The following is a 57,671-nucleotide window of genomic DNA, read 5'->3' as shown; positions in this document are numbered from 1 at the left end:
GATATGAGAAGAAATATGATGCGATGGAACTGCGCACAATTCAGGATTGGATTGTGAAACGCCAGTTGTCGGGTATTCCGGGAATTGTCGAGATCAACAGTTTCGGCGGTTATCTGAAACAGTATGAGGTAGCGATCGATCCGGATGCGCTTTACTCGCTCAATATCACAATCGGCGAAGTATTCGAGGCTTTAAGCCGGAACAATCAGAATACGGGTGGTAGTTACATTGAAAAGGTGAACCGTGCCTATTATATCCGTTCGGAAGGTATGATCGGACAATTAGAAGATATTGAGAAGATCGTGATAACCAACCGGGGTGGCATTCCGATTCATATCAGCGATATCGGAAAAGTCCGTTTCGGAGCTCCCAAACGCTTTGGTGCCATGACAAAAGACGGGGAAGGCGAATGCGTGGGCGGAATTGCCATGATGCTGAAAGGTGCCAATGCCAATATCGTCACTCAGGAACTGGAAAAGCGGGTGGAGAAAGTACAGAAGATGTTGCCCGAAGGTGTTCATGTTGAACCATATCTGAACCGCTCAGAATTAGTGAATCGGAATATCTCGACCGTGATCCGAAATCTGATCGAAGGCGCGTTGATCGTATTTGTCGTCTTGATAGTTTTCTTAGGAAATGTGCGTGCCGGCCTGATTGTGGCATCGGTTATTCCATTAGCTATGTTGTTCGGATTCATCCTGATGCGCATCTTTGGTGTATCGGCCAACCTGATGAGTCTGGGGGCGATCGACTTCGGTATTGTGGTGGATGGCTCGATTGTCATCCTGGAAGGAATCCTTGCCCATATTTATGGGAAAAGACTGGCCGGACGTCAGTTGAGCCGGGAAGAAATGGACCGGGAAGTGGAAACGGGCGCCGGACAAGTGGTGCGTAGTGCGACCTTTGCTGTGCTGATTATCCTGATTGTGTTCTTCCCGATTCTGACCCTGACGGGCATTGAAGGGAAATATTTCACCCCGATGGCCAAGACGCTGGTGTTCTGTATCATTGGTGCGTTGCTTTTATCCCTTACCTATGTGCCAATGATGGCTTCGTTGTTCCTGAAACGGCAGATTGCGGTGAAACCGACACTGGCCGATCGCTTCTTCGAACGCTTGAACAAGCTGTATCAGCGTTGCCTGAGCTTTTGCCTGAAGCATATCTGGGGAACGATTGTATCTTCTTTCGCCTTGTTGGCTGCCTCGTTCCTCCTCTTCACCCGCTTGGGAGCTGAATTTATTCCGACCTTGGATGAAGGTGACTTCGCTATGCAGATGACTTTGCCGGCTGGCAGTTCGCTGAGCCGGAGTATCGAAATATCGCTGGAAGCCGAGAAGAAGCTGAAAGCAAAATTCCCGGAAATCAAACACGTCGTGGCGAAGATCGGTACGGCTGAGGTACCAACTGATCCGATGGCGGTGGAAGATGGAGATATCATGATCGTCATGAAGCCGTTTAGTGAATGGACATCTGCCGGTAGCCGGGCTGAAATGGTGGAGAAGATGAAGGCCGAACTGGAATCGATCGACGGAGCTGAGTTCAACTTCAGTCAGCCGATCCAGCTCCGCTTCAATGAGCTGATGACCGGAGCCAAGGCGGATATTGCCATCAAGCTGTATGGAGAAGATATGGCAGAGCTGTACAGCAAAGCCAAGGAAGCAGCCCGTTATGTTGAACAGGTGCCGGGTGCGGCCGATGTCTTGGTGGAGCAGGCAATGGGCTTGCCGCAGCTGGTGGTGAATTATGACCGGCGGAAGATTGCCCGCTATGGTATCAACATCGAAGAGCTGAATACCATTATCCGTACGGCTTATGCTGGCGAAACGGCCGGTGTCGTGTTTGAGAACGAACGGCGCTTTGATCTGGTCCTGCGTTTGGATAATGATAAGGTGAAAGACCTGAATCTGGATAAACTATTTGTCCGCACGGCCGAAGGCATTCAGATTCCAGTAAGTGAAGTGGCTTCGATCGATTTGGTCAACGGACCGTTGCAGATCAATCGGGATGCTACCAAGCGACGTATCGTCATCGGTGTCAATGTGCGCAATGCCGATATCCAACAAGTCGTTTCCCAAATTCAGGAATCATTAGATAAGAATGTCCAGTTGAAGCCGGGCTATTACTTTGAATACGGCGGTCAGTTCGAGAACTTGCAGAATGCGATCCGAACCCTGATGGTGGTTATCCCGATAGCCTTGCTGTTGATTCTGCTGTTACTATTCTTCGCTTTCCGAAGTGTTATTTACACGTTGGTAGTGTTCTCGACAGTACCTTTGTCGCTCATCGGTGGCATTGTGGCCCTCTGGCTGCGTGGCCTGCCGTTCAGTATATCGGCGGGAGTCGGATTTATAGCCCTCTTTGGTGTGGCGGTGTTGAATGGTATTCTGATGATCAATCATTTCAATGATTTACGAAAACATAATCTATATACAATGTGTACGAATCGCATTATCAGGAAAGGTTGCCCGCATCTGCTTCGTCCGGTATTCCTGACCGGTCTGGTAGCGTCGTTGGGTTTTGTACCGATGGCTATTGCTAAAACGGCCGGTGCAGAAGTGCAGCGCCCGCTGGCAACAGTAGTGATTGGCGGATTGCTGGTTTCAACAATCCTGACGCTGATTATCATCCCAACTTTTTATAAGCTGGTGAATCAGATTTCTGCCGGATGGCGTCGTAGAGCAACTCGGAAAACGAAGTATACGCAAGCCGCTTTGTTACTGGCCTGTCTTCTGATTCCGGCTGCGGGTCAGGCACAGACGAAGACAGTTTCGCTGGACGAGGCTGTCGCGATTGCCCTGCAGCATCATCCTCGTCTGCAGACAGCCGAAGCCGCTTTGGAGAAAAGCCGGGCTGCCCGGGGTGAAATCTGGGATGGTGGAAACATGTCGTTTAACTATTCATGGGGACAGTTGAACGGAGCTTATCGGAATGATAACGAGCTGGCCATTGAGCAGTCGTTGGGTTCGTTGCTGACTCCTTTCTACCGGAATGCTCTGGTTAATACACAAATTGCTGGAGGAACGCATTACCGGGATCTGGTGAAGAAAGAAGTTGTAGCTGAAGTTAAGCGGGCATGGGCCTATTATTTGTATGCTTTTCAGTTATACAAGCTGTATGATGAACAGCAGCAGCTGGCAGAAATGTTGCGGAAAACTGGCGATTTGCGTTATGCGCAGGGCGATATCAGCCAGTTGCAGCGCGACATGATCTCGACACTGGCTGCCGATATGCATACACGGTGGATACAGGCGAAAGAAGAACTGTCGCTTGCCGGCCGCCGTTTTGCCTGGAGCTGCTATGCCAACGAGCCGATTCTTCCGGCGGATACAACTATGAGCTGTTTCCCTATGCCGGTTACCTATACGCCGTCGCAGATTCATCTGGATTATTTCAACAGCCGGGTGGACGAGAAGCAGGCCTTGTTGCGCGTTGAACGGAGTAAATTCTTTCCGGAGTTGTCAGTCGGTTATACCCGGCAGAAGATTTCTCCACTGAACGGGCTGAATGCCTGGATGGTTGGACTTTCTTTCCCGGTCTTGTTCTTCCCGCAGCAGAGCCGGAGCAAGCAGGCGAAGATCGACTGGCATATTGCCCAGCTGGAAGCCAATGACAATTGCCGCCAGTTGAATAATAAGGTGGTAGAACTGCACAACAAGCTGCGCCAGCAACAGGAAAGTCTGAATTACTTCACGACGGCTGCCTTACACGAAGCCCGGTCACTGCAGAAGAACGCCCTGTTGCAATTTCAGGAAAGTGAAATCGATATCGTCGAGTTTGTGCAGAGTTTGACCAGCGCTCGCGATATTCGTCAGAAGTATATCGAGACCGTGTATGGCTACAACATTTCGGTACTGGAACTGGAATTATATACAGAAGGAGATAACTAATAACGAACCGTAAATATTATAGAAGATGAAAAAGATATACATAGCAAGCACCCTCGGATTATTCCTTTTATCTTGTAATAATCCGCAACCTGCCAGTCAGCAAGAAGAAGCTTCTCCGGCTCCTGCAACAGAAACAGTTGCCCAGGCAGATTCAGTACAGCAAACCGATGCCGTCAGTTCGGCTACCAACGTAGCTAAGTCGGCTTCTTACAACGGAGTTATCACTGTTCCGCCCCAGCGGCAGGCTACAGTTACGCTGACGATGGGAGGAAGTATTCACAGCACGAACCTTTTACCGGGCAGTTACGTCAGACAAGGAGAGGTAATTGCTACGCTGGAAAACCCGGAATTCATCCAGCTGCAGCAGACCTATCTGGAATCGGCAGCCCAGGCAGAATACCTGGAGAAAGAATATAACCGGCAGAAGATGTTGTCAGAGCAGGAAGCTGCTTCGCAGAAGCGTTTCCAGCAGAGCAAGGCCGATTATCTTTCGATGAAGAGCCGGATGGATGCGGCGGCTGCCCAGCTGAAACTGCTGCAGGTGGATGTCCGTCAGTTACATGACCAGGGTATTGAGCCGTATTTGCAGGTGAAGGCTCCGCTCGACGGCTATGTTACGAACATGAAGGTCAATTTGGGAACCTATTTGAATGCGGGTGAACCGATATGTGATATCATTAATAAAGGGGAGACATTACTTGAACTGACAGCCTATGAAAAGGATCTTGACTATTTGCAGGTGGGCAGTTCGGTCGAGTTCCAGGTCAATGGCATGGGATCACAAACCTTCGAAGCAACAGTTATCACGATTGGACAGGAAGTAGACGACGTCAACCGTTCCCTGCAGGTCTATGCTCGGGTAAAGGACCAGAACAGCCGGTTCCGTCCGGGCATGTACGTGAGTGCGAAAATCCGGAAAAACGATTAACTTTGCTGTATGAAACTCATCCGATTTGACAGATATTTGTTCATGATAAACGTCATCTCCATCATGGTGGCGTTTCTTACGCATTTCCCGGAATTGATAGCTTTGCTGGATTTGGATACTGGTCAGGCACCTTTCCCGGATATGCGTCCGATAGATGTTGTGAACGAGGTGATATTTACTTATCTGTCATTAATCCTGCTTTTCGGGTTGAATACGTGGCTTTTCAAGTTCAATAAAGATTCAATCCATGTCAGGCGGCAGCATGTGGTGAGTTCATTTGTGATTACATGGATTGGCAGCAGTCTGTTGGGGCAGGGTTTTGTCTGGTTGCATCATTACTTTAATATCCCAGCCATCGATGCCAGCTTGCACCATTATCTGCATCCGCTGCGTGACGGGTTGATTTCCATTATCGTTACAGGAAGCTGTTATTTGATGTACCTGAACCGGAAGAGCCGGCGTATGCTGGTTGAAAACCAGATGCTCCGGACAGCCAATCTGGTCAATCAGTATGAATCGCTCAAGAGCCAGCTGAATCCGCACATGTTGTTCAACTCGTTGAATACTCTGAATTCCCTGATTCGGGAAACACCAGAGAAAGCACAGGATTATTTGCAGGAGTTATCGAAGGTGCTGCGTTATTCTCTGCAGGAAAGCGATAGTCATCGGGTGACGTTAGAGGAAGAAATGAATTTCGTACATTCCTATATGTATCTGCTTCAGATGCGGTATGAAGATAATCTGGTGTTTGATATAAAGGTCGCGCCGGAAATCTTGTCGAAGACGTTGCCGCCGGTGTCGGTCCAGCTATTGATCGAGAATGCCGTGAAACATAATGAGATCAGTAACCGGCACCCGCTGCATATTCATATCTGGACGGAAGGAGACCGACTGATTGTATCGAATCCGATTCAGCCTAAGATGACTGCCAGCAGCGGAACGCACATCGGACTGAGTAATCTTTCGAAGCGATATCAGCTCCTGTTTGGTAAGGAAATTGAAGTGAAGGAAGAAAATAATCATTTTATCGTTGTGTTACCCTTGATATGAAAGCATTGATTATAGAAGATGAAAAAGCAGCCTTGCGTAGCCTGAAGGCATTGCTGACTGAAATGGCTCCAGAGATAACGGTAGTCGGTGAACTTGACAGTATCTTCGACAGTCTGGAGTGGTTCCGTACTTCACCGATGCCGGATGTGGTGTTTTTGGATATTCATCTGGCCGACGGCTCGGCCTTCGAGATTTTTGAGCACATCACTATCTCGTGTCCTATCATCTTCACCACAGCCTATGATGAATATGCCTTACGTGCTTTTCGGGTGAACAGCATTGATTACCTGCTGAAGCCGATCAACCGGCCAGATTTGCAGCGGGCTTTGGAAAAATTAAAACGATTTTCTCCGGCAGCAGAAATGGCGACTCCGGAAAAAGAGCCTGATTATCTGAAGATTTTCCAGGAATTAAAACGGGCAGAGAGTTTTAAGACGCATTTCCTTATTCCGATGAAAGGAGATAAGCTGCTTCCTATTTCGGTCGATTCCATTCTGTTCTTTTATATAGCCGACGGGAATGTGAAGGCTGTCGACAGTCAGCTGCATGAATATCTCTTTCCCCAGACTCTTGATGAACTGGCCGAAAGTCTGGATCCACATCTTTTCTTTCGGGCTAACCGGCAGTTTCTTATCTCCAAAAAAGCAATTCTGGATATCGACTTGTGGTTTAACGGTCGGCTTTCTATCAATCTGAAAGCGCCGACTGTCGAGAAAGTATTGGTCAGCAAGGCGCGTGTGGCCGAGTTCAAGGAATGGCTGGTAGGATAAATGTTGTTCCCTGTCAGGGCATCAGCTGAGGATTGGGGCAGAACAAAACGTCTACATCCTGGCAAGTCACCATACAGCCTTTCGGGAGTTTTTGGATAACGGGCATCACTTTATCGACGAATGCTTTTATTTTGGATGCTTCATCCACTATTTCTACAATGACAGGAATTTTTTCTGTCAGTTCCCAGAATTTATCTGAGCGAAGCTTGCTTTTGGCTCCATATCCCATAATTCCTTTATAGACAGTTGTTCCTGCCATTCCGTAACGCTTGGCAGCGAAGGCAAGCGCTTCATACACCGAAGTATGCTTTACTTTATCTGTATTGCTGACATAAAAGCGCAGTAACTGTATTTTTCTCGGATTACTTTCCATCTCAAAAGAGTTTAACAAGTGAATAACCGGCAATGAGCATCAGAAAACCGATCAGCAGGCTTAAACCTGTATAGAGTGAGAAATAATAGAAATTTCCATCCCGTATTAACTGAAAGTTTTCATTCATAAAGGTAGAAAAAGTTGTGAAACCACCGCAGAAACCCACTGTTAAAAACAGTTTGAGATTAGAATTCATTAGATGTGCCTGTTCAAATAAACCATAGAATAAACCGATGGCAAAACATCCCAATATATTCACAACCCAGGTTCCTAAGGGAAAAGAACAGATCACATGCTCTTGAATGAAACGTGAGGCCAGGTAACGCACAATGCCTCCTAAGCAACTGCCCATACCTACCATAATAATCGTTTTCAACATATAGTTTGGGGAAATTTATCTGTAATTTTCAATTCGTCAATTGATTTTTTTTGTGTCTCCATTGTCAATTCACCATTGTCAATTGGAATGTACCCCCGTTGGGAATCGAACCCAAATTTACGGTTTAGGAAACCGTCGTTCTATCCGTTGAACTACAAGGGCGGCAAGGATTGAGGGAACAAAAGTAAGACCTTTTCGTTAAATCGCCAAACATTTTAGGTAGAGAGTGTTGAAAAACGCGCCGGCTTTTCATAAATTCCTGCCTATGTTTTTATCATTTTACGCCGGCTTTTCAACAAAAGACGCCGGCTTTTTTCTCTTTTCTGCCTACCTTTTTAAATCAAATAAACGGCTTAGTCGAATAAGGACTGAAGGACTTGCAAAGAGCGGATTTCAGAAAATTCGGGCAGATGAAGTTTGTAGTATTCGAAAATGCGCTGGATGATTTGTTGGCGGTCTTGCCGGGAAAAAGAGTAAAGTGACATATTCTCATAGTTCATCTTCAAAATCCGCTGCCAGGCTACTGTTTCGGCTGGCGTCAGAAAATAGGGATGAGTGGGTTGTTGTCTGGCAAATGTCCCGTTCAGCATATCGAAATAGTGTTCGTCGTGTTGCCGGACTGTATTGGGGAAAATCCCTAGATAATGTAGCAGATTCAGGAGAAAGACCAGGTGGAAATTGGCGATGCCTTTTTCGGTAACCTCGAGGATGCGGATCGAATCAGTCAGAAAAGCATACATGTGTTCGTCGGCTTGCGTGTCTTTGACTACCCGGAAGAGGACTTCCGACAGGAAAAGAGCCAGGACATTCTTTACCGGATCGGCTTGCAGTGAAGAAGTCGAGAGGAAAAGATGTGCTTCTTTAATGCGCTGGATGTCGCGTTTGTTGAGGTGCTCCACTTCCAGATCCAGGATGGAAAGTGGCATGAACAGGGAGCGAGACAGGGACGACCGCTTGCTGCTTTTACGGGATACTAAATAGGAAACCCGCCCGAAATCTTTCGTATATATATGGAGAATCGTATACACATCCTTATAGGGGAGCGAATGAAGTACGATTCCTTGCGTCTTGTATAGCATGACTTTTTTTAAACAAAGATAGAAATTCTGGGGTTATAAAATTGTATCTTTGTGGAATAATAAGCTGTTCGGTTAACAGCTGGACTGGTTTTATTAAGGAAACCTTTGGATACGGGAACTGATAAACGATAACTCAAAAATATATTACCCAACATGCTTGATCTGACAACACCTTCACTTTTGTTTTCGGCCATATCACTAATACTCTTGGCCTACACAAACCGTTTCTTGGCTTATACGAATGTGGTTCGCAGCCTGACGGACCAGTATGAACGGCATGGAAATCCACAGGAAATAGAGCAAATCAGGAATCTCAGGAAGCGGCTTTCGCTGATTCAGAGCATGCAGATTTTAGGTATATCCAGTTTGCTGCTGTGTGTGGTCGCGATGTTTTTTATCTATATTCATCTGTTAGATTGGGCTATTTACCTGTTTGGTGCGGCGCTCGTGCTTTTGGCCGCTTCTCTATGTGTATGTGTCTGGGAAATAAACATTTCCGTAAAGGCATTAGACATACATCTGAGAGACATGAGTTCCAAACAAAAGTTAAAACAGTGACAAATTATAAATTTTCTTCCCTAAAAGCTTTGTTGGTAAAAAAAGAAGCTCTATCTTTGCACTCGCAATCGGGAAAATGACATCCCAAAACGCTAAAAGAGAAATCGTTAGCAAGATGGCCCGTTCGTCTATCGGTTAGGACGCAAGATTTTCATTCTTGAAAGGGGGGTTCGATTCCCCCACGGGCTACAATAAACAGGATTAAAAAATTAAAGAAGAATTTCTGAGAAATGGCAAATCATAAGTCATCAATTAAAAGAATCAGACAGACAAACGCAAGACGTCTTCACAACAGATACTATGCGAAGACTGCTCGTAACGCAATGCGTGACCTGCGTGCTACTGAAGATCAGAATGAAGCACAGACTTTGTTCCCTAAAGTATGCTCAATGTTGGATAAATTAGCAAAGAAGCACATTATCCACAAGAATAAAGCTGGCAACTTGAAGTCTAAGTTGGCTAAGCATGTGAATTCTTTAGCGAAGTAAGTTTTTACTGAATATATTAAGATCTTCGGATCTTTATCGGATGGCCCGTTCGTCTATCGGTTAGGACGCAAGATTTTCATTCTTGAAAGGGGGGTTCGATTCCCCCACGGGCTACATGGAGAGAATGTATCAGATTGATAGATTCTCTCCTTTTTTTATGCTACTTTTTTACTTTTTTACACGCCTGGAATTCTCTACTCTCGATAATTATAAGTACCTTTGTTAGCTTAATAATAAGAAAGATTTTTACTGATTTAAAACGTGATAGACTCATGAGTGAAGAAATTAAGAATACATCTTCAGACTATTCTGCGGACAGTATTCAGGTACTTGAAGGGTTAGAAGCTGTACGCAAAAGACCGGCGATGTATATTGGCGATATTAGCGAAAAAGGCCTTCACCATTTAGTGTACGAAGTGGTTGATAACTCAATTGATGAGGCTTTGGCCGGTTATTGTACCCTTGTCGATGTGGTAATCAATGAAGACAATTCAATTGTTGTAACTGACAACGGACGTGGTATTCCGGTCGATATTCATGAGAAAGAAGGAAAATCAGCATTGGAAGTCGTTTTGACTGTGCTTCACGCCGGCGGTAAGTTCGATAAAGGAACTTATAAGGTGTCTGGTGGTCTGCATGGTGTGGGTGTTTCGTGTGTGAATGCCCTTTCAACTTATCTGAAAGCTGAAGTACGCCGTAACGGTCATGTCTATATGCAGGAGTTCTCGTGTGGAAAGCCGTTGCACGACGTGCAGGTGGTGGGCGATGCCGATTCTACGGGAACGACTATCACCTTCAAACCGGATGGCAGTATCTTTACCGTCACTGAATACAAATATGATATTTTGGCTACGCGCTTGCGTGAGTTAGCCTTCCTGAATGCCGGTATTACCTTGCGTCTGACCGATAAACGGGTGAAGAAAGACGATGGTTCCTATAAGTCGGAAATATTCCACTCTGATGAAGGACTGAAGGAGTTTGTACGTTATATTGACCGCTCAAAAGAAAAACTGATTCCGGATGTGATCCATATCGTAACGGAAAAGCAGGGCATTCCGGTGGAAGTGGCGATGACATACAATACGTCGTACAACGAAAGTGTTTTCTCGTATGTCAATGATATCAACACGATTGAAGGTGGTACGCATGTGGCTGGTTTCCGTCGTGGATTGACGCGTACGCTGAAGAAATATGCTGAAGATTCCAAGTTGCTGGAAAAGGCTAAAGTGGAAATCCAGGGTGACGACTTCCGTGAAGGACTGACGGCCGTGATTTCGATTAAGGTAGCGGAGCCTCAGTTTGAAGGACAGACGAAGACGAAGCTGGGTAACTCGGAAGTAACGGGTGCTGTTGATCAGGCTGTTGGTGAAGCTTTGGGGTATTATCTGGAAGAGCATCCGAAAGAGGCAAAGACAATTGTCGAGAAAGTGGTCTTGGCCGCATCAGCCCGTCAGGCTGCCCGCAAGGCACGTGAACAGGTATTGCGCAAGTCGCCTCTGACCGGTGGCGGACTGCCCGGAAAACTGGCCGACTGCCAGTCGAAAGATGCTTCGTTGTGTGAGTTGTTCTTGGTCGAGGGTGATTCGGCCGGCGGAACAGCCAAACAGGGACGCGACAGCAAGTTTCAGGCTATTCTTCCGTTGCGCGGAAAAATCCTGAATGTGGAAAAGGCAATGGACCACAAGGTGTTCGAAAGTGAGGAAATCCAGAATATTTATCGGGCTATGGGTGTTACCATTGGTACAGAAGATGATCCGAAAGCCCTGAATACGGATAAGCTGCGTTATCATAAGGTCATCATCATGACCGATGCCGATGTCGACGGTAGCCATATCGCCACGCTGATCCTGACCTTCTTCTTCCGCCGTATGCGTGCCCTGATTGAAAACGGTTATGTGTATCTGGCAACTCCTCCGCTTTATTTGTGCAAGAAAGGAAAAGTAGAAGAATATTGCTGGACCGACCAGCAGCGTCAGGCATTTATCCTGAAATATGGTGGCGGCGATGAAAAGCAGATTCAGACACAACGATACAAAGGTTTGGGTGAAATGAGTGATCATCAGTTGTGGGAAACCACTATGAATCCGGAAAACCGGACACTGAAACAGATCACCATCGATAATGCGGCCGAAGCCGATCAGATCTTCTCCATGCTGATGGGTGAAGACGTGGGTCCGCGTCGCGAATTTATCGAAGAAAACGCTACGTATGCGAATATTGACGCATAAGCAGGCGCTGAGTCGAAAGTTTATAAGTTTGACAGAACGATGAACGCTTCATATCAAATGGCCTCGGTGCTGGATGAGGCCGATCGTTTCCGGCCGGCAGAGTCTTTGCCGCGCATCGGCATTTCGGCTAACCGCAGAGACGGTCAGACGTGTCTGGCAGAGACATATATCCAGTCGGTTATTCAGGCAGGCGGCGCTCCGGTGGTGATACCTGCGACAACCGACTTGCGTGTGCTTACGGCCGTAGTACAGGATTTAGATGGCATTCTGATGAGTGGTGGTGGCGATATCAATCCGCTCTTCGTGGGCGAAGAACCGCTTCCGGCCTTGCAGGATGTTGATACCTTGCGCGACCGTTATGACTTGCTGCTGATCCGCCTGGCATCGAATCGCCAGATTCCGCTGATGGGCATTTGCCGTGGTCATCAGATGCTGAATGCCGCCTTTGGCGGAACGCTTTATCAGGATATTTATTCGCAGGCAGACACGGATGTGATCAAGCACAGCCAGAAGATGGCGCGCGAAGAAGCCTCGCATACCGTGCATCTCGAAGACGGCTGTGTCATCGCCGTCAATTCGTTTCATCACCAGGCGGTGAAGGATGTGGCGCCCGAATTTGTGCAGACAGCCGTCGCTCCCGACGGAATCAATGAGGGCATGCGTCATCCGGAGAAATCTGTCTTCAGTGTACAGTGGCATCCGGAAGCGATGGCCATTCATGGAGACGAAGAAGCCCAGGCGCTCTTCAACCATTTCATTGAAGAAGCCCGTATTTTCCGGCAGGCGAAAGAATTGCATCAGCGGATTGTCACCCTCGATTCGCATACCGATACGCCCATGATCTTTCCGGGGCATTTCAATATCGGAGAAAAACAGGGAGGAAAAGTGAACCTGCCTTTTATGGAGGAAGGCCGGATCGACGCCGCTTTTATGGTGGCTTATATTCCACAGGGCGAACGGGATGAGGCTTCGTTGGCGAAGGCAACGGCCTATGCCGAAGAGCGCTTGAAGGAAGTGATCCGCCAGGAACAGCTGAATCCGACACGCATGGGCATTGCCCGCACACCCGATGATCTGCTCCGCCTCAAGCAGGCCGGGAAGAAAGCCATCTTCTTGGGCATTGAGAACGGATATGCGTTGGGAAAAGAGGTGAACAATGTGCGGAAATTCCGCGATATGGGTGTCAGTTATATTACGTTGTGCCACAACGGAGACAATGACTTGTGTGATTCGGCACGCGGTAAGGGCGAATGGAAAGGCTTGAGTCCGCTGGGCAAACAGATGGTGGCCGAGATGAATCGCTTAGGCGTCATGGTGGATATTTCGCATGCGGCCGAATCGACGTTCTATGATGTCCTGGCATGCAGCCGTTATCCGATTATCGCCTCGCATTCATCGGCGCGTGCGCTGTGTAATCATCCGCGGAATCTGACCGACGATCAGCTGAAGGCGATTGCCGGACAAGGTGGTGTCGTGCAGCTTTGCCTTTACAAAGGATTTATCAATGAGGAAGCCGAGAAAGCTTCGGTGAGCGATGCCATCCGGCATATCAATCACATGGTCGATCTGATCGGTGTGGAACATGTCGGCATTGGCTCTGATTTCGATGGCGACGGCGAACTGATCGGCTGCCGGGCAAGCAACGAACTGATTAACATTACCATGCACCTCTTGAAAGAAGGCTATTCGGAAACCGATATCAGCCGGATATGGGGCAGCAACTTCCTCCGTGTCATGCGCCAGGTGCAATCAGCAAGACAGTAAAAAACTCAAAATACAGTAGATCATGATTCGATTACTTTATTTATTGGCGGCATCGGCCCTCTGGTCGTGCAGCAGCAAACCGGCCGTTACAGACAACAACGAGCCTTCGTCAGAACCGGTGGTAGCACAGGCCCAGTCGGACACACCGGCTTTTGATGCCGACAGTGCTTATCTGTATGTGCAGCGTCAGGTCGATTTCGGTCCACGTGTGCCTAATACGCCGGCTCATAAGCAATGTGGAAATTACCTGGCCAGCGAGTTGAAACGCTTCGGCGCGCAAGTACATGAACAGGAAATGACGCTGACAGCCTACGACGGAACACCGCTCGAGTCGAAGAATATAATCGGAACATATAATGCGGAGAGCGAAAAGCGCATTCTGCTTTTTGCCCATTGGGATACACGTCCGTACTCAGATGCAGACCCGAATAAGGATAACCTGCATAAGCCGATCGACGGAGCCGACGATGGAGCCAGCGGCGTGGGAGTCTTGCTCGAGATTGCCCGTCAGCTGCAACAGAAAGCACCGGCTGTAGGTGTCGATATCATCTTCTTCGATGCGGAAGATTACGGCATTCCTGATTTTGCCGAAGAGAAATATGGCTACAAAAGCGGAACTTGGTGTCTTGGCAGCCGTTTCTGGGGAAAGAATCCGCATATCAAAGGCTATAAGGCCGATTTCGGTATTCTGCTGGATATGGTTGGAGCCAAAGATGCCGTATTCTATAAAGAATATATTTCCATGCGTCATGCCGCCCGTTATGTGGATAAAGTGTGGGAAACCGCACGTAACTTGGGCTATGGCAAATTCTTCATCAATGCCGATGGCGGAGGCGTGACCGACGACCATGAAGCCGTTATTCAAGAGACTGGCATTCCTTGTCTGGATATCATCAACTATGACCCGCAGTCTGATAAAGGATTCCGGGCGCACTGGCATACCCAGAATGACAATATGAAGAACATCGACAAAGAAGTATTGAAGGCTGTCGGCCAGACAGTGCTTGAAGTCGTTTATCAATATCAATAAACCGTATCGGCAGATTTCACGGTATGCACACAAAATGTATCCGTGAAATCTGTTTTTATATTCCTCCCTTATCTTCCGTTAAACCGATATCCCAAACCTAACATCAGGTTATTCGGGTCTTTGAAATTACGCAACTGATAGCCGACATGCAAGAACAGCCGGCGAGTGATGGATGTCTTCAAGGCTGCTATCTGATAAAATCCTTTTAGGTCTTCTCCCCGGTAAAATACATTGTGGCCAACTCCCAGGTTGATGGAAAAGATAGGCATCACCAGTTCTGCCCGGAGAGATAATCCCACACCGAATTGCTCCCGGAAAGGTGGGCGATAAAACCGGATATTCTCCGCTGTCCGGTCATCTCCGACCACATGGTCTTTGATGTTGGCGCTCTCATCATACTGGGCATCCAACGAAACCCCGGCCCGGAAACAGGCATTCAGATTATACATCGGATTGATATTGATGCCGGCAACACCAAATGCTCCCGGAACTAACACCCGATCGTCTGGCCAGATAATTCCTTTTCGCCGGACGGCTCCATAAAGAACCACATCATAGCTGAAATAACGTTCAATTTCCGCCCGGGCTTTGCGCCGTGCTTCGGTTGATGTCCGATACGCATGCGTCCCGAATGTCCGGATCAGACTTACACGTCCACCCACGGAGTTGACACCTGCATTAGGATAATGTGTATTGCCGTTGGAAAAGTGAGTCACATCCACACCGGCTGTCAGACGCCAGTTGTTGTTGACCTGCCAGTTTAGCAGCCAGCCCAGATTGATATAAGCATTCATCTTCGAACCGACCACCATATTACGCGGGTTCAGTTGCGGATCATATTTTTTCCACCCCCACGAAACCCCGAAGTTCCATTCGTAGTCCAGCGTAAGCGAAGGAGTAAGCCGGGTAATAGGCGCTCCCTGAAAGACATAGGCACTCCAGGGAACACCCATTTCTTCCCGGTTCCGGAATGCATGACAAGCCAGCCCAATTCCCTGATAAACATCCGGGTATTGGCTTCCCCACCGGGAATGAGGATCAAAGCGGAATGCATATTTTAGATGAACCGATCCGGCACTTCGCATAGGTTCGTTAAATTTATTTTCTCCACCAAAGAAAGGATGCGTGTTCAACAAATATCCCTCTCTTAGATTAAACTCCAACTGATGCGACAACCGATGCCGTTTCAAACTGTCTGCCTCTTCTGATTTTACAGGAATCGGTATGATCTGGCAAAGAATGAACATCACCCATGCCAGAAATAATTGATTTCGACAATACATACTGTTTATTTTCATGGTTGAATTGCCTAAAGATACGGATTATTTCCACTACTCGGCGTTCCTTGCCCGAAAGTTTTTCCATCACGCAATCTCTGCCTTTCTTATTTGCAGATGTCAGAATATTTCCCGAATATTGCAGCGAATTTAAAATACCGCAAATATGACTATCAACGAAATTCAAGACAATGTGATCGAAGAGTTTTCAGCCTTCGACGATTGGATGGACAAATATGCCCTGCTGATTGATCTCGGCAACAGTTTGCCGCCGCTCGACGAAAAATATAAGACGGAAAGCAACCTGATTGAAGGCTGCCAGAGCCGTGTATGGCTTCAGGCCGATTATAAAGACGGGAAGATTCTCTTCCAGGGCGACAGTGATGCTGTCATTGTGAAAGGAATTGTTTCGCTGCTCATCAGTGTCCTCTCCGATCATACTCCGCAGGAAATCCTGGATGCCGACCTTTATTTTATCGAGAAGATCGGCCTGAAAGAGCATCTTTCGCCCACGCGGTCAAACGGACTGGTGGCTATGGTCAAGCAGATGCATCTTTATGCCGTAGCTTATCGGGCAAAAGAAATGGAATGACTCCATCTATAAACCTCAAAACATAAACAGACTTTTTTACAGATGAAAGGGCACGTCCAGCGAGGCGTGCCCTTTTTTTGTAGTGGCGGCCAAAGAATGAATTGAAAACAAATATCCTCATTTTCCTTCTGAATTATATTTTGAACCTCATCATATTTATGAAATTATTATAGAAATAGACTGTTTTTTAGTGTGCGTTTGTTAATAATATTCGAGATGTGTTATAAAACATATTGCTTATTGGGTTTACTATTTAAAAATAGTTTACTTTTGTAATCGGTAATTATAAAATGATGAGGCTGTAAGAAGTTTTAATTATTTTTCTTTATAAATACAGCTTTATAATGATGCTAAAATTGAAAAGGCGCAGGATATATTTAACCGTTCCGGCCTGACGATTTGAAATACGAAAAAAACTTATATAATTAATTTATGAAAAAGAATGTGATACCTGCGGGATTATTTTATCCCGGATTGAAGCGACTTCTTCAAACAATGCCTTTGATGGCGGGAATGTTGCTGGGCGGCACAACTTTAGCTGTTGCAAATGAATCAAACCCAGTAGTACAAGAACAACAACAGGCCATTTCTGTTACAGGAACTGTCGTTGACCAGAATGGTGAACCGCTAATGGGCGTGAATGTGATCGAGAAAGGAACGACAAATGGAACCATGACCGATATGGATGGTCGTTTTACCTTGTCAGTTCCGGGAAATGCTACATTGCAGATTTCTTATATCGGTTATACAACCGAAGAAATAGTAGTGAATAACCAGACGAAACTGAATGTTACTTTAAAGGAAGATTCACAGAATCTGGATGAACTGGTTGTTGTAGGTTATGGTGTAGTTCGTAAAGCCGACTTGGCGGGATCAGTATCCGTCTTGGATAGTAAGAGCTTTAAAGACCAGCCGATTGTACAGGTGTCAGACGCATTACAAGGACGTGTTTCCGGTGTACAGGTACAGAATAGCGGTGTGCCGGGTGGAACGGTTAAGATCCGTGTGCGTGGTTCAGGCTCAATCAACCGCAGTAACGACCCGTTGTATGTGATCGACGCTATCGTTCGTGAAAGTGGACTAACGGGTTTGAACCCTGAAGATATCCAGTCTATGCAAGTGTTGAAGGATGCTTCTTCAACAGCTATTTATGGTTCGCGTGGTGCGAATGGTGTTGTCTTGATTACAACCAAGACCGGTAAAGCAAATACCCGGGTAATAACATTGGATGCGAAGGTGGGTATCGGAACTGTTGCCAAGCGTTATGAAACCTTGAGTCCTTATGAGTTTGCTACTTTATATAATACCTACCGAGCAAATACATTTTCTCAGGAACAGTTAGCGCATTCCAGAATGGAACAGCTGGAACAGACTGGCAGGATGAGATTTATCAAACCGGTATTACACAAGATTATAAATTGACATTCTCTGGTGGTAGTGATAAGACTCAGTATCTGGTTTCAGGTAATTATGTTGGACAGGATGGAGTTGTGATAGAGAATAAGAATGAGCGTTTCCAGGCTCGCGCCAATATAACTTCTCAGGTTACAGACTGGTTGCATGTAACTGCTGATGTGAATGCTTCTCATAATATTCGTCATAGCGGTGACTTCAGTGCAGGGAAAGGCAATATAATCAATGTCGCCATGAACTACGCTCCCGTACTTGGAATCTTGAATGAGGATGGTACATATACGCGTGATCAATATAGTGCTTTAACGCAAAACAACCCTGTTGGTATGTTAAAAGAACAGACGGGCGAAACAATGACTGATATCGTAAATGCCCGTATGGATTTGAAGTTTGATATTCTGCCAGGCTTGACCTTTACGACAAGTAACGGTATTGACTATAATGATGTGAAAGCTTACTCTTTCTCTACCAAGAAGGTGACGAACAGCAATAATAGCATGGGTAATAATGATACATACCGCATGACATTGCAGTCAACAAATAACTTGACATATACGAATAAGTGGGGTGATCATGCCTTGACTGCTACAGCCGTTTATGAAGCGACTCATTCAGAAACCCGTTATATGGCGTTGAATGGTAGTGGATTGCTAACAGAAAGTGTGGGTTGGTGGAATGTCAATATGGCAAGCAGCCGAACTGTAAGTAACTCTTATTCGGCATGGGCTTTGATGTCTGGAGTAGGACGTGTGATGTACAATTATAAAGACCGCTACATGCTGACTGGAACGATTCGTGCCGATGGTTCTTCTAAGTTCCAGAATAAAAAATGGGGTTGGTTCCCGTCTATTGCAGCAGCCTGGTCGTTGGGCAATGAAGACTTCATGCAGAATCAGAATCTTGTGCAGGATATGAAAATCCGTGCCAGCTATGGTGTAATTGGTAGTCAAGCCATTGACCCGTATGGAACATTGGGATTGATGCAACAGGCCATGTATGCTTTTGGTGGGTCATCTCAATATACAGGTTATTGGATCGGTACATCAGTAGCTACACCTGATTTGACATGGGAAACGACGCACCAGTTAGACTTGGGTCTTGATTTCTCTATCTTGAATCATCGGTTGAATTTCTCATTCGACTATTTCGATAAAAAGACAAAAGATGGTTTGCTGCAGCGTACGATTGCCAATTATGACGGAGGTGGTTCTTATTGGGTAAATGCCGCTGAGGTAAGCAACCGCGGTATCGATTTCTCAATCGATGCGACTGTATTTGATACACAAGATTTTACTTGGTCAACTACATTGAATGGTACTTATTTGAAGAATGAAGTAACAGGTTTGGGTGGATTGGACTTCGTTTCCGGTACAACTCCGGCAGCCGGAATGATTCCGAATGACGGTGTTACACGAGTAGAAGTAGGACAACCGATTGGAGCATTCTATGGATATGTATGGAATGGTTTGGATAAAGATGGCCGCGATTCGTTTGTTGATTTAGATGGAAACGGTATGATAGATAGTAATGACCGTACGTTTATCGGAAAAGCTAATCCGGACTTTACATTAGGTTGGAACAATACCTTCCGTTGGAAAAACTGGGATTTGAATCTCTTCTTCACAGGTTCGTTTGGCGCAGATCGTTTGAATTTGGTTCGTTTTACAGGAACAGCTATGACAGGTGACTTTGCCTTCATCACTTTGCGTGAGTATCTGAATGACAATTATGATGTGGCAAGGGAGTTCGCTCGTTATCCGTCTGTTACAGTTACCGGTAACGATTACCAGTCGGCTTCAACATCTACCAAGTTCCTTGAATCAGCCAGTTATTTCCGTTTGGACAACTTGAGCTTATCTTATAACTTGCCTAAATCGGTAGCCAAGTTTGCTGATTTGCGGTTTACGTTCAGTTGCCAGAATCTGTTTACGATTACAGGTTACAAGGGAATGGATCCTGCAGGTATCTCATTTATGAGTAGTGGTGTCGACGTAAACGACGGTATTGATTTTGGTGCTTACCCATTAACACGTACTTATACACTGGGTGTACGTATGAATTTCTAACTATGTAAAGTCAAAGATAAAATTATGAAAGCAAAATATATATTATTAAGTGGGGCTTTGTTTACTTTGTTCTCTACTTCTTGCAATGATTTTTTGGAAGAAGATCCAAAAGGACAATTAACCCCGACGACCTTCTTCTCTACACAAGAAGAATTGGATATGTCAACATACGCTTTGTATCAGAAAGTATGTTTGATACAAACGAATACAAACCCGACTATTCCGTCTTGGCAGGGTGATGATTTGACAACAAATCCAGGTAGTAACAAACAGGCATATGCAGAAGTGGACGCTTTCCGTCCGACAGATGCCAATAAAGGTGTAGAAGCAGCCTGGCAAACTTCTTATACTTGTATCAAGGCGGCTAATTACATTATCTTAAATGCGGAAAGAACTCCGACAACTAAGGAGGAGATTAATATAGCTATTGGTCAGGCTAAGTTTTGGCGTGCAGTAAATTACTTCTGGTTGGTGCGTCGTTGGGGACAAGTTCCGTTGGTACTGGACAACGAAGTAAATTATGAGCGTCCATTGGCTTCAATAGAAGAGATCTACGCTCAAATTGAGCAAGATTTGGTGGATTGTGTCAATACGCTTCCAACAGATTATTCTTCTGCTCCGCGAAAAATGAACGGTGCTAATATTTATATTACAAAACAGGCCGCTCAATCAACTTTAGCTGCTGTTTATATGGCTATGGCTGGTTGGCCTTTAAAGAAAACAGAATATTATGCTAAGGCTGCTGAACAGGCCAAGGCGGTAATTGATGGCGTGAATGCAGGAACGTATGAGTATATTTTGGAACCTGAATACAAATATGTATATGCACCAAGTCATAATTACACGAATGAAACAGTTGTTGGTATCAACTTCTCTCGTGACTTTACGTGGGTTGAAGACTCTCAGATGACTTCTAGTAACCTGTTCGAATCACTTGGCGGATGGGGTGACGGTTGGGGTGAAATCAAGTTCTGGAAAGAATTCCCGGCTGGTCCGCGTAAGGATGCGACATATAATCCTAAAATCTTGCAGGGTAATAAAGCTGGTAATCCATTAGTTGACTGGTGGGATGAATCAATTCCTGAACAACACCCGATGTTTTGTATTTTCACTATAGGTGAAGATGGCGGTGATTACGATTATACACAGCCGGCCAATACAGGATGGATGACAAACGATCATCGTCATCGTCTGATCCGCTATTCCGAAGTGCTGTTGTGGTATGCTGAAGCTCAGGCTCGTGCAGAAGGAACTCCGAATACAATGGCTTACGAATGTATCAATAAGGTACGTGAACGTGCTGGATTGGAACCGTTGCAATCAGGTTTGAGTGGCGAAGCCTTTGCTAATGCAGCGTTGGCAGAACATGGTTGGGAAGTAGCTGGTTATTGGGTAGCTATGGTGACTCGCCGTGACGATCAGTTGCGTATGGAATTATTGGAACAAACGTTTAACGAGCGTAAGGCGAATGAGCCGATCGAAGTGGCTCCGGGTGTTATGCGAAAGAACCAGGTAGAGATTTCTGCTGGTACAACATGGCAAGGTGAGAAATCCATTTATTTACCTTATCCTGCTACGGATGCACAGTTGAATAGTAGTTTGAAGAGATAATTCTATTGATTAGTTTAAAGCATCAGTAACTGATTCTATTTACTGAATAGAAGTAATCAGTATAGCTCAGCAGGATTAGTCTTGCTGAGCTTTTTTTGTGTTAAATCGAAGAATACCATCTTCCGGCCTCATTTTAACCTCAAATTTCCCGGCATATTTTTATCAATTTGCGCCGGCTTTTCATCAAAACACGCCGGCTTTTTTCTCTTTTCTGCCTACCTTTTTAAATGAAATAAACGGGAATCAAAATCGATTCCTTTCGGTTTCGTTTTCGATTTTCGGGGCAAGCCAAAAGTATGAATATGATCTTGATGTTATGGCTCTTTTCTTTCAAGAGAAAAGAACGAATACGCAACAACTGGTTCCACTTCCTGAAGTCAAAGTCAGGGTTTCCCCTGTGAAAACCCCGGTTTGCACAGTGAAAAGTGCACAAAGTATAGGAAATAAAAGTATAGCAGAGAATAGTAAAGAAAATGAAAGTATAATTTAATTGAGAGAGAGTAACGCGCGTGCGCGCGAAAACGATCAATCGTTAAAAGTTGAATAGGATCAAAGGAAATGGTGTTATAGAATGAGGAAGACAAATCGGCTACATTGAATTGTCCGGATTCGGATAAAAACCGTTATCCGGTCATTTTGATTATGACCTTATGTTGTCAAACATCTGTTGGAATGCTCCCGGAAACGGGAAAATAAATTACTTTTAATAGCTTATCTTTAAATAATACATAAACACTTTAGGTCATATCCTATGAAAGCAAAGTTAGTTTTACCTTTATTGGCGGTGCTTTCTCTTCCAGCCTGGGGGCAACAGGTGGAAATGAAAGCCGTGAAAGAGAAGATTCCGACCTATCAGATCGGGAGTCCGGAAGTAGATCCTATCTTTTTTACCGGGCGTGTTTACCAGGGAGCAGAGGGTTACATTTATCCGTATCCGTTGTATGATGTGCTGACCGAGCATGTGGTCGATCAGGAATACAATGTGTTGCGCCTGGGCAATGAGTATGTGAATATCTCTGTCTTGCCGGAAATCGGCGGCCGTATTTTCTCGGCGACCGACAAAACCAATGATTATCATTTCTTCTATACGCAGACCGGTGTGAAGCCTGCCCTGATCGGTATGTTGGGCGCCTGGCTGTCGGGCGGTGTGGAATGGAATATTCCGGACCATCACCGGGCAACGACGTATCTGCCGACCAACTGGAAGATGCAGGAAAATACGGATGGCAGCAAGACGATCTGGGTGGGCGAGACGGAACTGCGCCATCGCCTGAAATGGTCGGTGGGCGTTTCGGTGTATCCGAACCGTTCGTGGGTGGAAGCCAAGATCATGGTGACAAACCCGACGCAAATGATCCAGTCGATGCTGTATTGGGCGAATGTTTCCGTACATTGTGATGAACATTATCAGGTGATTTTCCCACCCGATGTACAGTTTGGTGCTGATCATCATAAGGTCTATTTTACGAAATGGCCGATAGGCGAAGCCGTATTGGGCAGCGGCGAGCAGGTGGATCTGTCCCGTTGGGGAAACTATAAGGGCGATTCGCGCTCGATCTTTGCCTGGGGCAGCGAAATGGAGTTCCTGGCCGGGTATGATTATGCCAAGGATGCCGGAACTGTGCATGTGGCAAACCGTCATGTGGTGCCCGGAAAGAAGTTCTTCTTGTGGGGTAATAATCCGAACGGGCACATGTGGAACAAGATTCTGTCGGATAAAGACGGGCATTACCTGGAGCTGATGGTTGGTGCCTATTCAGACAACCAGCCGGATTATAGCTGGATCAATCCGGGTGAGACACGCGAATTCAGCCAGATCTGGTATCCGATCAAAGGTATCAAAGGCTGTAAGAACGCTACCATGGATGCCGCCGTTAATTTTGAGCCGGGCGAAGCCGGGAAATATCGGGTAGGTTTTTGTGCGACTACTTTGTATAAACAGGCCCGCGTAGTTGTCAAACACCAGGATCAGGTCTGTCTGGAGAAGACTATCGACATTGATCCCGATCATTATTTCCTGGATGAGGTAGCCGTTCCGGCAGGAGCGAAGGCGACGGATTTATATGCCGCTTTGTATGACGCGGAAGGCAATCTGCTGGTGGATTACCGGCCGATCGAGCTGGATGCGGATAAACCGCTGCCGAAGGTGATCGACGGAACGAAGCCGGTAGACGAATATAAGACGAACGAAGAACTGTATCTGGCCGGCCTGCGTGTGGACCAGTTCAATAATGCCCGTCTGGATTACATGGACTTCTATAACGAAGCCCTGCGCCGTGACTCGATGGATGCCCGGGTGAATATCGAAGTCGGGAAACATTACGTGCGTCAGGCACGGTGGGCAGAGGCCGAGAAACACCTGCTGCGGGCTCAGGCACGTCTGTCACATGATTATACCCGTGTGAAAGATGCGGAAGCCTTGTATTATTTAGGCTATCTGTATCAGCTGACGGGAGACAAGCACCAGGCAGAAAACAATTACTGGGCTGCCACCTGGACACCTGATTATAAGCATCCGGCTTTCTATGGACTGGCTATTCTGGCTTTGCAGCAACAGGATTATCCGAAGGCGCTGGATATGATTACCCAGTCGCTGTATGTCGGTCAGCGTGATATTCAGGCTCAAAACCTGAAAGCCTTTATCTTGCGTAAGTTAGGACGAACGGAAGAGGCGAAAGCCGTATTGGCTTATGTGCGTGGCATCGATCCGCTGGATTATGGCAGCCTGATAGAAGAGAGCTTCCTGACAAAGGGTGATGCCTCGGCACTGGCTTCGCGCCTGAAAGGACAGACGGAAGGACTGGTGGCAATTCAGGAAATGCTGGAAGTGGCCAATAATTACTTGCAGATCGGAGCAACGGATGAGGCCGGCAAGCTGCTGGCAAAAGCCATCGAGTTGGGCGAGCCGTTCGCTTCTTCGCCGATGGTGCATTATTATCAGGCCTTTGTTGCTTTGCAGACCGGTGATCAGCCAGCTGTGACATCAGCATTGACACAGGCAGATGCTTGCTCGCCGTTGCACAATTATCCGTTGCGTCTGGAAGAAGTGAATCTGTTTGAAGCTCTTTTGGAGGCGCAGCCTGATAATGCCCTGTTGCATTATGCCTACGGTAACTTGCTGTATTATATCGGACAGAAAGACAAAGGACTGGCTGAATGGCAACGCTCAACCGAACTGAAACCGGACTTTGCCGTTTCATGGCGGAACGTCGGTTTTGCCTATGGTCAGTTGGGCGACTGGGAAAAGTCGATGGCAGCTTATGACCGGGCTATCGAGATCAATCCGGATGATGCTCTGTTGTTTACAGAATCCGACAAGATTTATGAATCGGCCAATGCGGCTCTGGATGTCCGTCTGAAACGTCTGGAACGTCACCTGAAGACGGTGATGAAACATGACGACGCGGTGATGCGTCTGCTGTCGTTGTACAACGTCATGGGTAAGTACGATAAAGCCATTCAGATCATGGATAAACGTCATTTCCATTTGTGGGAAGGTGGCGGACAGATTCACGATATTTATGTGGATTCACATCTGTTGAAAGGCTTGTCGCTTCTGGCTAAGAAGAATTATCAGAAAGCCATTGGCGAGTTTGACTTGGCTAATCAGTATCCGGCCAATCTGGAAGTGGCTCCTTCGCATCGCGGAGGCTATGAAGTGAAGGCATATTACCTGACAGGCGTGGCCTATGAAGGCTTGAACGAGAAAGCAAAGGCTCAGGAATTCTTTGAGAAAGCGGCTTCGGCCAAATATCCGGGTGGCTTGTCGGATCTGGTTTACTACCGGGTGAAAGCCTTGGAGAAATTAGGAAAGACAGAAGAAGCCCAGTCGGCTTTGCAGGCGATGGAAAAATACCTGGAGCAGACACGCCAGCGCACCTTGGATTCGTATGCCAAGTTTGGTGAAGCGACTCAGAATATCCGGCAAAGCCAAATCGACTATTATGCCGGTCTGATCCAGTTGCTGAAGCAAGACAAGCAGGCCGCTCAGGCATCCTTTGCCAAAGCGCTGGAAGCATATCCCGGAAATATCTGGGCAAAGCAGATGAAAACAAGGTAACAAGGGAACAAGTTGACGAGTTGACAAGGATTATTAGTTGACGAGTTGGTAAGGGAACAAGTTGACAAGAATATAGAAAACGAGTTAACTAGGATTCAAATGAATCAGAAAACAAAAGGACAAGTTGACGAGGAGTTTATATTTTATCTAATCTATCTAAAACCTTGTCAACTTGTTAACTTGTCCCTTTAATAAGCCTTGTCAACTTGTCAACTCGTTAACTTGTCCCCTCAAAAAACCTCGTCACCTTGTCAACTCATTAACTTGTTCCCTCAATAGGCCTTGTCACCTTGTCAACTCGTTAACTTGTCCCTTCAATAAGCCTTGTCAACTAAAATACACCTCGTCCCCTAACAACCTACTCATCTTCCAACACCTGATCCACATATTCGCCCCAGTTGGTATCAATCTGCAGGTCGAACAAACCATCCACGATGCTGGGCGTATAAAGCGTCCCGGTATAACGCGTGATGCGGTTGCGGTATAACGGCACTTGCGTGATGGTTCGCTGGCGTTGCACTTCGCCCAAACCCGTTTGTGAGGTCAGTATCATTTCATTGAGGAAAGCTGATGCAGCTTCGGGAGCGGCTTCCGGCACAAACGAATAGAAGAAATGCTTCACCCGTGTATCGGGCAGCTTGTCGTCTGCCTCGAAAGCGACGGTCAGCGAGAAGGCAGCGGTTTCGGCCGGAGTCGTTCCGTCCAGCAGGCTGATCTGGTGATAACGGCCCGACGTTTCGATGAGGAACTGATCCACTTGTTCCGGCACCACATCGGTCGGCACCAGTTCGATGCCCGCTACGGCGCGCGTCAGCTCAACGCTGAACGACTGGTCAGTCTGTGTGGCATCCACTTCGATCTCCTGAAATCCCCAGAACGTGTCTTGGATCTCCGGGAATGTCATCAGGCTTCCGGTTTCCGTAAAGGTCGCTTCCGCCACGCCATGCGCCAGGAAACATACCTTATATATACCTGCCGTCAGCTCGTCCTGCACCTGCAGGTTTCCGCCTTGTCCGCCCACTTCATAACGCCGGTGCTCGATCAACTCTTCCGTGTCATTATCATAAACCGCATATTCGATATACGATAACGCAGAAACCGGCTGAGTCGGTGTTGTCTCTTCTTCACCCGACGTTTCACCCGATGTGTCACCCGCGGCAGCAGGCTCGCCGGGTATTTCGTCGGGCATATTGCGGGTTTGTCGGAAAGGTGTAATGTCTTGCCGGAGATCCAACGTAAAGCGGACGTTGACCGACGTTTCTTCAGCTGATTCATAAACAACGGATTCTTCACTACAGCCGGCGCAGAAGAGAAGGCCGGCCCACCAAAGGACTACAAACTTTTTCATAGTAGGTCTTTTTAATGTTGATAAATGATACTTGTTACTTCTGTCTCCCGAAAGAGACGAACCAAAGATACTGGGAATAATCGAGAAATAAAAGAACAGGCATCATTTATTTTTCAGGCTTGCAAAACTTGGGTGAAATGGTTAGCTTTGTGACAAGATCAAATAAAAACGGATGAAATGATGAAAATCAGACAATTTATCTTCGGTGTGGTGGCGAGTGCCTTTTTCGGTGTGGCTGCCTGGGCGCAGACGCCTGTGCTGAAGTTTCACAGTGACAGTAAGAAATTCAAGATCGTCCAGTTCACGGACTTACACCTGAAGTGGCAGGACGAACGGTCGGAAGTGGCCTATGAACGTATCAACCAGGTATTGGATGAAGAGAAACCCGATTTGGTGATCTTCACCGGAGATATTATTTACAGCCAGCCGGCCAAAGACAACCTGCGGCGGGTGCTGAAAACCGTGTCGGACCGGAAGATCCCGTTCTCGATCGTCTTCGGGAACCACGATCATGAGCAGGGTGTGCCGCATAAAGAACTGCTGGAAGTGGCCCAAAGCCTGCCTTGTAACCTGACGGCTGATGAGGTGCCTGAGATATCGGGCGATGGCAACTATGCCCTTGCGGTCCGCTCGTCGGACGACAAGAAAGACGCGGCTGTCTTGTATTGTTTCGATTCGAATGCCTATTCGTCGATCCAAGGTATTGAAGGATATGATTACATCAAGTTCGACCAGATTGCCTGGTACCGCGACCGCAGTCGGGCTTTCACGGCAGCCAATGGTGGAACACCGCTGCTTTCGCTGGCGTTCTTCCATATTCCGCTGCCCGAATATCATCTGGCAGTAGCCGACGAGAATGCTCATTTTTATGGCATCCGTAAGGAAAAGGCTTGTGCGCCGGCCCTGAATTCCGGTCTGTTTACTGCCATGAAGGAACAGGGCGATGTGAAAGGCGTGTTCGTCGGTCATGATCACGACAACGACTACGCCGTGTGTTGGCAAGGCATTCTGCTGGCTTACGGCCGTTTCACCGGTGGTCCGACCGAATACAATCATTTGCCCAACGGGGCACGTATCATCGAACTGACCGAAGGCTCCGGCAAATATGCTACCTGGATTCGTACCAAATATGGAGTAGAGCAATACACCGTCTTCCCAGACAGTTATATCGGTGGTTAAGAAGCCGGCGTGTTTTGACGCATTTATAGGCCTGAATTTTCAGGCTTTATGGCAGGGCGTTAAAACTCTTTGCCGACAGGCACTTTGGCTTACTGGTTTGGGGAAATAAGAAATCGGATACACTAAAACAATCTTTTGGTCGTTAAATTTACAGTGACGGAGAGTAGAATAGATTTGTTGACATCGCCGTGTTGACGAATTGCCTTGCCTCTTTGTTGATAGAAAAAAGATAATGAAGAATGAATAGCCTGTACGATTCCCGGCAATTGCTGAAATATCTGTTTATCGTGGCAGCCGTGGTGATAGCCATCGCTTCCGTTTTTGTATCCGACCTGCTGATCAAAGACCTGGCACGCGAAGAACGCCAGAAGATTGAAGTCTGGGCCGAAGCCACGCGTGTGCTAACCAGCGAAGACCCGAGTCTGAACATGAACCTGATCCTGCAGATCATCCAGGGTAACACCGCCATTCCGGTGATGCTGTGCAATGACCGTGACAGTGTGATGAACTACAAGAACATTGAATTGCCCGAGAAGAATGTCGATGAATTTCTGCGGAAGAAAGTGCAGGAACTGAAAAAGAAGAAAGATCCGATCGTGATTGATATGGAAGACGGCACCTATCAATACCTATATTATGATGATTCGATCATCCTGAAGCGGCTGTTGGTTTATCCCTATGCCCAGCTGACAGTGATGGCCGTTTTTATCCTGACTGCTTTCCTGGCCCTGGCCAGTACCAAGAAAGCCGAACAGAACAAAGTATGGGTGGGTTTGTCGAAAGAAACAGCCCATCAGTTGGGAACACCCATTTCGTCGCTCATCGCCTGGCTTGAGTATCTGAAGCTGAAAGACGTCGATCCGTCGCTGTTGGCCGAGATGGAGAAAGATGTCAAGCGGTTGGAGATGATAGCCGAGCGCTTTTCGAAGATCGGTTCTACGCCCGAACCCGTCCCGGTGAATATCTGCGAGTCGGTCCGTTCGGCCCTCGATTATATGGAAACCCGTATATCGTCGAAGGTGAAAATAACCGTCGAGGCCCCGGATAAGCCGGTGATGGTCCTGATGAACCAGGCTTTGTTCGCCTGGGTGATTGAGAACCTGTGCAAGAATGCTGTCGATGCCATGGAAGGGCAGGGCAGCATCACCTTTCATATCGAAGAAAAAGGCAGCAAAGTACGGATTGATGTGACGGATACGGGCAAAGGCATCTTGAAGTCGAAGTTCAAGACCGTTTTCAATCCGGGTTACACGACGAAGAAGCGCGGCTGGGGCTTGGGACTGTCGTTGGTAAAACGGATCATTGAGTCGTATCATGGTGGAAAAATCTATGTAAAAAGCTCGGAAATTGGCAAAGGGACGACATTTCGTATCGAATTGAAGCAGATAATGCGTTAAAATCCGTGAATAATGCGTCAAAAATGCATTAAGCGAAAAAATATCTACATACATATTGCTTTTCTGTTAATAATTTTCGTACCTTTGCAAGGTTTTTACATAAGTAGGCTTTGGGAAAATTTGGATTATATCATATTGATTTAAAAAATCTCACTCCAGGAGTACATGAATATGACTACTTATTGGAGAACAAATTCTTTGCAGACATTGAAGGAGATTTGGTGCAAAAGGGTAAGGTTCAGGTACATCTGACATTACGCAAATCGGCACTTATGTCTGAATTGAATTTCCATTTGGAGGGAAATGCGGTGGTTCCGTGTGATCGTTGCTTGGACGATATGGATCAGCCGGTGAGTACAGACGCCCGCCTGATTGTGAAGTTCGGCAAGGAATATGCGGAAGAAAGTGACGAGGTGCTGGTTATTCCGGAAGATGACGGAACGATTAACCTGGCGTGGTTCTTATATGAGTTCGTCGCTTTGGCCGTCCCGATGAAGCATGTGCATGCTCCGGGAAAATGCAATAAAGAGATGTCTTCTAAACTGAGAAAGCACCGGGCAGTCCGGGCCGACGAAGAAGATGATTTTTCGGACAACGGTTTTTATGAAGACGATTCAGACGTTGATCAGCCCACTGATCCGCGTTGGGATGCTCTGAAAGACTTGATAGAGAATAATAACAATTAAAATTAATAATAAAATGGCACATCCTAAAAGAAGACAAGGTAAGACAAGAACAGCCAAGAGAAGAACTCATGACAAGGCTGTTGCTCCGACAATGGCTATCTGCCCGAACTGTGGAGCTTGGCACGTTTATCACACTGTATGTGGCGAATGTGGCTATTACAGAGGTAAGTTAGCAATCGTTAAAGAAGCTGCAGTTTAATTATTCAGAAGATTAATTTGACTAAGCGGAAGAAATAGCCCTAAAAATCAAATTTTTAGGGCTATTTTTAATTTATCAATCATTTATCAGTTCTTGATGTAATGGAAAAGATTAATGCAGTAATAACGGGAATCGGAGGCTATGTTCCCGAAGATGTTCTGACGAACGAAGATCTATGTAAAATGGTCGATACCACAGATGAGTGGATCATGTCACGTGTGGGTATCAAGGAACGTAGAATCTTGAGAGGTGAAGGTCGTGGTACGTCTTATATGGCAATCAGAGCCGTAAAGCAATTGTTTGAAAAGACACAAGTCAATCCGGAAGACATTGAAGTAGTCTTGTTTGCTTCTACAACACCCGACTACCATTTCCCGATGACTGCTTCTATCATCGCCTATCAGACGGGCTGTAAGAACGCCATGACTTTTGATATGCAGGGTGCCTGCGCTGGTTTCTTGTATGCTTTGGAAACGGGTTCGAACTATATTCGTACCGGACGTTATCATAAAGTACTGGTAGTGGCCGGTGATAAGATGACAGCTATTACCGATTATCAGGACCGTACAACTTGTCCGTTGTTCGGCGACGGCTGCGGTGCTGTCTTGCTTGAACCGACTACGGAAGAAATTGGAGTAATGGATGTGATCCTTCGTACGGATGGCATCGGTTTCCCTCACCTGTTCATGAAGGCAGGTGGTTCGGCTTATCCTCCTACACACGAAACGATTGATCGTCGTGAGCATTATGTCTATCAGGACGGAAGAACCGTATTCAAATATGCGGTGACTTCTATGGCTGATGTAGCTGCCGAAATTGCTGAACGGAACCATCTGACACAAGACGATATTGCGTGGATCGTACCGCATCAGGCAAATCTGCGTATCATTGATGCGACAGCCAAACGATTGGGTGTACCTCTGGAAAAAGTAATGATCAACATTCAGAAATATGGGAATACCAGTGCCGGCACAATTCCTTTGTGTCTGTGGGAATGGGAAGACAAGCTGAAGAAAGGTGATAACCTGATTCTGGCTGCTTTCGGAGCAGGATTTACATGGGGATCTATTTACCTGAAATGGGGATATGATGGAAAAAAAGCATAAATCGGGGTTTGTCAACATCGTCGGTAATCCGAATGTCGGAAAATCAACCTTGATGAACCGGCTGGTGGGCGAGCGTATTTCGATTATCACATCGAAGGCGCAGACGACCCGTCACCGGATCATGGGTATTGTGAATACCGAAGATATGCAGATTGTCTATTCAGACACGCCCGGCGTCTTGCGGCCTAACTATAAGCTGCAGGAGTCTATGCTTAACTTTTCAGAGTCTGCCCTCGATGATGCGGATGTATTGTTGTATGTGACAGACGTCATTGAAACCATCGATAAGAATGAAGAATTCCTGCAGCAGGTGCAGAAGGAAAAGTGTCCGATCTTGTTGCTGATCAACAAGATCGACCTGACCGACCAAGCGAAGCTGGAAGCGCTGGTGCAGGAATGGAAATCCATTCTTCCGCAGGCTGAGATTATTCCGATCTCGGCTCTGTCGAACTTCAACATCGATTATGTCAAACAGCGGGTGGCCGAGCTGATGCCCGAATCACCGCCTTATTTTGAGAAAGATGCGCTGACCGACAAGCCGGCCCGTTTCTTTGTGACGGAGATTATCCGCGAGAAGATTCTGCTGTATTATCAGAAGGAAATACCGTATGCGGTCGAAGTGGTTGTCGAGCTGTTCAAGGAAGATGATGAGATGATTCATATCAAGGCCTTGATTATCTGTGAACGGGATTCGCAGAAGGGTATTATTATCGGACATAAAGGACAGGCCTTGAAGAAAGTAGGCGCAATGGCCCGCAAGGATATCGAACGCTTCTTCGAGAAGAAGGTCTTTCTGGAGATGTTTGTCAAAGTAGAAAAAGACTGGCGAAACCGCGACAATATGCTTCGTGCTTTCGGGTATCGCCTGGAATAAGTGGATAAAGTGGGTGAGGATGTAAAGAACCACACACTTGAAAAAGGAAAAACTCATAAGCTAAAAACTCATAAACTAAGAAATGGGAAATCTTGTAGCAATTGTTGGTAGGCCCAACGTAGGTAAGTCCACGTTGTTCAATCGTCTGACGCAGACACGGCAGGCGATCGTGAATGAGGCGGCGGGGACGACACGCGACCGCCAGTATGGCAAGGTCGAATGGTTGACAAAAGAGTTTTCGCTGGTCGATACCGGTGGATGGGTTGTCAACTCGGAAGATGTTTTTGAGGAAGAAATCAATAAGCAGGTGAAAATCGCCATCGAAGAAGCTGATGTCATCCTGTTTGTGGTAGATGTTATGAATGGTCTGACTGATTTGGACCAGGAAGTAGCCAATATTCTGCGCCGCTGCCGTAAGCCGGTGCTGGTAGTGGCCAATAAAGCCGATAATTTTGAAGCCCACATGAATTCGGCTGAATTTTATGCATTGGGACTGGGCGATCCGATCTGTATTTCAGCGATCAATGGTTCTTGTACCGGTGATTTGCTGGATAAGATCCTGGAAGTGATGCCCGAAGACAAACCGATGGCATTGGAAGAAGAATTGCCGCGTATTGCAGTCGTTGGTCGTCCGAATGCCGGAAAGTCGTCGTTGGTGAATGCCTTTATCGGCGAAGAACGGAATATTGTGACGGATATTGCCGGAACTACACGCGATTCAATCTATACAAAGTATAACAAGTTCGGTTTGAACTTCTACCTGGTGGATACAGCCGGTATCCGTAAGAAAGGAAAAGTGACCGAAGACTTGGAATATTATTCTGTGATCCGTTCGATCCGGGCGATCGAGAATTCGGATGTCTGCATTCTGATGCTGGATGCCACTCGAGGTATTGAAAGTCAGGATCTGAATATCTTCTCGCTGATACAGAAGAATAAGAAAGGTCTGGTGGTTTGTGTGAACAAGTGGGATTTGATCGAGGATAAAAGTCAGAAGGTCATCAACTCTTACACAACAGCCATTCGTGAACGTCTGGCACCATTTACAGATTTCCCGATTATCTTCATCTCGGCGATGACGAAGCAGCGTATCTTCAAGGTGCTCGAAACAGCCAAGCAGGTGTATGAAAATCGGCATCGTCGTGTATCGACAGCGAAGTTGAACGAAACCATGCTGCCGATCATTGAGAATTATCCGCCACCAGCTTGGAAAGGTAAGTATATTAAGATTAAATATGTGACGCAGTTGCCGGCAGGAAGCATTCCTTCGTTTGTTTTCTTCTGCAATTTGCCACAATGGGTGAAAGATCCGTATAAACGATTCCTGGAAAACAAGATTCGCGATAACTGGGATTTCACCGGTACTCCGATCAATATCTTTATTCGTGAGAAATAAATGAGAACTTATTCCCGCATGAATCACCGGATTTCGGTTTTTCATGCGGTTTTTTTATGTCTACACCTTATTTCACTCCTTTTTATTGTACTTAAAATCTTAACTGTATCGATTTAGTGTTAATTCTTCAATTATTATAACAAACAGGAAAGTAATTCTTCTTATTTGTGTCAAAATATAACTACTGCTAAAGTTATTCAAGATAATTGCTATATTTTTATTGTCTAATCATTTTGCTTATTATATTTGCAGAAAAGTAATCAATATGATATTAAATATTGAGTTTTACTTTCTAATATATCATTGTATTCTTGATATTGATATATTTTAGATATAGAATTCAATGGAAGGACAGTATGGATATGTATTAATAGTAAGTTAATAGGCATATGAAAAAGATTGAAGCAATTATCCGCCGGACGAAATTTGAGGAAGTAAAAGATGCTTTACTGGAAGCGGATATAGAATGGTTTTCTTATTATAATGTACGTGGCATAGGAAAGACGCGTGAAGGCCGCATTTATCGAGGTGTTATTTATGACACCAGTTCGATCGAACGTATTTTGATTTCTATTGTTGTCAGAGACAAGAACGTCGAGAAGACAGTTCAGGCCATTCTTAAGTCAGCTCAGACCGGTGAAATTGGCGATGGACGGATTTTTATTATTCCGGTAGAAGATTCCATCCGCATCCGAACCGGAGAACGGGGCGATATTGCTTTATATAATGCAGAGCAAGAGAAATAGGATCGTTTGTATAGGGAGTTAGATGAATAAACCTGATTATTAACCGAATGAAAACTGAAGAGTAAGATGAAAATAGGGAATGTGTATAGGATGCCTCGTTGGGCAAAATGGATTGTTGGGTTATTGTTTTTACCCATTGTATTACAGGCTCAGGAAGTGGATATGTTGTCGGATACCGTATCTGAATTAAGTACAGGCTTGAATACGGTGTGGATGTTGCTGGCTGCGATGCTTGTATTTTTTATGCAGCCGGGCTTTGCTTTGGTAGAAGCCGGATTTACCCGTACCAAGAACACGGCCAATATTCTGATGAAGAATTTAGTTGATTTTATGTTTGGCTCGCTGTTGTACTGGTTTATCGGGTTTGGTCTGATGTTTGGACTGGGTTCTTTCGTCGGACAGCCGCATTTCTTTAATCTGGAAATGATGGATGCCGTGATTGACAATGGCCTTCCTATTGAGGGATTTCTGATTTTCCAGACGGTGTTTTGTGCTACTTCGGCAACGATTGTTTCCGGAGCGATGGCCGAGAGAACCAAATTCTCGATGTACTTGTTGTACACCATCTTCATCAGTGTGCTTATTTATCCGGTTTCAGGTCACTGGACATGGGGCGGAGGCTGGCTGATGAATGGAGAAGAAGGTTCATTTATGATGAATCTTTTTGGAACACCGTTCCATGATTTCGCCGGTTCGGCTGTGGTTCATTCCGTAGGTGGATGGATCGCCTTAGTGGGAGCAGCCATTTTAGGACCGCGTTTGGGGAAATATGGTAAAGACGGAAAATCGAAGGCGATTCCGGGCCACAGTCTGACGTTAGCTTGTCTGGGTGTGTTTATCTTATGGTTTGGCTGGTTTGGATTCAATCCGGGTTCGCAGTTGGCTGCATCGACGGGAACGGACCAGGCTGCTATCTCGCATGTGTTTCTGACGACGAATTTATCGGCGTGTGCCGGTGGCTTTTTGGCTTTGGTTGTCAGTTGGTTTAAATTCGGGAAGCCGTCGTTGTCACTGACACTGAATGGTGTGCTGGCCGGACTGGTTGGTGTGACAGCCGGTTGTGACTTGGTTTCTCCGGCAGGAGCCGTACTAATCGGCGCCATTTGCGGAACGGTGATGATCTATGCTGTCGAATTCATTGATCATACCTTGAAAATAGATGATCCGGTGGGTGCTTCGTCGGTACATGGTGTATGTGGTTCGTTGGGAACGATCCTGACAGGTTTTCTGTCGGTCGACGGCGGTTTGCTGTATGGCGGCGGATTCGGATTTTTAGGTGCTCAGGTATTTGGAGCATTGGTTATCGGCCTTTGGGCTGCAGGAATGGGATTTGTCATCTTTAAAGTTATGGACGTCGTGTTCGGTTTGCGTGTTACCAAACGAGTGGAGGAAGAAGGACTCGACGTATATGAACATGGAGAGTCAGCTTATAACAGCTGAGGTTTTTGTGGGTGTTAGTTTAAATAATTGAGGGCACAGCCATTTGGGTGGCTGATGTGCCCTCTCTTTTTTTCTGCCGGCCTGTTTCTACTGATCGGTTATCCGGTGATAATGGCAGACCAGCAGTTTCTTTTCTTCATCGTGCAGGTGCATGCCATTGCCTTCGCAGTAACGGAACATCTTGCAGTCGGCGCATATTCCCTGTTTGGCCCAACTGCGGTCGCGATAGGCTTCGAAGCGATTGTTCCAGACGTCCATGAAGTGATCCTGATAAATGTTCCCTTGATGGAAGTTCGAACGGATACTGGGACAACCGGAAATGGAACCGTCTATCAATACCGAAGCTACACTGATGCCGGCGTGACATTCATAGAATCCGTCGCGTACCTCGCCTTCATAATTCCCTAAGAAACCTTCACAGCCGTAGCTGGCTCGTATCACACCTTCCTGACGACACTGACGGATGAAGTCGAGTACGGAGACAAACTGCCGGTTGTCTAACTGCAGTTCCGGCATCGTGGCGGCTCGTCCGACTGGAAAGATGGTGAATATCCGCCAGCGTTTCACACCGAGACTGACCAGGAAGTCTTTAAACTGCGGCAGGTATGAAATATTCTGCCGGTTCACGCACGTGACGACATCCCAGATGATCTCTTTTTCTTCTGCCAGCATCCGGATGGCTTGTACCGCTTTCTCAAAACTATGTGGATGACGGCGCAGCCAGTTGTGCTCTTTCTCGAATCCATCTAGACTGATTGTCGCGGCATGCAGACCGGAAGCCAGCAGGCTGTCCAGCCGTTTCCGGTCCAGATAAAGTCCGTTGGAAACGATTCCCCAGGGAAAGCCCCGGCGATACAGTTCGATTCCACAACTTTCAATGTCTTTTCTCACCAAGGCTTCTCCTCCGGTGAAGATGACTAATACTTCATGCGGATTCACATGCGGAGTGATTTCATCGACGACGCGCAGAAAGTCGGCTACCGGCATGTCGGTAAAAGTCGAGGAAACGCGGCAATCGCTTCCACAGTGTCGGCAAGCCACATTGCAACGCAGCGTGCATTCCCAGAAAAGTGTCTTCAGTTCATGCAGCTTGACCCGGTTCTGATGAATCTTCCGGAAGATTTCCAGGCCAAGCCGTTTGCGTAAGTCAATCTGCTGTTTCATGTTTCTCCTTTTCTTTCAGGCTGATTGTAATTTTCTTCTCTACTTCACCCGCGTACCAATTGCCATCTCCGCCCCGAAAATCTTTTTCCGTGAGATGAATTTCCTGAACAGTGGGTAAATAGCTTCCGTTTTTATCGCCATCCACATCTTCTGCGGCAATTTTCAGATCAGTAAGTGGAACATAACTGAAGTTCATCTCGAAAGAACCATCCGTTTCTGTCTTGGTTACAGCGCAGGTGTCATTCTCGCCGAAGATACTTGTCAGCTGAATATTCGGAATGCCTTCCTGATTGGCTGTTTCCACACGACCTTTGATTTGGAAAGTCGCATGCGGTGTGCCATATTCTACGACTTCGGTTGAGCAACCGAAGCCGAGTAACATCAGAAGAAAACATCCTATTCCGCTGAGAAAACGGAGCCGTTTAGTAAGGATACGCTTCATAACTGTACGATATATTTTGTTCTATACTTCCTTTTCCTTTCAATAAGCCCGAACCTTCGGTTAAAGGAACACCGTCGAAACGGATCACAACCGAGTCTTCCGGAATATTTTTGCTCCAGCCGGTTTCAGCCGAAGTCACCGGAGAGGTATAAACGACAAGCGAATCGCCTTCGCCCGGTGCCTTTTCATAGGTAAACGAATACTCACCGTTCCAGTTAGAGATATCGAAGAATTCCTTCGGTTCCTGTCCGTTTGCTTTTTGGGCCGACAGGAAAACTAATGGCATACCCCGGTTGATGGAGTTGGTGATTCGTCCGTAAATCCGGTATTGCAGGTACGGCTCGCTATGCGACTCCTGATAATCGCGCAGGCGAATCGTCTCTTCTGCAGACAGTCTTCCCATAAACCATCCGTCGGATCCTACGGCACTCTCCGGATCAAACACGGTAACGCCCGTCGTATCCTGATAGATCCGGCAAGTATCTACAATCTTCCATTGGATAGTCTGGAAATCCCTGGGTTCGACACGCTTGTTTTCCCAGATAAATTCTCCGTTGGCATCCGTTTTAACCGTGTCGCCAATCAGATAATTGTACGGGAAAGTCCCGTCGCTAATAACAACCGGCATATCCGCTACCGCATTCTCTTGCGAATCGACAACATGGCCTTTCAGCGAATAAGCTGCGGTCGGTACGCCATATTCACAGACAATCGGTTCATTTCCGTTTTCATCCAGGCAAGAAAAGCCCAGCCAGGCAAGGAGCGTGGCTAAGACGCCATTACAGGTTTTCCAAAGTTTTCGTTTCCATTGTTCCATCGTATAACAAATTTAAGAGGTTTTTTATTCCCTAAATGTCTTTCCCCACTAAATACTGCATCCACAAGAATAATTTTTCTGTCCGATGGATCAAAGTTTCCATATCCACTATTCAAAAATATAAAGCCGCCCGGAAATTCTTTAGTTCACGGCGCGGTTTACTTAGTTCACGCCGTGGATTAAGTAGTTCACGACGTGGATTACTTAGTTCACGCCGTGAACTAAAGAATTGGATACAGGAACAACATGTTTGGTTCACCTACTTTTGACTTTTCTCTGCTTGGGTTTGATAAATAATCACTACATTTGTAATTAGCAGTTTCATGTAAACTTATGAGATATGAAATACCCAATCGGAATACAAAGTTTTGATCAGCTTATTGAAGATGGTTATGTCTATGTTGATAAGACAGACTTGGTCTATTCTCTTGTCAAAGAGGGTAAAATATACTTCTTGAGTCGTCCGCGCCGTTTTGGTAAAAGCTTGTTGGTATCCACGTTGAAGAACTATTTTCTAGGGAAGAAAGAGCTTTTTAAAGGCTTGAAGATGGAGACTTTGGAAAAAGACTGGCTTGTATATCCGGTATTTCATATAGATTTTAATGGCGGAAATTTTACCAATCCGGGAGAATTGAATCTTTGGATAAAGGCTTATATTGATTCTTGGGAGCGAGACTTGGAATTTGAAACGGATAAAGATCTTCCTATTGGATTGCGCTTTATGGAAATACTCAAGTATGCGCATACAGCTACAGGCCGGCGTGCTGTTGTCTTGGTTGACGAGTATGATAAGCCTATACTGGATGTGCTGGATGTAAACAAAGACTTGGAAGAAGAACATCGGAATATCCTGAAAGGTTTCTATTCAGTTTTTAAAGGCGCAGATGAACATCTTCAGTTTGTGTTCCTTACCGGTGTAACGAAGTTTTCTCAGGTAAGTGTTTTCAGCGGATTTAATCAGCCTAATGATATAAGTATGCATTGTAAGTATGAAGCTCTTTGTGGCATTTCACAAGAAGAGCTTGATGCGATTTTCAGAAAGCCTGTCGAAAGTATGTCTGAAGTGTATAAATGTTCGTATGAGGAGATGAGAGCTATGCTTAAGTCTCATTATGATGGTTATCATTTCAGCGATTCGATGACAGACATATATAATCCGTTCAGTCTGCTGAATGCCTTTGATGCTCAACGGATCAGTGATTATTGGTTTAAGAGTGGTACTCCAACCTATCTTATCCGTTTGCTCTCGCATACAGATGAGAACATGAGTGATATTACTGGTAAATATTATGCTCCGGAAGAGTTTATTGATTATAAGGCCAACGTGGAACAGCCTCTTCCCATGATTTACCAGAGTGGCTATCTGACTATTAAGGAATTTGATATCAGACGGAATATGTTCTTACTTGATTATCCTAATAATGAGGTGAAGAAAGGCTTTCTTTCTTTAATAGCGTCCAATTATTTTAAGACCAGAGAAAGTATTTATTCGTGGGTTAATAATGCGGCTTATCTGTTAGAAGAAGGGAAACTGGATGAATTTCGTGTAGGTCTAGCATCTTTCCTTGCCAGTATTCCGTACACTATGCGGAGAAAAGAAAACGAAAGGGAAAAAGAACGCTATTTCCATTATACGTTTTATCTGATCATGCGTCTGCTGAGTGTTTATACGGTTTATACAGAAAAAGAACAAAGTCATGGACGGGTAGATTGCATTGTGGAAACGCCCAAGTTTGTTTATGTTTTTGAATTCAAATTGGACGGTCGTGTTGAGGACGCAATACAACAAATTGAAAAAAAAGGATATACAAAAGAATATGAAGCTGATCCTCGGAAGCTTTATAAGGTCGGGGTTGTTTTTTCATCTGAGACCGGAACGATAGCCGATTGGAAAAGTGAGCTAGTTCTTAAATCGTTAAATAACACAAAATAGGTCGCTATCTCGCAAAATATTCGTTCTTTTGCAGAAAATTTGGGAAAAAAGCGCCTGTATGAGCGTTCCCGATACGAAGAACGTGAATAATATTGCTACGGATGGCTGATAATAAGAAAGTTAGTGCTGTTTCATTCTTTCATTCCCGCTTTACTTCAATTATAAGTATTGCGCTGGTTCTTTTCCTGATGGGTTTGATTATCCTGATGGGATTGTTGGGAAACAAACTATCGGTATATGTGAAAGAAAATATGTCGTTTTCGATTGTCCTGAAGGATAATGTAGGCGACCTGGATGTGAAGCGGATGCAGAAGAATCTGGAGTCTCTTCCTTATATTAAATCCACTGAATATATTTCTAAAGAACAAGCGGCCCGCGAACTGGAGGATGAATTGGGCGAGAATCCGGAGAATTTCTTAGGCTTTAACCCGTTGCAGGCTTCAATCGAAGTGAAACTGCATTCTGAATACGCCAATCCGGACAGCCTGAAACTCATTGAGAACAAGATTAAAAACTACACATCCGTCTCCGAACTGCTGTATCGGAAAGACATGATGGAGCTGGTGCAGCATAATATGAAGCGTGTTGGTCTGGTGCTGCTGGGACTGGCGGCAATCCTGATGATTATTTCGTTTGTGCTGATCAGCAATACCATCCGTTTGCTAATTTATTCCAAACGATTCTTGATTCATACGATGCGTCTGGTAGGTGCAACGGCCGGTTTTATCCGAAGGCCATTTATCTGGTACAATGTGGTGAGCGGGATCATTGCGGCTGTTTTGGCTATCTGTATGCTGACGGCTGCCTTGTATTATTTGCAGGCAGAACTGACGGGCTTTATACAAATATTGGATATTCCTACGTTATTAATTGTATATACCGCAGTCTTGTTGCTGGGCATCCTGTTGTCGGTGCTGGCAACGATTGTATCGGTCAACAAATATCTGCGGATGAGTTTTGACAAATTATATTATATTTAAGAGTAAAGAAACTATGGCGAAAAGAGATTTTGCTTTTGGAAAAGAGAATTTTATCCTGATTGCGGGAGCCGTTGTACTGATTATCATCGGTTTTATACTGATGAGCGGTGGAGGTTCGGGTGATGATACGTTTAATCCGGCTATATTCGACGCTCGTCGGATTGTGGTAGCTCCTATTGTGACCGTGATTGGTTTCATAGCCGTAGTATATGGTATCCTGAAGAAGAGTAACGATAAGACGACGACTGAAGAATGAATGGATTGGAAGCCTTGATCCTGGGTTTGTTGCAGGGTCTGACAGAATATTTGCCGGTAAGTAGTAGTGGCCATTTGGCAATCGGTTCTGCCTTGTTTGGCATTAAAGGAGAAGAAAGTCTATCGTTTACGATTCTGGTACATATCGCAACCGTATTAAGTACCCTCGTCGTTTTATGGAAGGAAATCGCCTGGATATTTAAAGGCTTGTTCCGCTTTGAGATGAACGACGAAACACGCTATGTCCTGAATATCGTGGTTTCCATGATTCCGGTAGGTATTGTGGGCGTTTTCTTCAAGGATACGGTAGAAGATATATTTGGTTCCGGTTTGCTGGTTGTCGGCTGTATGTTGTTGCTGACGGCTTTGCTGCTGGCATTTTCCTATTATGCAAAACCGCGGCAAAAGGAAAAGATCTCTTTGCGCGATGCTTTCATTATCGGATTGGCGCAGGCTTGTGCCGTGATGCCGGGACTTTCTCGTTCGGGCAGTACGATTGCAACCGGACTGCTGTTGGGAAATAAAAAGGAACATTTGGCCCAATTCTCCTTTCTGATGGTGATTCCTCCAATTTTAGGCGAAGCCTTGCTGGATCTGCTGAAGATGATGCATGGAGAAAGTCTGGGCGGTGATATTCCTGCCAGTTCGTTGGCCATCGGTTTTGTGGCAGCTTTCGTTTCCGGTTGCCTGGCTTGTAAGTGGATGATTAATATTGTAAAGAAAGGAAAGCTGATCTACTTTGCCATTTACTGTGCGATAGCCGGTGCGGTGACGATATTTTTGAGTTTGTAAGTTCTTGAGTTTTTAAGTTTATAAGTTTTGACAGGCAGAAGAGGTGCGTGACGGTCCTGTTCTGCTCTGGAGAATAAAAGATAATAGATGGATTTTATTGCTGGAGAAGTTTTGTTCTTCAACAAGCCGCTGACTTGGACGTCGTTCGATTTGGTGAACAAGTTCCGCTATAAGTTGTCGAGGAAGTTGAAGGTAAAGAAAATAAAAGTTGGTCATGCCGGAACATTAGACCCCTTGGCGACGGGTGTGATGATTGTGTGTACGGGAAAAGCCACCAAGCGGATTGATGAATTTCAGTTTCAGACGAAAGAATACGTGGCAACGCTGAAGTTGGGTGAAACAACGCCTTCGTTTGATCTGGAAAAGGAAGTTGATGCCGTGTATCCGACTGAACATATTACACGGGAACTGGTGGAATACGTCTTGAAGCAGTTTGTGGGAACCATTGAGCAAGTTCCACCCGTTTTTTCGGCTTGTAAGATAGAAGGAAAAAGAGCGTATGAATTAGCCCGTAATGGGGAAGAAGTACCTTTGAAAGCCAAAACATTGGTGATTGATGAGATAGAACTGTTGTCGTGTGAGCTGCCGGTAATTAAAATCCGGGTCGTATGCAGCAAGGGAACTTATATCCGGGCTTTGGCACGCGATATTGGAATAGCCTTGCATTCGGGAGCGCATTTGATCGCATTGGAAAGAACCCGTGTGGGCGATGTAACATTAGATCAGTGCATGAATCCGGAAGATATAGATGCCTTTCTGGACCGTGAGGTCCCGGCTGAGGAAGTAAAATGATAAGTAAAACGATATAAATAGATATATAAAGTATGAAGCTCTCTAAATTCAAATTTAATTTGCCGACGGAACAAATCGCTTTATATCCGTCGAAAAACAGAGATGAGTCCCGATTAATGGTTGTTAACCGCAAGACAGGAACGATTGAACATCGGATCTTTAAAGAGATTCTGGATTATTTTGGACCAAAAGATGTATTCATTTTTAATAATACCCGTGTATTTCCTGCCCGTCTGTACGGTAACAAAGAGAAAACAGGGGCTCGCATCGAAGTGTTTTTGCTTCGTGAATTGAATGAAGAGTTGCGTTTGTGGGATGTGCTGGTTGATCCGGCCCGGAAGATTCGTATCGGAAACAAGCTTTATTTCGGAGAAGATGATTCTATGGTGGCTGAGGTGATTGATAATACCACTTCGCGTGGTCGTACGCTGCGTTTCTTGTACGACGGCAATCACGATGACTTTAAGAAAGTATTGTATAGCTTGGGTGAAACGCCGCTGCCAAAATACATCGACCGTCCGGTTGAGCCGGATGATGAAGAGCGGTATCAGAATATTTTTGCTACCGAAGAAGGCGCTGTTGTGGCACCGGCTGCCGGTCTGCACTTCAGCCGTGAATTGATGAAGCGTCTGGAGATCAAGGATTGCCGTTTTGCCTTCCTGACACTGCACTGCGGATTGGGTAACTTCCGGGAAATTGATGTGGAAGACCTGACGAAACACAAGATGGATTCAGAACAGATGTTTGTCAATGCCGATGTTGTTGAAACAGTGAATGCCGCTAAAGATTCAAACAACCAGATCTGTGCCGTTGGTACTTCTGTTATGCGGGCTATCGAAACGGCTGTCAGTACCGACGGACATTTGAAAGAGTTTGAAGGATGGACCAATAAGTTCATTTTCCCACCGTATGATTTCAGTGTGGCAACCAGCATGGTAACCAATTTCCACATGCCGTTGTCAACATTGTTGATGATGACTGCCTCGTTTGGAGGTTATGAATTGATTATGGATGCATACGATGTGGCTTTGAAAGAAGGCTACAAGTTCGGTGCCTATGGCGATGCCATGTTAATCCTGTAAAGAAAAGTATGGCATCAGTTTACCTGGGATTAGGTACGAACATCGGTAACAAGCGGAAAAATATGGTGACAGCCGCCGCGCTGTTGGCTGAAAGGGCAGGAGATGTCCTGTCCCTTTCTTCTTTTTATGAAACCGAGCCGTGGGGTTTTGATTCAGAGAATACCTTTCTGAATGCCGCATTGGAATTGGAAACCAGCTGTTCGCCGATGGAGCTGCTTCACCTGACTCAGCAGATTGAGCGGGAAATGGGGCGGACGCAGAAAAGTGACGGTTCGTACCATGACCGGATTATTGATATTGATATATTGCTGTATGGCAATGAAATCATACATACGGAAGAGCTGGTTGTACCGCATCCGCTGATGCAGCAGCGTTTGTTTGTGATGCAGCCGTTGGCAGAGATTGCTCCTTCACTGGTTCATCCGGTCCTGCAGAAAAGTATGTATGAGTTGTATATGGAGTTATTGACCGAACAGGATTCATAAGATAAAGAACTTACAAATTCAATATATATGAACGATATAGAACGAATCATAACCGGTGGCGGTATGGTCTTCAAGAAGAAAGCCGAAGAACCGAAAGGAAACCGGAAACCGAAGATGTCGGACTTCCTTCGCGGCACGCATGGCTCTGGAGCCGCCAAAATGAGAGCCGGCTTTAAGCTGAAGAAAGCCTTGCGTAACACGCAAAAGAAAAAATAAAGGGAAATTAACGCAAGATAGTGTATAGATATTTCATATAAATACTATCTTTGCGCCTTGAATTGACGTGGATAGATTTGTGCGCTTGCAACCACAGGAAAAAATGCTAAAAACAATCTTTCTTTTTTTGTGCCGTTAGGCAAACATGTTTCTTTCCCCAATCAATTCATTACTAATTTATTTTATATTAATTATCTAAGTAATGAGTTATTTATTTACCTCCGAATCGGTGTCAGAAGGACACCCCGATAAAGTAGCCGATCAGATATCGGATGCTTTGCTGGATGAGTTTTTGGCGTACGACAAAAACTCGAAAGTAGCTTGCGAAACCCTTGTTACAACCGGGCAGGTTGTCTTGGCTGGAGAAGTTAAATCAAATGCGTATGTTGATGTGCAGGAAGTGGCCCGCCACGTGATTGAAAAGATTGGTTATACGAAAAGTGAATACCAGTTTGAAGCCAAATCATGCGGTGTTTTCTCTTCTATTCATGAGCAGAGTGGAGATATCAACCGAGGCGTAGAACGTGAGAATCCGTATGATCAGGGAGCGGGCGACCAAGGTATGATGTTTGGTTATGCCACCAATGAAACAGCTAATTATATGCCGTTGGCTTTGGATTTGGCACATAGTCTGTTGCTGGAATTGGCGAATATTCGTAAAAATGAACCGCGCCTGATGCCGTATCTGCGTCCGGATGCCAAGAGTCAGGTAACCATTGAATATGATGATAACGGCCGTCCGTTGCGGATTGATACCATCGTTATCTCTACACAGCACGATGAATTCATTGGTCCGAAGGGGATTTCTCAAGAAGAAGCCGACAAGGCCATGCAGGATAAGATCAAGGCTGACGTTAAGAATATACTGGTGCCTCGCGTAAAGGCACAATATCCGCCTCATGTACAGGCTTTGTTCGACGATCAGATTATTTATCATGTAAATCCGACAGGTAAGTTCGTCATCGGTGGTCCTCATGGTGATACCGGATTGACGGGCCGAAAGATTATTGTGGATACTTACGGTGGAAAAGGCGCTCACGGTGGTGGAGCTTTCTCCGGAAAAGATCCTTCGAAAGTAGACCGTTCAGCGGCTTATGCTGCCCGTCATATTGCCAAGAATCTGGTGGCAGCCGGAGTGGCTGATGAAGTGCTGGTACAGGTTTCCTATGCGATTGGTGTGGCTGAACCGGTGAATATCTTTGTAAATACCTATGGCCGTTCGCATGTAAATATGACGGATGGAGAGATTGCAGCCAAGGTATGGGAAATCTTTGATATGCGTCCGAAAGCTATTGAAGAACGTCTGAAATTACGGAATCCGATTTATTTCGAGACGGCTTCTTATGGTCACATGGGACGTACACCGCAGGTTGTAAAGAAAGTGTTTAATTCCAGATATATTCCGGAACCGGTTGTCTGCGAAGTAGAGCTGTTTACCTGGGAAAAGCTGGATTATGTAGATAAAGTAAAAGAAGCTTTTGGCTTGAAGTAAATATCCGTTTATCGGAAGTAGTCTTTCAAGAGGGATGTTTTCGGGGTTTCAATACCTGAAAACATTCCTCTTTTATTTTTTATTAGAAATGTTTTCCTGGATAAGGCTGTGTTTATGTGAGGTTTTTTGTAGATATTTGTAACCGTATCATAAAAACATAATAGGTATGTATAAGATTAGTTATTGGTTAGGAATTGCTTTCTTCCTATGTGTGCTGTCGGCATGTACGAAGAATGCTTCAGTTCCTTATGAATCGGTTCCCAATGATCCGATGAAAGCCCGTATTTATACCTTAGACAATGGGCTGAAAGTGTATTTAACCGTAAACAAAGAGACGCCGCGTATTCAGACGTATATCGCGGTGAGAGTGGGGGGAAAGAATGATCCGGCAGAAACAACTGGATTGGCGCATTACTTTGAGCATCTGATGTTCAAAGGAACGACTCATTTCGGAACGCAGGATTATGAAAAGGAAAAGCCGATGCTGGATGAGATCGAACGGCTGTTTGAAGTCTATCGTCAAACGACCGACGAAGCAGAAAGGGAAGCGATCTATCATCAGATCGACAGTGTGTCTTATGAAGCATCCAAATTGGCTATTCCCAATGAATATGATAAACTGATGGCTGCCATTGGTGCTACCGGGACGAACGCCTATACCGGTTTTGACCAGACGGTTTATGTAGAAGATATCCCTTCAAACCAGATTGATAACTGGGCGAAAATACAGGCCGACCGCTTTGAGAATACGGTCATTCGTGGTTTCCATACCGAATTGGAAACTGTCTATGAAGAGAAGAATATGTCGTTGACGAGCGACAGCCGGAAAGTGTTTGAAGCAATCTTGTCGGCTTTGTTCCCCGATCATCCGTATGGAACACAGACGGTGTTGGGAACACAGGAAAATCTGAAGAACCCGTCAATCACGAATATCAAGAATTACCATAAGACCTGGTATGTACCGAATAACATGGCCATCTGTATGTCGGGTGATCTGGATCCGGACCAGACAATTGCTATCATTCAGAAATACTTTGGCCACCTGAAACCGAATCCGAATCTGCCGGCCTTGCCTGTTACACACGAATCACCTGTTAAAGCTCCGGTGGTGAAGGAAGTATTAGGTCTGGAAGCCGAAAATCTGATGATGGGCTGGCGTTTCCCCGGTAAGTCGTCGGTCGCACAGGAAGACTTGTTAAATCTGGTGTCATTGATTATGAACAATGATAAGGCCGGCTTGTTGGATGTCGATTTGATTCAGCAGCAGAAAGTCCTGAATTGCTATGCCGGAATATATGGTTTGGCTGATTATGATGCTTTCATCATCGGCGGAACACCGAAGCAGGGTCAGACGCTGGATGAAGTAAAGGATCTCTTCTTGGCAGAAGTGGAAAAACTGAAGAAAGGAGACTTCGATGAAAGCCTGCTGGAAGCAGCCATCAACAACTTCAAGTTGATGCAGATGTATCAGTTGGATTCGAACAGCGGACGTGCGGATATGTTCGTGAATGCCTTTATCAGTAAATCTGATTGGAAGGATGAAGTAGAACAGCTGACTCGTATGAGTAAGGTGACAAAACAGCAGATTGTTGATTTTGCCAATAAGTACTTTGGGGATAATTATGCCTTGATATATAAACGTCAGGGAAAAGATCCGAACGAAAAGAAGATAGAAAAACCGCAGATTACACCGATTGTCATGAATCGTGACAGCGCAAGTGCCTTCTTGAAAGAGATTCAGGCTTCACAGGTCACTCCGATTGAGCCGGTATTCTTGGATTTCGATAAGGACCTGAGCAAGCTGACCGCCAAGTCTGGTATTCCAGTCTTATACAAGCAGAATACTTCGAACGATCTGTTCTCCTTGCTGTATGTGTTCGATATGGGTAATAACAATGATAAAGCCATGGGTACAGCCTTTGAATACCTGAAGTATTTAGGCACTTCAAAGAAATCGCTTCAGGAAATCAATATGGAATTCTATCAATTGGCTTGTTCATTCGGTGTTCATCCGGGAGCAGACCGTACGTATGTGACATTGGATGGTCTGGCCGAGAATATGCCGAAGGCCATGGCTCTGTTTGAAGAATTGCTGGCTGATGCGCAGGTGAATAAGGAAGCCTACGAAAACTTGGCTTCGGATATGCTGAAGAAGCGCGAAGACGCGAAGCTGAATCAGGGACAGAATTTCAATCGCTTGATTCAATATGCGATCTGGGGACCGAAGTCTCCGACGACAAATGTTCTGACTACAGCTGAATTGCAGCAGATGAATCCGCAGGATCTGGTTGATCGTATTCATCAGATCAATACGTATGAACATAAGATTCTGTATTATGGTCCAGAAACTGCCGACAAAGTAATTGCCATTATCAACGAACAGCATAAGGTTCCTGAGAAACTGAATCCGGTTCCGGCTCCAGCAGACTTCAAGATGCAGGAAACAACAGATAATAAAGTCCTGTTCGCCCAGTATGATGCCAAGCAGATTTACTTCTCGGCTATTTCCAACCGGGGTGAAAAATATGACGTAAACATTGATCCGGTACTGAATTTATACAATGAATATTTCAGCGGAAACATGAATTCTATTGTATTCCAGGAAATGCGTGAGGCCAGAGGCTTGGCTTATTCGGCCGGCGCCTATTTAATTGCTCCGTCAAAGTTGCAGTATCCATATATTTATCGTACCTTTATCGCCACGCAGAACGACAAGATGCTGGATGCCATGAAGGCCTTTGATGAGATCATCAATGAGATGCCTGAATCGGAGAAAGCATTTGATCTGGCAAAAGACGCATTGATAACCCGTTTGCGTACCGAGAGAATTACGAAGTCTGATGTCCTTTGGGCTTATATGTATGCTCAGGATTTAGGTTTGTCTGTGGATACACGGAAAGCCTTGTTTGAACAGGTACAGCAAATGACCTTGGCAGATATTAAGGCCTTCCAGGAAAAATGGGTAAAAGATCGTAAGTATGTGTATGTTGTCTTAGGAGATGAGAAGGATTTGAACATGAAAGGCTTGGCAGAGTATGGCCCGATTGAAAAGTTGACCCAGGAAGCGTTGTTCGGCTATTAAACGCATTTTAATCAGTAAAGTATAATATTATGGTAAAGCAATTTTTAGCAATCGCCGCAGCTGTTATTAGTTTGGCGGCTTGTTCGGGTAATACAGGGAATAAGATTCCGGTGTATGGTTGGCAAGGTGAAGGAGATGATGCCACAGAAGCGTCTATCGAATCTGACTTCAGTAAATGGAAGGCTCATGGATTAGACGGTATGTGCTACAACGCCGGTGGTTTTAATGTAGAGAAACATGCTCGTGCTGCCAAGATCGCTCATGCCAACGGCTTGGAATATCATGCGTGGATTCCGACGATGTTGAAAGCTGATGCTGATTCTACCTGGTATGCTGTTAACCGTAAGGGCGAATCTGCTTATAAGGTGCAGGCTTATGTTCCTTATTACAAATGTATGTGTCCGAACAATGAGGATGTAATCAATTACCTGGTAACTGAGTATTCGAAGATTGCTGATATTCCTGAAGTCGATTATATTCATTTGGATTATATCCGCTACGTGGATGTGATTTTAGCTCGTGGCTTGTGGGAGAAATATGGACTGGTCATGAATGAAGAATATCCGACGGCCGATTACTGTTACTGCGATAAGTGTGTGGCTGATTTTAAGGCGGCTACAGGTATCGACATCAAGGCGGTTGAAGATCCATCGAAATGTGAAGAATGGAAGGAATTCCGTTATAATGTGATTACAAATCTGGTTGATAAAATTGCTGATGCCGTTCATGCCAAAGGTAAGAAAGTAAGTGCTGCTGTTTTCCCGGGTCCGGAATCGTATGCCAAGAAACTGGTACGTCAGGAATGGAACAAGTGGAACATTGATGCTTTCTTCCCGATGAATTATAATGATTTCTATTTGGAACCGGCTTCATGGGTTGGCGAGATAACAGCCGAAGAAGTCGCTTCTGTAAATGGAGAAAAGCCGATTTACAGTGGTTTGTTTATCTGTCATGACTGGAAAAACAAGGCAAACATTAAAGATCCAGAAGGTCACGGACTGGTTCCGTCTGAAATCGCCGAAGCGGTTCGTGGTTCTATGGAAGCCGGAGCAGCCGGTGTTAGCCTGTTTGTTCCGGCTAATATGACAGATGAACATTGGGTTGAGTTTGATAAGGCCATTCATGAGACTTATAAAGTAAAGAAGTAAACATACGCTAAGTTTCTCAGGAAGCTTTTCTAGCTGAATCGTCGGATTTCTGTTCCTCTTTAGGATGACAGTAATCCGGCGATTTTTATTTTCCGTTCAGGCTTAGATCTGGTTCCGTAGGGAATTTGACATCATCGTCTCTTCTTTTTGTACTACGCTTGATTTTTATTTACTTTGCAGAAAAACAGGAAACGACATGACACTCGATAAGAATAATTGTTATTGCATCATTATGGCCGGAGGAATAGGTTCTCGGTTCTGGCCGTTGAGCCGGGAGGAAAAACCGAAACAATTCGTGGATGCTTTGGGGATAGGGCGGACTTTTATCCAGCTTACCTATGATCGTTTTGCGGGGTTTATTCCGGCGGAGAATTTTCTGGTACTGACGGGCGAAGTGTATAAGGAGTTGGTGTTGGAACAGCTTCCTCAGTTATCACCGTCTCAGGTATTGACCGAGCCTTGCCGGAGGAATACGGCGCCTTGTATTGCTTATGCCATGTATAAGCTTCGGCAGATGAACCCAAAGGCGGTGGCTGTGGTGACGCCGTCTGATCATTATATATCCAATACGGCTCGTTTTGCGGTAGTTATGCAGGAAGGACTGGCGTTTGCAGCTTCCCGTCCGGCTTTACTGACGGTGGGTATTACGCCGACTTTCCCGGCTACGGGTTATGGATATATTCAGACAAGACAAGATAAGGAATCGTCCATTACGCCGGTTTTGCGGTTCAAGGAAAAACCGGACCTGACAACTGCTTCCCAGTATTTGGCCGAAGGAGATTATTTCTGGAATTCCGGTATGTTTATTTGGTCGGCCCAGACCATCATCGGTGCCTTTGAGCAGTATTTGCCGGAAGTTGCTTCTCTCTTTGCTTCCATTGATAAGCAATATGGTACTAGTGAAGAACAGGCAGCCGTCAATCAGGCTTTTCATCTGTCGCCATCCATTTCCATTGACTATGGAATCATGGAAAAAGCAGCTCAGGTGTACGTTCGTTGTGTAGCCGATTTAGGCTGGAGTGATGTGGGTTCATGGGGCGCATTGTATTCCTTGTTGGAAAAAGATGCTGCGGCCAATGCTGTTTCCGGGGCCGATTCGCAGTTCTCTCATGCCGGACAAAACCTGATTAAGGAAACTAATCCCAATAAAAAGGTCATTATCGACGGCCTTTCGGGGTATATGATTGCCGATACGGAAGATGTGCTGATGATTTGTCCGCTCAACGATGAGAACCATATCAAGGAAGTCATCCAACAGGCCAATAAATAAGAAAGAGTATATATGAAGTGCCGATCAGGCGTATGAAACCATGCTCTTTAAAATAAACGGGAATCGAAATCGAATCCAGAGAGGATCAAAATCGATTCCCGTTTATTTTGTCTAAATTCATGCCTATGTTTTCACAAATTCATGCCTATGTTTTGATCATTTTATGCCTATGTTTTTATGAATTCATGCCTGCCTTTTTGGCGTATTGAAAATGAATCAGTTATCCATGATGCCAATGACGGGATCAGTTGTATTCCCTTTCGGAATTACTGGCTCCCTTTTGGTGGACAGAAGATTCGCGTTTCCTGTATTGAGAAGGTGTAATACCGATCATTTTAGTGAACATTTTCGTGAAATAGGCCGGTTCTTCAAACCCTAAGAGTGCGGCTACTTCGTTGATCTTCCGATTGGTCATTTCCAGATATTGACAGGCTTTCTGCATCTTCAGGCGAATGAAATAATTAATGGGTGAAACGCCTGTCTCCTTTTGGAATAGGGTGCAGAAATGAGAAGTTGAATATTTGAAATAACCGGCAATTTGCTCGAGTGACAGGTTCTGATGAATATTCTCCTGCATGTAGTGTACAGCCCTGGACGATAATAAAAGATGCTCATGCTGCGTCGGCAGGTTGACAGACCGGTATTGGTCTAAATAGATAAAGGACGCCAAGAACTGGTACAGGCACATAGACGAATAAATCATATTTTCCAGTGTGTATCCCATGGAAAAGTTATTATAAATTTCCTCAAACAAATCCAGCCGGTCTTGCACACGTGAATAATCGCCGGGAAGAATGTTTTTAGGAGCATGACTTTTCGGGATGAACTGTTCCATCAGCAGTCCTTTAAAATGAACCCAGTAAATGGTCCACGGGTCGGCATCGTCGGCACCAAATGAATATGGAATATTCTGCGGAATGATGATATATTGGTTTTCTTTGATTTCATAATTCTTCCCTTCTATTTTATACCAGCCTTTACCTCCGGTACAATAGATAAGCATACCATAATCACATCCATTCTCTTTCTGTACATAATGATATTTTACATGGGGGAAAAATCCCATTTTCCGGATATATAAATTCTGGATAAGAGGATTTCTGCTATAAGCTTTCAGAATGTCATCAGGCAGATAAGCAAACCGTTCTCCCTTAAAACCTTCTTTAATTTTTATCATAATAGAAAATCGTAAGATAGTATAAGTAAATCAAAACAAAGGTACGGTTTGTTTTGGTATCGTGGTGTTACTTTTGCAGAAAAATCAAGATGTCATGAAGAAACGATTCGGTTTGATGTTGATGGGTTGTGCGGCTTTTCTCTCTTGTACTACCACCAATCCACAACAACAGTTAGCAGAGACAATTTTGAATGATACAGCCTTTCATCAGGTAGATAGCATGGCCCGTTCGATTATCCGTCAGGGATTCAATGCCGGTAGCGGTTATTCCCAGATTTGGGCCCGGGATATGAATACATTCATAGAGGTGGCCTGTGAGGAAACAAACCAGGCAGATATACGGAATGCTATCTTGTTGTTCTTTGCCCTTCAGCAACCGAATGATGAAATGATAGACGGCTATGTACTGAAGCCTGATTTTACCTGGTATGATAATCATCTCTATTATGCAGATGCAGCACCAGATCATGTGGGATTCAAGAATACCGTCGAGACCGATCAGGAATCTTCCTTGATTCAGATTGTAGGAAAATACATCCGTAAGACCGGTGATACTTCGATTTTACGGGAGGATGTGGCCGGAAGAACTGTGTTGGAGCGGATGGATGATATGGTAGATTATCTGATGCGGGAGCGTTATAGCGAACAGTATGGCTTATTGTTCGGTGCCATGACTGCCGATTGGGGAGATGTTCAGCCGAATGATGATTTTGGTTGTGACATGAATGAACTCTCTTCGCGGGCCATTGATGTGTATGATAATGCCATGTTCCTGATCGCTTTGGATTATTTGCAGGAAATGACAGACGATGCCTCGTTGCTGAAGAAGTGGAAAGGCATCCGTGAACAGATTGCCCAGAATGTGCGGAAGCATTTATGGGATGCCGAACGGAAGAAGTTTATTCCTCATCTGTATATAGATCCGTCTCCAATTCCTGCCGGATTCGATGAGAACCAGATTCATTATCATGGAGGAACTGCCGTCGCCATTGAAGCCGGCTTGTTATCGAAGGAAGAAATTGCCGTAGTCAATGCCCAGATGCTCGAGAATGTCCGTTTGTCGGGCATGCCAAGTATCGGATTAACTCTTTATCCAACGTATCCGGAAGGCTTTTTCCGGGGAGGAATGTCAAAACCATATGTTTACCAGAACGGTGGAGACTGGACCTGGTTCGGAGGACGTATGATCCAGCAGCTGGTTGCCAATGGTTTTGTAGAAGAAGCCTATGCTGAAATCCGTCCGATGATTGACCGGGTAATCAAGAACCGGGGTTTCTTTGAATGGTATGGGATGGGAGGTGTTCCCAGTGGTTCAGGCAACTTTAAAGGTTCAGCCGGTGTATTGGCCAAAGCCATTGAAATGATGAATGACTGGGCTGAAGAAAAGAAAGTAAGTAAATGAAAATATAATCATGCGAAAGAGTAATTATGACAAGCAGCCGGCTACCCGTATAGCCGGTCATTTGTGGAAAGGATGGCAGGCTGTGCGGGATGAGATAACCCGCCGTTGCGCGTCGTTGGCAGGCAAGAAGTCGGTCGTCGTTGTCGTGGAATGCTATCAGGGTGTCCATCATGAGGAGCTGACACGTGAACTGTCTGCATTGAATCCTTCATTATGGGTGGATACACAGTCTGTGTTCAAATCCGTACAGGAGATAGAGGCGATGACTTATCCTTATGTAACAGACGACCGTCTGTTCGGGTATCGGGCACATTTTGCCTATGCTGATTTTCTGGATGCTTCTAAAGTAGCGGATGCTCGTCAGCAAATCAGCAGGGCAACAGGCTTGGTATTGGTTTATGGCCATGGAGCGGCTGTTGTAGCACCCGAATCAGATGTTTTGGTATATGTGGATATGGCCCGTTGGGAAATACAGCTTCGTTTCCGCCGTCACGAAATCAATGGTCTGGGTGTAGAGAATAAGGCCGAAGGCGCTTCTTATCATTATAAGAGAGGTTATTTTGTAGATTGGATTGTTTGCGATACCTTGAAGAAGCAATTGCTGCCGAAGGTGGATTATTGGTTGGATACACACATACCGGAGCTGCCTAAAATGATTACAGGAGAAACGATGCTGGCAGGCTTGGTTAAAACGGCTCATCAGCCATTCCGTGTAGTTCCGTTCTTTGATCCGGCTCCGTGGGGCGGACAATGGATGAAACGGGTTTGCGGATTAGATCCGGAACCGGCTAATTATGGCTGGTGTTTCGACTGCGTACCCGAAGAAAACAGTCTGTATCTGAATGTAGAAGGAGAATTATTTGAGATGCCTTCCAATAATGTGGTCTTCTATCAGACCCGCGCTTTATTGGGAGGTCCGGTTGAATCCCGCTTCGGACAGGATTTCCCGATCCGGTTTGACTTCCTGGATACAATTGGTGGTGGAAACCTGAGTCTGCAGGTTCATCCTACAACACAATACATCCGTGATACATTCGGAATTTATTATACACAGGATGAAAGTTACTACCTGTTGGATGCCGAAGAAGGAGCCACGGTATTTTTAGGATTAAAGACTGGTGTTAATCCGGAGGAAATGATCGGAGCCCTGCAGGAATCGCAGAATACCGGAAAACCTTTTGAGGCAGAAAAGTATGTGAACCGCTGGCCGGCCAAGAAACACGATCATTTTCTGATTCCGAATGGAACGATCCATTGTTCCGGAGCCGGAGCCATGGTCTTGGAGATTAGTGCTACGCCAAGTATATTTACCTTCAAGCTGTGGGATTGGGGACGTCTCGGACTGGACGGTCTGCCTCGTCCGATTAATATTGGGCATGGTTCACATGTTATCCAATGGGAACGTCAGACTGAATTTACCCGTGATAATCTGGTGAACCAGATTAAACCGGTTGCCGAAGGAGACGGCTGGCGGGAAGAACGGACAGGATTGCACGAAAATGAATTCATCGAAACCCGTCGCCACTGGTTTACCAAGCCTGTTACTCATCATACGGATGGAGGTGTCAATGTACTCAATGTAATCGAAGGCGATGAGCTGATTGTGGAAAGTCCGACGAAATCCTTTGAGCCGTTTGTTGTTCACTATGCAGAAACCTTTATCGTTCCGGCATCGGTAGGAGAATATACGATCTGCCCGTATGGAACTTCCGAAGGGAAGGAATGTGGAACTATCAAAGCGTATGTACGTTTCAGACAATAAGAGCCATGAAGAAAGAGAATCGTATCGTGATGACATTGGATGCCGGAGGAACCAATCTGGTATTTTCCGCTATCTGTGATAATGAAGAGATCGTGACTCCGATCCGCTTGCGGTCAGAGGTGAATGATCTGGACGTGTGTCTGCAAACCTTGTTGCAAGGCTTCAAACAGGTCAAAGAGGCCTTGAAGGAAGAGCCTGTTGCTATCAGTTTTGCCTTTCCCGGACCAGCCGATTATGAAGCAGGAATTATTGGTGATTTACCTAACTTCCCCTGTTTCCGGGGCGGAGTAGCTTTAGGTCCGTTCTTGCAGGAACATTTCGGGATTCCTGTATTCATCAACAATGATGGTAGCCTGTTCGCTTATGGAGAAGCCCTGGCCGGTGTGCTGCCGGATATTAACCGTAAACTGAAGGATGCGGGCAGTTGTAAGCAATATCATAATCTGTTGGGCATTACATTAGGTACCGGATTCGGGGCTGGTGTGGTGATTAATGGTGAGTTGTTGATAGGAGATAATGGTACCGGTGGTGATGTCTGGTGCTGTCGTAACAAGAAATATCCGGATTATATTGTGGAGGAAAGTGTGAGTATCCGGGCCGTAAAACGTGTTTATGCAGAGAAATCGGGTGATATGGCAGCTTTAACTCCCAAAGATATATTCGATATCGCTGAAGGAATTCGTCCGGGTAACCACCAGGCAGCGATAGCCGCCTTTGAAGAACTGGGCGAAATAGCCGGTGATACGATAGCCTCTGCTATCACATTGGTTGACGGGCTTATTGTGATTGGCGGTGGTTTGTCTGGCGCTTCGAAGTATATTCTTCCGGCATTGATGCGGGAATTGTCGGGTACGACCGGCATGATGAATGGTAATCGGTTTGCCCGTTTGCAGATGAAGCCTTTTAATTTGGAGGATCCGGATGAATTACAGGAATTCCTGAAAGGGCTGGTTAAGCAAGTTCAAATACCGGGAACAAACCGCTGGGTAGATTATGATCCTTATAAACGTATTGGCGTTGCGATCTCTAAGCAGGGAGCGAGCCGTTCGATTGCTTTGGGAGCTTATCAGTATGCTCTGGCAAAATTAAATCTTTAGATAATATCTGTAATTATGAAGACTATTTATTCAATATGTATCATCTTTTTGGCGTTTCTACAAGCCTGTACTTCCACTTCTACTGGTAAGGAAGAACCGGAATCGCTGACACAATATGTAGAACCGCGCATTGGAACAGCCCATTGCCGGTGGTTCCATTTTACACCGGGAGCGATGCCTTTCGGTATGGCAAAACCGGGTCCTTCAACGAACGGACACTTAGGAAATGCTTCGGGTTGGGAAGCTACGGGGTATGATTATCGGGAGAACTCAATTGAAGGTTTTCCTTGTCTGCATGAATTCCAGATCGGAGGAATTGTCCTGATGCCTACGACCGGAAAACTGATAACTGTACCTGG

The 57,671-nt window shown here is 45.6% G+C and carries 47 protein-coding genes, 3 tRNA genes and 1 pseudogene (2 of these 51 only partly in view); 41 read left to right on the top strand and 10 right to left on the bottom strand.

The annotated features are described in order from the left end of the window. The 4 genes in view from NEE14_RS09780 to NEE14_RS09765 are tightly spaced (at most 25 nt apart) and all read left to right on the top strand, a layout consistent with a single transcriptional unit that may run on beyond the window. Window positions 1-3,887 carry the 3' portion of a CusA/CzcA family heavy metal efflux RND transporter gene (locus NEE14_RS09780; protein ID WP_251968193.1) on the top strand. Its footprint begins 448 nt before the window's first position, so only the last 3,887 of its 4,335 coding nucleotides appear in the window; its start codon lies off the left edge, out of view; it ends in the stop codon at window positions 3,885-3,887. Window positions 3,888-3,912: 25 nt separating this feature from the next. Beyond that, complete coding sequence (locus NEE14_RS09775; RefSeq protein ID WP_251968194.1) at window positions 3,913-4,815, top strand: efflux RND transporter periplasmic adaptor subunit; 903 nt, start codon at window positions 3,913-3,915, stop codon at window positions 4,813-4,815. A 9-nt stretch (window positions 4,816-4,824) separates the two neighbouring features. Continuing rightward, window positions 4,825-5,865: a sensor histidine kinase gene (locus NEE14_RS09770; protein ID WP_251968195.1), complete on the top strand. Its 1,041-nt coding sequence runs from the start codon at window positions 4,825-4,827 to the stop codon at window positions 5,863-5,865. Next, on the top strand, window positions 5,862-6,635 hold the full coding sequence (locus NEE14_RS09765; RefSeq protein ID WP_251968196.1) for a LytR/AlgR family response regulator transcription factor: 774 nt from the start codon (window positions 5,862-5,864) through the stop codon (window positions 6,633-6,635). The genes NEE14_RS09770 and NEE14_RS09765 overlap by 4 nt, the downstream gene beginning before the upstream one ends. Before the next feature lie 13 nt (window positions 6,636-6,648). On the opposite strand, the gene NEE14_RS09760 is transcribed toward NEE14_RS09765, so the two are convergent. The 4 genes from NEE14_RS09760 to recO all read right to left on the bottom strand — a co-directional run bounded on the left by NEE14_RS09760 (window position 6,649) and on the right by recO (window position 8,466). Then, window positions 6,649-7,008, bottom strand: a complete 360-nt coding sequence (locus NEE14_RS09760; RefSeq protein ID WP_251968197.1) for a DUF190 domain-containing protein — start codon at window positions 7,006-7,008, stop codon at window positions 6,649-6,651. Window position 7,009: 1 nt separating this feature from the next. Then, window positions 7,010-7,387: a fluoride efflux transporter CrcB gene (gene crcB / locus NEE14_RS09755; RefSeq protein ID WP_251968198.1), complete on the bottom strand. Its 378-nt coding sequence runs from the start codon at window positions 7,385-7,387 to the stop codon at window positions 7,010-7,012. 90 nt (window positions 7,388-7,477) lie between these two features. After that, window positions 7,478-7,549: transfer RNA gene (locus NEE14_RS09750), tRNA-Arg, on the bottom strand. 191 nt (window positions 7,550-7,740) lie between these two features. After that, a complete protein-coding gene (gene recO / locus NEE14_RS09745; protein ID WP_251968199.1) occupies window positions 7,741-8,466 on the bottom strand; it encodes a DNA repair protein RecO in 726 nt (241 codons plus the stop codon). 153 nt (window positions 8,467-8,619) lie between these two features. Between recO and NEE14_RS09740 the strand changes: the two genes are divergently transcribed. From NEE14_RS09740 to NEE14_RS09710, 7 genes are all read left to right on the top strand, one after another. Further along, window positions 8,620-9,024 (top strand): DUF2721 domain-containing protein, encoded by a 405-nt coding sequence (locus NEE14_RS09740; RefSeq protein WP_251968200.1) that lies wholly within the window; start codon window positions 8,620-8,622, stop codon window positions 9,022-9,024. Between the two features lie 117 nt (window positions 9,025-9,141). Then, window positions 9,142-9,213 (top strand) — tRNA-Glu (locus NEE14_RS09735). A gap of 41 nt (window positions 9,214-9,254) precedes the next feature. Next, a complete protein-coding gene (gene rpsT, locus NEE14_RS09730; protein WP_243326655.1) occupies window positions 9,255-9,512 on the top strand; it encodes a 30S ribosomal protein S20 in 258 nt (85 codons plus the stop codon). A gap of 42 nt (window positions 9,513-9,554) precedes the next feature. Next, window positions 9,555-9,626 (top strand) — tRNA-Glu (locus tag NEE14_RS09725). Window positions 9,627-9,784: 158 nt separating this feature from the next. Then, window positions 9,785-11,740 (top strand): DNA topoisomerase (ATP-hydrolyzing) subunit B, encoded by a 1,956-nt coding sequence (gyrB, locus tag NEE14_RS09720; RefSeq protein ID WP_251968201.1) that lies wholly within the window; start codon window positions 9,785-9,787, stop codon window positions 11,738-11,740. A gap of 39 nt (window positions 11,741-11,779) precedes the next feature. Next, complete coding sequence (locus NEE14_RS09715) at window positions 11,780-13,504, top strand: gamma-glutamyl-gamma-aminobutyrate hydrolase family protein (RefSeq protein ID WP_251968202.1); 1,725 nt, start codon at window positions 11,780-11,782, stop codon at window positions 13,502-13,504. Between the two features lie 22 nt (window positions 13,505-13,526). Next, window positions 13,527-14,534 carry a M28 family peptidase gene (locus NEE14_RS09710; protein ID WP_251968203.1) on the top strand — a complete coding sequence of 336 codons (1,008 nt, stop codon included), beginning with the start codon at window positions 13,527-13,529 and terminating at the stop codon, window positions 14,532-14,534. A 68-nt stretch (window positions 14,535-14,602) separates the two neighbouring features. On the opposite strand, the gene NEE14_RS09705 is transcribed toward NEE14_RS09710, so the two are convergent. After that, window positions 14,603-15,832, bottom strand: coding sequence for an acyloxyacyl hydrolase (locus NEE14_RS09705; RefSeq protein WP_251968204.1), 1,230 nt, complete (start codon window positions 15,830-15,832; stop codon window positions 14,603-14,605). Window positions 15,833-15,977: 145 nt separating this feature from the next. On the opposite strand from NEE14_RS09705, the gene NEE14_RS09700 reads away from it, so the two are divergent. From NEE14_RS09700 to NEE14_RS09680, 5 genes and pseudogenes are all read left to right on the top strand, one after another. Next, the gene (locus NEE14_RS09700) at window positions 15,978-16,403 is read left to right on the top strand and encodes a SufE family protein (RefSeq protein WP_251968205.1); all 426 of its coding nucleotides are present in this window, start codon (window positions 15,978-15,980) and stop codon (window positions 16,401-16,403) included. 432 nt (window positions 16,404-16,835) lie between these two features. After that, a pseudogene (locus NEE14_RS09695) lies at window positions 16,836-19,882 on the top strand (SusC/RagA family TonB-linked outer membrane protein). A 24-nt stretch (window positions 19,883-19,906) separates the two neighbouring features. Then, the gene (locus NEE14_RS09690; protein ID WP_251968206.1) at window positions 19,907-21,493 is read left to right on the top strand and encodes a RagB/SusD family nutrient uptake outer membrane protein; all 1,587 of its coding nucleotides are present in this window, start codon (window positions 19,907-19,909) and stop codon (window positions 21,491-21,493) included. A 97-nt stretch (window positions 21,494-21,590) separates the two neighbouring features. Beyond that, window positions 21,591-21,983: a hypothetical protein gene (locus NEE14_RS09685; RefSeq protein ID WP_251968207.1), complete on the top strand. Its 393-nt coding sequence runs from the start codon at window positions 21,591-21,593 to the stop codon at window positions 21,981-21,983. Window positions 21,984-22,244: 261 nt separating this feature from the next. After that, a complete protein-coding gene (locus NEE14_RS09680; protein ID WP_251968208.1) occupies window positions 22,245-25,553 on the top strand; it encodes a DUF5107 domain-containing protein in 3,309 nt (1,102 codons plus the stop codon). Window positions 25,554-25,911: 358 nt separating this feature from the next. Here the strand turns inward: NEE14_RS09680 and NEE14_RS09675 are convergent, their stop codons facing one another. After that, window positions 25,912-26,901 carry a hypothetical protein gene (locus NEE14_RS09675; protein ID WP_251968209.1) on the bottom strand — a complete coding sequence of 330 codons (990 nt, stop codon included), beginning with the start codon at window positions 26,899-26,901 and terminating at the stop codon, window positions 25,912-25,914. A gap of 180 nt (window positions 26,902-27,081) precedes the next feature. Between NEE14_RS09675 and NEE14_RS09670 the strand changes: the two genes are divergently transcribed. The 9 genes from NEE14_RS09670 to NEE14_RS09630 all read left to right on the top strand — a co-directional run bounded on the left by NEE14_RS09670 (window position 27,082) and on the right by NEE14_RS09630 (window position 35,924). Then, on the top strand, window positions 27,082-28,080 hold the full coding sequence (locus NEE14_RS09670; RefSeq protein WP_251968241.1) for a metallophosphoesterase family protein: 999 nt from the start codon (window positions 27,082-27,084) through the stop codon (window positions 28,078-28,080). Window positions 28,081-28,319: 239 nt separating this feature from the next. After that, on the top strand, window positions 28,320-29,477 hold the full coding sequence (locus tag NEE14_RS09665) for a sensor histidine kinase (RefSeq protein ID WP_251968210.1): 1,158 nt from the start codon (window positions 28,320-28,322) through the stop codon (window positions 29,475-29,477). Window positions 29,478-29,587: 110 nt separating this feature from the next. Further along, window positions 29,588-30,163 carry a YceD family protein gene (locus NEE14_RS09660; RefSeq protein ID WP_251968211.1) on the top strand — a complete coding sequence of 192 codons (576 nt, stop codon included), beginning with the start codon at window positions 29,588-29,590 and terminating at the stop codon, window positions 30,161-30,163. A gap of 13 nt (window positions 30,164-30,176) precedes the next feature. Next, a complete protein-coding gene (gene rpmF / locus NEE14_RS09655) occupies window positions 30,177-30,362 on the top strand; it encodes a 50S ribosomal protein L32 (protein WP_251968212.1) in 186 nt (61 codons plus the stop codon). A 101-nt stretch (window positions 30,363-30,463) separates the two neighbouring features. Beyond that, window positions 30,464-31,468 carry a beta-ketoacyl-ACP synthase III gene (locus NEE14_RS09650; protein ID WP_251968213.1) on the top strand — a complete coding sequence of 335 codons (1,005 nt, stop codon included), beginning with the start codon at window positions 30,464-30,466 and terminating at the stop codon, window positions 31,466-31,468. Continuing rightward, window positions 31,452-32,342 (top strand): GTPase Era, encoded by an 891-nt coding sequence (gene era, locus NEE14_RS09645; protein WP_251968214.1) that lies wholly within the window; start codon window positions 31,452-31,454, stop codon window positions 32,340-32,342. The genes NEE14_RS09650 and era overlap by 17 nt, the downstream gene beginning before the upstream one ends. A gap of 82 nt (window positions 32,343-32,424) precedes the next feature. Beyond that, window positions 32,425-33,738: a ribosome biogenesis GTPase Der gene (gene der / locus NEE14_RS09640; protein WP_251968215.1), complete on the top strand. Its 1,314-nt coding sequence runs from the start codon at window positions 32,425-32,427 to the stop codon at window positions 33,736-33,738. Between the two features lie 389 nt (window positions 33,739-34,127). Then, entirely contained in the window at window positions 34,128-34,484 is a 357-nt protein-coding gene (locus NEE14_RS09635) for a P-II family nitrogen regulator (protein WP_251968216.1), read from the top strand. 162 nt (window positions 34,485-34,646) lie between these two features. Further along, entirely contained in the window at window positions 34,647-35,924 is a 1,278-nt protein-coding gene (locus tag NEE14_RS09630) for an ammonium transporter (protein WP_422394702.1), read from the top strand. Window positions 35,925-36,011: 87 nt separating this feature from the next. On the opposite strand, the gene NEE14_RS09625 is transcribed toward NEE14_RS09630, so the two are convergent. The 3 genes from NEE14_RS09625 to NEE14_RS09615 are packed head-to-tail and all read right to left on the bottom strand — an operon-like array spanning window position 36,012 to window position 38,347. Then, on the bottom strand, window positions 36,012-37,088 hold the full coding sequence (locus NEE14_RS09625; RefSeq protein WP_251968217.1) for a TIGR04133 family radical SAM/SPASM protein: 1,077 nt from the start codon (window positions 37,086-37,088) through the stop codon (window positions 36,012-36,014). Then, a complete protein-coding gene (locus NEE14_RS09620) occupies window positions 37,072-37,530 on the bottom strand; it encodes a radical SAM-associated putative lipoprotein (protein WP_251968218.1) in 459 nt (152 codons plus the stop codon). Before NEE14_RS09620 ends, NEE14_RS09625 begins: the two co-directional genes overlap by 17 nt. Next, complete coding sequence (locus tag NEE14_RS09615; protein WP_251968219.1) at window positions 37,511-38,347, bottom strand: radical SAM-associated putative lipoprotein; 837 nt, start codon at window positions 38,345-38,347, stop codon at window positions 37,511-37,513. Before NEE14_RS09615 ends, NEE14_RS09620 begins: the two co-directional genes overlap by 20 nt. Window positions 38,348-38,687: 340 nt before the next feature. Between NEE14_RS09615 and NEE14_RS09610 the strand changes: the two genes are divergently transcribed. From NEE14_RS09610 to NEE14_RS09555, 12 genes are all read left to right on the top strand, one after another. Then, a complete protein-coding gene (locus NEE14_RS09610; protein ID WP_251968220.1) occupies window positions 38,688-40,280 on the top strand; it encodes an ATP-binding protein in 1,593 nt (530 codons plus the stop codon). A 101-nt stretch (window positions 40,281-40,381) separates the two neighbouring features. Continuing rightward, the gene (locus NEE14_RS09605) at window positions 40,382-41,260 is read left to right on the top strand and encodes a cell division protein FtsX (RefSeq protein ID WP_251968221.1); all 879 of its coding nucleotides are present in this window, start codon (window positions 40,382-40,384) and stop codon (window positions 41,258-41,260) included. Window positions 41,261-41,273: 13 nt separating this feature from the next. Continuing rightward, window positions 41,274-41,516, top strand: a complete 243-nt coding sequence (locus NEE14_RS09600; protein ID WP_251968222.1) for a DUF3098 domain-containing protein — start codon at window positions 41,274-41,276, stop codon at window positions 41,514-41,516. Then, window positions 41,513-42,307: an undecaprenyl-diphosphate phosphatase gene (locus NEE14_RS09595; RefSeq protein ID WP_251968223.1), complete on the top strand. Its 795-nt coding sequence runs from the start codon at window positions 41,513-41,515 to the stop codon at window positions 42,305-42,307. The genes NEE14_RS09600 and NEE14_RS09595 overlap by 4 nt, the downstream gene beginning before the upstream one ends. Before the next feature lie 87 nt (window positions 42,308-42,394). Further along, window positions 42,395-43,099 (top strand): tRNA pseudouridine(55) synthase TruB, encoded by a 705-nt coding sequence (gene truB / locus NEE14_RS09590; protein ID WP_251968224.1) that lies wholly within the window; start codon window positions 42,395-42,397, stop codon window positions 43,097-43,099. 32 nt (window positions 43,100-43,131) lie between these two features. Next, window positions 43,132-44,181: a tRNA preQ1(34) S-adenosylmethionine ribosyltransferase-isomerase QueA gene (gene queA / locus NEE14_RS09585; protein WP_251968225.1), complete on the top strand. Its 1,050-nt coding sequence runs from the start codon at window positions 43,132-43,134 to the stop codon at window positions 44,179-44,181. An 8-nt stretch (window positions 44,182-44,189) separates the two neighbouring features. Beyond that, window positions 44,190-44,666 carry a 2-amino-4-hydroxy-6-hydroxymethyldihydropteridine diphosphokinase gene (folK, locus tag NEE14_RS09580; protein WP_251968226.1) on the top strand — a complete coding sequence of 159 codons (477 nt, stop codon included), beginning with the start codon at window positions 44,190-44,192 and terminating at the stop codon, window positions 44,664-44,666. 27 nt (window positions 44,667-44,693) lie between these two features. Further along, complete coding sequence (locus NEE14_RS09575; protein WP_251968227.1) at window positions 44,694-44,882, top strand: hypothetical protein; 189 nt, start codon at window positions 44,694-44,696, stop codon at window positions 44,880-44,882. Window positions 44,883-45,084: 202 nt separating this feature from the next. Beyond that, window positions 45,085-46,374 (top strand): methionine adenosyltransferase, encoded by a 1,290-nt coding sequence (metK, locus tag NEE14_RS09570; RefSeq protein WP_251968228.1) that lies wholly within the window; start codon window positions 45,085-45,087, stop codon window positions 46,372-46,374. Between the two features lie 166 nt (window positions 46,375-46,540). After that, window positions 46,541-49,456 (top strand): M16 family metallopeptidase, encoded by a 2,916-nt coding sequence (locus NEE14_RS09565; protein WP_251968229.1) that lies wholly within the window; start codon window positions 46,541-46,543, stop codon window positions 49,454-49,456. Between the two features lie 29 nt (window positions 49,457-49,485). After that, window positions 49,486-50,604 carry a hypothetical protein gene (locus NEE14_RS09560; RefSeq protein ID WP_251968230.1) on the top strand — a complete coding sequence of 373 codons (1,119 nt, stop codon included), beginning with the start codon at window positions 49,486-49,488 and terminating at the stop codon, window positions 50,602-50,604. A gap of 196 nt (window positions 50,605-50,800) precedes the next feature. Then, window positions 50,801-51,874, top strand: a complete 1,074-nt coding sequence (locus tag NEE14_RS09555; protein WP_251968231.1) for a mannose-1-phosphate guanylyltransferase — start codon at window positions 50,801-50,803, stop codon at window positions 51,872-51,874. Between the two features lie 244 nt (window positions 51,875-52,118). Here NEE14_RS09555 and NEE14_RS09550 read toward each other — a convergent pair whose 3' ends face one another. Next, complete coding sequence (locus NEE14_RS09550) at window positions 52,119-53,051, bottom strand: AraC family transcriptional regulator (protein WP_251968232.1); 933 nt, start codon at window positions 53,049-53,051, stop codon at window positions 52,119-52,121. Between the two features lie 94 nt (window positions 53,052-53,145). Between NEE14_RS09550 and NEE14_RS09545 the strand changes: the two genes are divergently transcribed. The 4 genes in view from NEE14_RS09545 to NEE14_RS09530 are tightly spaced (at most 15 nt apart) and all read left to right on the top strand, a layout consistent with a single transcriptional unit that may run on beyond the window. Further along, window positions 53,146-54,453 carry a hypothetical protein gene (locus NEE14_RS09545; protein WP_251968233.1) on the top strand — a complete coding sequence of 436 codons (1,308 nt, stop codon included), beginning with the start codon at window positions 53,146-53,148 and terminating at the stop codon, window positions 54,451-54,453. Between the two features lie 10 nt (window positions 54,454-54,463). Next, a complete protein-coding gene (locus tag NEE14_RS09540) occupies window positions 54,464-56,215 on the top strand; it encodes a class I mannose-6-phosphate isomerase (protein ID WP_251968234.1) in 1,752 nt (583 codons plus the stop codon). A gap of 5 nt (window positions 56,216-56,220) precedes the next feature. Beyond that, complete coding sequence (locus NEE14_RS09535; RefSeq protein WP_251968235.1) at window positions 56,221-57,312, top strand: ROK family protein; 1,092 nt, start codon at window positions 56,221-56,223, stop codon at window positions 57,310-57,312. Window positions 57,313-57,327: 15 nt separating this feature from the next. After that, a protein-coding gene (locus tag NEE14_RS09530) for a GH92 family glycosyl hydrolase (RefSeq protein ID WP_251968236.1) crosses the window boundary here: on the top strand, window positions 57,328-57,671 show its 5' end (the start). The gene runs 2,008 nt beyond the window's last position; 344 of the gene's 2,352 nt are visible here — the first part of the coding sequence; its start codon is at window positions 57,328-57,330; its stop codon lies beyond the right edge, outside the window.

The organism is Parabacteroides sp. AD58 (assembly GCF_023744375.2).
Lineage (GTDB): Bacteria > Bacteroidota > Bacteroidia > Bacteroidales > Tannerellaceae > Parabacteroides > Parabacteroides absconsus.
This window is presented reverse-complemented; position numbering and strand designations above follow the sequence as displayed.

Bases quoted from the DNA above. Each gene is read 5' to 3' on its own strand.
- NEE14_RS09775 (WP_251968194.1), top strand. From the start codon at position 3,913: ATGAAAAAGATATACATAGCAAGCACCCTCGGATTATTCCTTTTATCT.
- NEE14_RS09770 (WP_251968195.1), top strand. From the start codon at position 4,825: ATGAAACTCATCCGATTTGACAGATATTTGTTCATGATAAACGTCATC.
- NEE14_RS09765 (WP_251968196.1), top strand. From the start codon at position 5,862: ATGAAAGCATTGATTATAGAAGATGAAAAAGCAGCCTTGCGTAGCCTG.
- NEE14_RS09760 (WP_251968197.1), bottom strand. From the start codon at position 7,008: ATGGAAAGTAATCCGAGAAAAATACAGTTACTGCGCTTTTATGTCAGC.
- crcB (WP_251968198.1), bottom strand. From the start codon at position 7,387: ATGTTGAAAACGATTATTATGGTAGGTATGGGCAGTTGCTTAGGAGGC.
- recO (WP_251968199.1), bottom strand. From the start codon at position 8,466: ATGCTATACAAGACGCAAGGAATCGTACTTCATTCGCTCCCCTATAAG.
- NEE14_RS09740 (WP_251968200.1), top strand. From the start codon at position 8,620: ATGCTTGATCTGACAACACCTTCACTTTTGTTTTCGGCCATATCACTA.
- rpsT (WP_243326655.1), top strand. From the start codon at position 9,255: ATGGCAAATCATAAGTCATCAATTAAAAGAATCAGACAGACAAACGCA.
- gyrB (WP_251968201.1), top strand. From the start codon at position 9,785: ATGAGTGAAGAAATTAAGAATACATCTTCAGACTATTCTGCGGACAGT.
- NEE14_RS09715 (WP_251968202.1), top strand. From the start codon at position 11,780: ATGAACGCTTCATATCAAATGGCCTCGGTGCTGGATGAGGCCGATCGT.
- NEE14_RS09710 (WP_251968203.1), top strand. From the start codon at position 13,527: ATGATTCGATTACTTTATTTATTGGCGGCATCGGCCCTCTGGTCGTGC.
- NEE14_RS09705 (WP_251968204.1), bottom strand. From the start codon at position 15,832: ATGAAAATAAACAGTATGTATTGTCGAAATCAATTATTTCTGGCATGG.
- NEE14_RS09700 (WP_251968205.1), top strand. From the start codon at position 15,978: ATGACTATCAACGAAATTCAAGACAATGTGATCGAAGAGTTTTCAGCC.
- NEE14_RS09690 (WP_251968206.1), top strand. From the start codon at position 19,907: ATGAAAGCAAAATATATATTATTAAGTGGGGCTTTGTTTACTTTGTTC.
- NEE14_RS09680 (WP_251968208.1), top strand. From the start codon at position 22,245: ATGAAAGCAAAGTTAGTTTTACCTTTATTGGCGGTGCTTTCTCTTCCA.
- NEE14_RS09675 (WP_251968209.1), bottom strand. From the start codon at position 26,901: ATGAAAAAGTTTGTAGTCCTTTGGTGGGCCGGCCTTCTCTTCTGCGCC.
- NEE14_RS09670 (WP_251968241.1), top strand. From the start codon at position 27,082: ATGAAAATCAGACAATTTATCTTCGGTGTGGTGGCGAGTGCCTTTTTC.
- NEE14_RS09665 (WP_251968210.1), top strand. From the start codon at position 28,320: ATGAATAGCCTGTACGATTCCCGGCAATTGCTGAAATATCTGTTTATC.
- rpmF (WP_251968212.1), top strand. From the start codon at position 30,177: ATGGCACATCCTAAAAGAAGACAAGGTAAGACAAGAACAGCCAAGAGA.
- NEE14_RS09650 (WP_251968213.1), top strand. From the start codon at position 30,464: ATGGAAAAGATTAATGCAGTAATAACGGGAATCGGAGGCTATGTTCCC.
- era (WP_251968214.1), top strand. From the start codon at position 31,452: ATGGAAAAAAAGCATAAATCGGGGTTTGTCAACATCGTCGGTAATCCG.
- der (WP_251968215.1), top strand. From the start codon at position 32,425: ATGGGAAATCTTGTAGCAATTGTTGGTAGGCCCAACGTAGGTAAGTCC.
- NEE14_RS09635 (WP_251968216.1), top strand. From the start codon at position 34,128: ATGAAAAAGATTGAAGCAATTATCCGCCGGACGAAATTTGAGGAAGTA.
- NEE14_RS09630 (WP_422394702.1), top strand. From the start codon at position 34,647: ATGTTGTCGGATACCGTATCTGAATTAAGTACAGGCTTGAATACGGTG.
- NEE14_RS09625 (WP_251968217.1), bottom strand. From the start codon at position 37,088: ATGAAACAGCAGATTGACTTACGCAAACGGCTTGGCCTGGAAATCTTC.
- NEE14_RS09620 (WP_251968218.1), bottom strand. From the start codon at position 37,530: ATGAAGCGTATCCTTACTAAACGGCTCCGTTTTCTCAGCGGAATAGGA.
- NEE14_RS09615 (WP_251968219.1), bottom strand. From the start codon at position 38,347: ATGGAACAATGGAAACGAAAACTTTGGAAAACCTGTAATGGCGTCTTA.
- NEE14_RS09610 (WP_251968220.1), top strand. From the start codon at position 38,688: ATGAAATACCCAATCGGAATACAAAGTTTTGATCAGCTTATTGAAGAT.
- NEE14_RS09605 (WP_251968221.1), top strand. From the start codon at position 40,382: ATGGCTGATAATAAGAAAGTTAGTGCTGTTTCATTCTTTCATTCCCGC.
- NEE14_RS09600 (WP_251968222.1), top strand. From the start codon at position 41,274: ATGGCGAAAAGAGATTTTGCTTTTGGAAAAGAGAATTTTATCCTGATT.
- NEE14_RS09595 (WP_251968223.1), top strand. From the start codon at position 41,513: ATGAATGGATTGGAAGCCTTGATCCTGGGTTTGTTGCAGGGTCTGACA.
- truB (WP_251968224.1), top strand. From the start codon at position 42,395: ATGGATTTTATTGCTGGAGAAGTTTTGTTCTTCAACAAGCCGCTGACT.
- queA (WP_251968225.1), top strand. From the start codon at position 43,132: ATGAAGCTCTCTAAATTCAAATTTAATTTGCCGACGGAACAAATCGCT.
- folK (WP_251968226.1), top strand. From the start codon at position 44,190: ATGGCATCAGTTTACCTGGGATTAGGTACGAACATCGGTAACAAGCGG.
- NEE14_RS09575 (WP_251968227.1), top strand. From the start codon at position 44,694: ATGAACGATATAGAACGAATCATAACCGGTGGCGGTATGGTCTTCAAG.
- metK (WP_251968228.1), top strand. From the start codon at position 45,085: ATGAGTTATTTATTTACCTCCGAATCGGTGTCAGAAGGACACCCCGAT.
- NEE14_RS09565 (WP_251968229.1), top strand. From the start codon at position 46,541: ATGTATAAGATTAGTTATTGGTTAGGAATTGCTTTCTTCCTATGTGTG.
- NEE14_RS09560 (WP_251968230.1), top strand. From the start codon at position 49,486: ATGGTAAAGCAATTTTTAGCAATCGCCGCAGCTGTTATTAGTTTGGCG.
- NEE14_RS09555 (WP_251968231.1), top strand. From the start codon at position 50,801: ATGACACTCGATAAGAATAATTGTTATTGCATCATTATGGCCGGAGGA.
- NEE14_RS09550 (WP_251968232.1), bottom strand. From the start codon at position 53,051: ATGATAAAAATTAAAGAAGGTTTTAAGGGAGAACGGTTTGCTTATCTG.
- NEE14_RS09545 (WP_251968233.1), top strand. From the start codon at position 53,146: ATGAAGAAACGATTCGGTTTGATGTTGATGGGTTGTGCGGCTTTTCTC.
- NEE14_RS09540 (WP_251968234.1), top strand. From the start codon at position 54,464: ATGCGAAAGAGTAATTATGACAAGCAGCCGGCTACCCGTATAGCCGGT.
- NEE14_RS09535 (WP_251968235.1), top strand. From the start codon at position 56,221: ATGAAGAAAGAGAATCGTATCGTGATGACATTGGATGCCGGAGGAACC.